This window comes from Actinomadura atramentaria DSM 43919 (assembly GCF_000381885.1).
GTDB classification, from domain to species: Bacteria; Actinomycetota; Actinomycetes; order Streptosporangiales; family Streptosporangiaceae; genus Spirillospora; species Spirillospora atramentaria.
This window is the reverse complement of sequence record NZ_KB907213.1, coordinates 286520-344190: the sequence shown is the minus strand read 5'-3', so window position 1 is coordinate 344190 and position 57671 is coordinate 286520. Positions and strand designations below refer to the sequence as shown.

Here is a 57671-nt window from a genome sequence, read left to right as displayed (position 1 = left end):
GACGACGACGTCGATCTTGCCCTCGGCCGCGCCGACGAACAGCGCCGGGTCGTTACAGTCCGCGAACCCGACGGTGTCGATCCCGGCCTGGCCCGCCGCGCCGGCCCAGCCGTGGTCCGCGATGGCCAGATCCGGCCAAACGCTTGGTTTCCCGGCGTCATCGACCCCGGCCGCCGCGAGTTCGGCGAGCATCGCCTCCATCGGGTCCGGGTCGTGCGTGTGCTGGACCCGCCCCCACTCGTCCACGAGCATCGCGACCCCGGCGAGCGCGTACACCAGCCGCCGCGGCTCCGGCGCGCCCCGCCAGTCGCGGACCTGGTACGTCCAGCCGTCCGCCGGGCGCAGGACGCGGCAGCCCGCTTCGGCCAGGAACCGCGCGACGTCCTCGTACAGCGGCGTCAGCGTCGCCGGGTGGCCCGTCGCGAGCACGACCGTCGCGCGGTCCCGCGCGGCGCGGCCGATCCGGTCGCCCATCGCCTCCAGCGCGTCCAGCGTGCGGTCGGGGTCGATCGTGTCGTCGCCGTACAGGTGCATCGGGTTCGCGTCGACGCCGCAGCGCTCGACCATGACCGCCAGCACGTCCCGCTCGGTCCACTCCCGGTCGAACTTCAGGCCGAACTGGTAGTACGGGTCGCCGCCCGCCATCCGCCGGAAGTGCAGCAGGTTGTTCTGCCGGGGCGTCGCGACGTCGCCCGCGATCATCGTGCCGATCAGGTGCGCGCGCAGCTCCGCGCGGTCGGGCGCCATTCAGGTCTCCAGAGGGTCGAGTCCCAGCTCAGGGAAGGCGGCGCGGCGCGTCGCGAGGATCGCCTGGTCCACCGGGTTCGCCGGGTCGTAGCCGGTCTCCCAGCGGCGGAACTCCACCGTCGCCGAGCCGTCGGTCATGCGGCGGGGGGCGACCTCGTCGGTGCGGCCGCGGACGAGCTCGCGCCAGTCCGCGGGGGTCTCGGCGGCCGGGTCGAGGGGCCGCCCGGCCGCCTCGGCGAGCAGGTGCGTCCACGCGCGCGGGACGACCTGCACCAGCTCGTACCCGCCGCCGCCGGTCGCCAGCCAGCGGCCGCCCGCGACCTCGTGCGCGAGGCGGTGCAGCGCGGCGTACGCGGTGCGCTGGCCGTCGACGGTGAGCAGCAGGTGGGCGAGCGGGTCGAGGGCGTGCGCGTCCGCGCCGTGCTGGGTGACGAGGATCTGCGGCCGGAACGCGCGCAGCGCGGCGGGGACGACGGCGTCGAACGCGCGCAGCCAGGCGGCGTCGCCGGTGCCGGGCGGCAGCGCGACGTTGACGGCCGTCCCGTGCGCGCCGGGCCCGCCGGTCTCGCTGGGGAAGCCGGTGCCGGGGAACAGGGTGCGCGGCGTCTCGTGGAGGCTGATCGTGAGGACGCGGGGGTCGTCGTAGAACGCGGCCTGGACGCCGTCGCCGTGGTGGACGTCCACGTCCACGTACGCGACGCGCTCCGCGCCGTTCTCCAGCAGCCACGCGATGGCGACGGCGGGGTCGTTGTAGACGCAGAACCCGCTGGCCGCGCCCGCGAGCGCGTGGTGCAGGCCGCCCGCGATGTTGGCGGCGTGCGGGGTCTCGCCGGTCCACACGGCGCGCGCGCCCGCGACGGACGCGCCCGCGACCAGCGCGGCCGCCTCGTGCATCCCGAGGAAGACGGGGTTGTCGGCGGTGCCGAGGCCGTGCCGCTCCTCGGCGAGGCCGGTCTGCCCGGCGTGCCGGACGGCGGCGATGTACTCCTCGTCGTGGACGAGCCGCAGCAGCGCGTCGTCGGCGGCGTCGAAGCGTTCCACGGTGACGCCGGGCGCGGTGAGGACGCCGAGTTCGCGGGCGAGCGCCATCGCCAGCTCGACGCGGACGGGGTTCATCGGATGGCCGGGGCCGAAGTCGTAGGAGGTCAGACGCTCGTCCCACAGGACCCGCAGCCCGCAGCCCTCGGTGGACGGTCCAGGCGCGAGGCTGCTCATGCCCTCACGGTAGCGCCCGGCTCCGGGGCCGGACGCCCCGACCTCGCCCGATACCCCAAGAAGATCACTAAACCGGGCCATCCGGTAACAAAGTTGTGACGTGAGCCACGGCACGCAAGCGGGCATGAAAGTTACACCGACCGAAGAACACCCCAAGGAGCGGCCGATGAACGCGCCACCGCGCCCGACGCGGTCCGCCGGGGTGACTCCGCTGCCGACGGCCGCACCACGGCCCGCCGCCCCGGCGAAGCCAGCCCCCTACGAACTGCGCCCCACCCGCCGCAGCCGCGTGATCGCCGGCGTGCTGCGGCTCGGCATGTACCCGGTGATCCACCACGTCCCCGGCCACGCGATGAGCCTGCGCACCGCCCGCACCACGGTGGACGCGGCGGCGATGCTGCTGCCCGGCGACGGGCGCGTCCGCGTGCGGCGGATCCACGACCCGCGCGTCGAGGACGGCCCCGACCGCCCGGCCGTCGCCGGCGAGTGGGTCGTGCCCCGCGAGGCGCCGGACGGGCGGCCGCCCGGCGCGATCCTCTACCTGCACGGCGGCGGGTACGTCGTCTGCTCGCCGCGCACGCACCGGCCCATCACGTCCCGGCTCGCCGCCGACACGGGCCTGCCCGTGCTCGTCCCGCACTACCGGCTGGCCCCCGAGCACCCGTTCCCCGCGCCGCTGGAGGACGCCGTCGCGGCGTACGAGTGGCTGCTGCGGCGCGGCGTCCCCGCGTCCGGGATCGTGCTCGCCGGGGACTCGGCGGGCGGGCACCTGGCCGCCGCGCTGACCGCCGAGATCGTCCGCACCGGGCTGCCGAACCCCGCCGGGACCGTGCTGTTCTCCCCCTGGGTCGACCTGACGTGCGAGCTGTCGGTGCGCGAGCAGCTCACCGCCCGCGACCCGTACATCAGCGCGACGGCGGCCCGCCGCGTCGCGCGCCTCGTCGTGGGGTCCGCCGGATTCGACGACCCGCGGCTGGCCCTGCTCGCGGCCCCCTGGACCGGCGCCCCGCCGGTGCTGATCCAGGTGGGCGGCGCCGAGGTCCTGCGCCCCGAGGCCGAGGCGCTCGCCCGCGCGATCGGCGACGCGGGCGGCAGCTGCGAGATCCAGGTCTGGAACGGGCAGATGCACGTCTTCCAGATCCTCAACCGGCTCACGCCCGAGGCGAGCACCGCGATGCGCGAGACCGCGCGGTTCGTCCGCGCCGTCACCGCGACCCCCGCGCCCGGGGAGGCCGCGGTCGCCTGATGATCTGAGGTGCCCCCGCGCGGGCTCGCGACCCCCGTGACGGGTCCGCGTGGGGGACCTCGCCAACCGGCCGGGTCAGCCGCCCGCGAGTTCGCGGCCCCGGTCGCGGGCCGCCTCCAGCGCCTCCAGCACGGCGGCGCGGACGCCGTGCCGCTCCAGCTCGCGGATCGCCGCGATCGTCGTGCCCGCCGGGGACGTCACCGCCTCCCGCAGCAGGACGGGGTGCTCGCCGGTCTCGCGGAGCATCGTCGCCGCGCCCACCGCCGACTGGACCACCAGCTCCAGCGCGGCCGCGCGCGGCATGCCGAGCAGGATGCCCGCGTCGACCATCGCCTCGACGAGAAAGTAGAAGTAGGCGGGGCCGCTGCCCGACAGCGCCGTCGCCGCGTCCTGCAGCGACTCGGGGATGCGCTGCACCTTCCCGACCGGGCTCAGCAGTTCCTCGGCGAGTTTCAGGTGTTCCTCACCCGCGTGCGCGCCCGCCGACACGACGCTCATCGCCTGGTCCACCAGGACGGGGGTGTTCGGCATGACGCGGACCACGGGGACGCCGTCCGCCAGCCGTTCCTCGATGAACGCGGCCGTGATCCCCGCCGCCATCGAGATCACGAGCGTGTCCGGGCCGACGTGCGGGCCGATCTCGGCGAGCAGCGCGTTCATGTCCTGCGGCTTCACCGCGAGGACGAGCGTGTCGGCGGTGCGCGCCGCGTCCTCGTTGCCCAGGACCTCGATCCCGTACCGCTCGCGCAGCACCGACCGCCGTTCCTCGCGCCGGGCGGTGGCGACGATCTCGCCGGGGCGCAGACCGGCCCGCAGCACGCCGGACAGCAGCGCCTCGCCCATCTTCCCGGCACCCAGAATCGCGATCATCAACGCACCTCGCCGTGGGGGTTCAGAACCCGTCCACCCTAGCGGCGCGTCAGTCCCGGGTGACGACCGAGCGCACGAAGAACGCCAGGTTGGCGGGGCGTTCGGCGAGGCGGCGGAGGAAGTAGCCGTACCACTCGGTGCCGTAGGCGACGTAGACGCGCATCCGCGCGCCGGACCGGGCGATGCGCGTCTGCTCCTGCGGCCGGATGCCGTACAGCATCTGGTACTCGAAGGTGTCGGTGCCGCGCTCGTTGAGGACGGCGAGCGCGCCCGCGATGTCGATGAGCCGCGGGTCGTGAGTGGCGACCATCGGGTAGCCCTTGCCCGCCATCAGGACCTTCAGGCAGCGGACGTAGGACTTGTCGATGTCCTCGCGGCGCGTGAACGCCACCTCTTCGGGCGCGCCGTACGCGCCTTTGCACAGCCGGACCCGCGACCCGTCGAACGCCAGGTCCGCGCAGAACTCCTCGGCCCGCCGCAGGTACGCCTGGATCACCGCACCGGTGCTCGGGAAGTCCCGGCGCAGCTCGCGGACGGATTCGAGCGTGGACTCGACGGTCGTGTGGTCCTCGGTGTCGATGGTGACGGTCGTGCCCGCCGCGCGCGCGGCCTCGCAGACGCGGCGCGCGTTGTCGAGCGCCAGGTCCGGGTCGAGCGCCTGGCCGACGGCGGTCAGTTTCAGCGAGACCTCGGCCCGGTCGGACACGTTCGCGTCCGCGAGCCGGTGGAGCAGGTCCTCGTAGTAGCGGACGGTCCGGTCGGCCTGGTCGGCGTCGCGGGTGTCCTCGCCGAGGACGTCGAGGCTGACCAGCAGCCCCTTGGTCACGATCTCATCGGTCGCCCGCAGCGCCTCGTCCATCGTCTCGCCCGCGATGAAGCGGTGGACGACGTCGCGCGTCAGCGGCGCCCGCTCGACCAGCGCCTGAGCCCGCGGGCTGATCGAGACGGCCTGCAATGCCTGACGGAGCACGGCCCCTCCCCCTGTCGGCCGGAGCGCCCCCGTCCGGCCATCATCCGGGACATACCCGGACGGGCGTGCGGATCACGAAACGGTGCCCAATTGGTTTCCGCCGCCGTGGGTCCGCATGTATCCCGCCATGTCGGCCGTCCGGACGGCCTCGAACAGCGCGCGGGCCTTCGTCCTGTCCAGCAGGACGACGCTCTGCTTGCCGCGCCGGGCGCTGCCCCGGTTCGGGGTGGTCAGGAACGTGATGTCGGACGCCCGCACGTGGCGCATGCTCAGCGCGAGGGAGCGCAGCTTGCCCGCGGTGACGCCGTCGTCCACGCTGATCGACTTGGTGAACGCCGACAGGAACCGGTCCAGTTTCAGGGGGTTGCTGAGGGTTCCGCCGTCGGCGGCCTTCTTGGCGAGCGCGCCGATGAACGCCTGCTGGCGCTTGATCCGGTCGAAGTCGCCGTTGGGGAGGTTGTAGCGCTGGCGGACGAACGTCAGCGCCTGCTCGCCGTTCAGCTTGTGCGTCCCGGCGGACCACTCGACGTGGCGCATCGGGTCGTACACGTCCTTCTTGATCGTGACCGTGACGCCGCCGAGCGCGTCCGTCATCGTCTTGAAGCCGTTGAAGTCGATCGCGCCGAAGTGGTCGATCCGGATGCCGGTGAGCTTCTCGACGGTCTTGATCAGCAGCGGCGGACCGCCGTAGGAGAACGCCGCGTTGATCTTCTGCGCGCCGTAGCCGGGGACGTTCACCCACGAGTCGCGCGGGAACGAGACGACGTACGCCTTCTTCCGGTCGGCGGGCAGGTGCAGCAGCATGATCGTGTCCGAGCGCTGCGCGCCCGGCTTCCACTGGACGTCGCCGCCGCCGGTCGTGCCGATCTTCGCGCGGGTGTCGGAGCCGACGAGCAGCCAGTTCTCCGTCCCGACCGCGCCCGGGCCGGGGCGGTCCGCGTCGCCGGGCATGACGCCGTGCAGCCGGTCGATGTTCCCGTTGTAGGAACTCTCGCGCTGCCACACCAGGCCGGCGACGCCGAGCACGACGATGACGAGGAACACGCCGACGCCGATGAGCACGCGCGGCCAGCGCCGCCTGCGCGGCTTGCGGTGCCCGGTCTCGGCGGCCGGCCCTTCGGGACCGCCGGGGTCGGCGGGCCTTTCCGCCGCCCCGGCCTCGACGGCGGCGCGCTCGGGGCCGGAGGGCGGCGGAGGTGTGGTCATGGCGGGCGAGATTACCAGCCAGAACACCCCCAAATCAGCCGTTTCCCCTGGCCGGTCGACCTTCCCCGGCCCGCGCGGGGCCGGGTGCGGGCGGCGGCGGGCTAGCCTTCGGCCTCGGCGGCCATCCGTCCTGCGACCCCGCAGGGGGTCCGGTCCGCGGGCCCGTTCGCAGGCTTGACCGTGGTGGAGGCCGCGGCTTCGTCCGCGGGCTTGATCGTGGCGGGAGCCGCAGGTCCGTTGGCGGGATCGGTGACGGTGCGGTGGGCCGGGTCGGTCGCGGGGTCGGTGGTCGGCCGTTGCGGGCGGCGGGCCGCCACCGCGCGGAGCGCGTCGGGGACGAGGGTGAGCAGGCCGAGTGCCGCGAGCGCCGCGCCGAGCCAGAGCGGGGCGCGCAGGCCGTGGGCGTCCAGGGCGAGTCCTCCGCCGAGCGACCCGACGATGACGCCGAGCGTGATGAACGACGTGTGGACGGTGTTCACCAGCGGGCCGCCGTTCCCGAGCCGCTGCACGCGCACGGCCAGGGCCGGGTTGACGGTCACGCCGACGAGCCCGACGCCGAGCATGCACGCGACGGCGGCGACGGGCGTCCCGGCCGCGACCGCGAACCCGGCGAGGAACAGGGCGTTCAGCGCGAGCGCGGCGGCGATCACCGGGACGGTCCGCCGGTCCGCGAGCCGCCCGACGACCGCGTTGCCCGCGACGGTCGCGGCCCCGTACGCGATGAGCAGCAGCGGGACGGTGCCGGTGGAGAACCCGGTCGGCCCGGTGAGGATCGGGTTGAGGTAGCTGAACGCGGCGAACGTCGCGCCGATGGCGAGCGTGCTGGTGGGGAGCGCGAGCAGCAGCGCGGGCCGGGCGAGGACGCGCAGTTCGTCGCGGAGCGGGGCCCCGTCCGCCGCGCCGCGCACCGGCGGCACGCCCAGCCGGGTCGCGGCGGCCGCGACGAGCGTCAGCGCGCCGACCGCCCAGAACGCCGACCGCCAGCCGAACCGCTCGCCGAGCAGCGTCGCGAGCGGCAGGCCGAGGAGCGTCCCGACCATCAGCCCGTTGAGGACGACGGCGACGGCGCGGCCGCGCCGGTCCGGGGGCGTCAGCCGGGCGGCGAGCGCGATCGTGACGCCGAAGAACGCCTGCGACGCCGCCCCGGTGACGACGCGCGCGACGAGCATGGCCGCGTACGTCGGCGCGACGGCGGCCAGCACGTTCCCCGCCAGGAAGATCCCGAACAGCACGAGCAGCGCCGTCCGCGGGGCCAGCCGCAGCAGCGGCACCGCCAGGAACGGCCCACCGGCGGCCATCGCCACCGCGAACGCGGTGATGAGGTAGCCGATCCGCGGCACGGTCGTGTCGAGCCCGGCCGCCATCTGCGGCATCAGTCCCGCGACGGCGAACTCGCTGGTGACCATCGTGAAGATGCCCAGCGCGAGCAGATAGACGGAACGCGGCATGCGGGGTACTCCAGTTCTAGATCATTCAGTGCAAAATAAGGACACACGAAAGCCAGGCGCGCGCACGAGCACCCCTGCGGCTCAGGAACCGCCGCACGAGGACTCGGAACGCCGAAGCCCGACACTCATCCGGACGGATCGGCGGCGGGCGACGGCGCCGGATTCAGCCCGTCCAACGCGACGGACGCGATGGCGCGCAGGGCCGTCGAGTCCGCGCCGCCCTGGGCCGCCACGCGCATTCCGGCGATCACCGTGTTGACGTAGCGGGCCAGGTCGTCGGGGGCGCGCGGGGAGCGGATGTCGCCCGCGCGCTGGCCCGCGGCGACGGCGGCGCGCAGGGCGGCGTGGCGGCGGGCGAGGTCGCGGTCCAGCAGCCGGGCGACGTCCGGGTCGCGCGCCGCCAGTTCGACGGTGCTGTTCACCCCCAGGCAGCCGAGCGCCGTGTGCTGGCCCCCGGACGCCCGTCGCGCCTCGGCGTCGGACTCGATGATGCGATCGAACAGGGCGCGGACGCGCTCGAAGCCGGACAGCCCGACGTCCTCCAGCAGCTCCAGTTGCCCGGCCGCCATCGTGTCGAGGTACCGGGCGAGCGCGCGCAGGAACAGCCCGCGCTTGCTGTCGAACGCGTTGTAGACGCTGCTGCGGTCGAGTCCGACGGCGGCGCACAGGTCGCGCGTGCTGGTCGCCTCGTAGCCGCCGTCCCAGAAGGCGCGCATGGCGGCGTCCAGGACGGCGGCCTCGTCGAAGGAGCGTGGTCTCGCCATGATCCGGGACGCTAACAGTTCTACACCGAACGATGCAATATCAGGCGGCTTCGTCCTACTGAGGATTTCCCAACGGGCCGGGCTGACGGACGGGCGGCGCGTCAGCCGCGCTCGCGCCGCGTGACCTCGCCCGCCGAGGAGACCTCCCACACCCGCCCCGACGCGGCCAGGTGCAGCCGCGCGAACGCCAGCGCCTCGGCCAGGTCGTCCACCCGGTCCTCGCGGGACGGCGCGCGCCGCGTGTTTACCTCCAGCACGACGTGCCCGTGGAACCCGCCCTCCGCGAGCCGCTCCAGCATCGGCCCGCACGGCTGCGAGCCGCGCCCCGGCACCAGGTGCTCGTCCTTGTTGGGCAGGCCGACGCCGTCCGCGAGGTGGATGTGGCGGAGTCGGTCGCCGAGCCGGTCGGCCATGTCGAGCGCGTCCGACCCCGACACCGCCGTGTGCGAGAGGTCCAGCGTGACGTGCGGATAGTCCTGGTCGACGGGGTTCCAGTCGGGCAGGTACATGCCCGCCTCCGCGCCGCGCGCCTTGAGCGGGAACATGTTCTCGACGCAGAACCTGACGTCCGTCTCGTCCTGCATCTTCGCCAGGCCCCGCACGAACTCGCGCGCGTACTCGCGCTGCCAGCGGAACGGCGGATGGACGACCACGACCTCCGCGCCCAGCTCCTCGGCGACCTCCTTGGAGCGGATCAGCTTCCCCCACGGGTCGCGCCCCCAGACGCGCTGGGTCAGCAGCAGGCACGGCGCGTGGATCGAGCGGATCGGCACGCCGTGGTAGTCCGACAGGCGGCGCAGCACGGTGAGGTCCTGCGAGGACGCGTCCGTGGAGACCATCACCTCGACGCCGTCGTACCCCAGCAGCGCCGCGATCTCGAACGCGCTCGGCGCCTTCTCCGGGTAGACCGACGCGGTGGACAGCGTGATCGGAGCGTCCGGGACGCGGAGGACCGGCGCCGCCGCGCCGTTGTGCTGCGGGGTCAAGGCTCCCTCGCCGAAGGTTCGCGGAAGGTGGTGTCGCGGTAAGTGTTCCGTGGCTCTGGTCGAAGCCTATGCTCATCGTGCCCGGAATTAATCCTTTCCGTACCGTGATCTGGATTTCGTGCGGCGCTCCGCGGCTACGCTCGCCAGACGTGCCCGAGATCGCTCCGGGGGCCGTCCCGAGCCCCAACATCTGGAACGCCCCGCGCGTCTACGAGATCGAGAACCGCGCCGTCGACCCGGACGGCCTGATCGAGGCGGCGATGCGCGCCCGGCGGCCGTGGACCGGCGCGACCGTCCTGGACGTCGGCTGCGGAACCGGCTTCCACCTGCCGGTGTTCGCCCGCGACGCCGCGCGGGTGATCGGCGTCGAACCCCACTCGGGTCTGGCCGCCGCCGCGCGCCGCCGCGTCGCGGACCTGCCGTCGGTGGCGGTCCGGGTCGGCGCGGCGCAGGCGCTGCCGCTGCCGGACGCGTCGGTGGACGTCGTCCACGCGCGGTGGGCGTACTTCTTCGGCCCCGGCTGCGAGCCGGGCCTGGCCGAGCTGGACCGCGTCGTCCGGCGCGGCGGCGCGGTGTTCGTCGTGGACAACGACGCGACGCGCTCGACGTTCGGCGGCTGGTTCCGGCGCTGGCTCCCGTCCTACGACCCGGAGAAGGTCGAGAAGTTCTGGACGCGGCGCGGTTTCGCCCGCGAGCCGCTGCTGATCCGCTGGTCCTTCGGCTCCCGCGACGACCTGGCGGCGGTGCTGCGCATCGAGTTCCCCGCCGACCTCGCCGACCGGTTCCTCGCCGAGCACTCGGGCACCGACGTGGACTACGCCGTCAACCTGTGGTGGCGTTGCTCCTAGCGGGCGGCCCCGGGGTGGCCCTCTACTGGCCCGCTGTACAACAATGAGCCGGTTCCCGGCGGTCGACCCCGCCGGGCCACCCGCGCGCGGCCCCGCACCGCGGGGACGGGTGCGCGACAGCGAAGACAGGGAAGGTCGGGAACATGGGCCGAGCCGCCAGGACCAGCCGCAACATCCTCGCCGCGACCGCGCTGGGCGCGGGCGCCGCCGGAGCCGGGTTCGCCGCGCAGCGCCGCGCCGTCCGGCGGCTCCAGCTCCGCCCCGACCCGTTCGCGGGCGAGCCGTTCGGCTCGCTGCGGGGCCGGCCGACGCCCGTCCGCGCCCAGGACGGCACGCGCCTGTACGCCGAGGTGGACGGCGACGACGACGCCAAGCTCGCCGTCGTGTTCTCCCACGGCTGGACGCTCACCCAGGACTCCTGGCACTTCCAGCGCAAGGCGCTGCGCGGCCTCGGCCGCCTCGTCTTCTGGGACCAGCGCGGCCACGGCCGCTCCGAGGGCGGCGCGCGCGACGACTACGGCCTGCCGCGCCTCGCCCACGACCTGCACGACGTCATCGAGCAGACGGTCCCCGAGGGGATGCCGATCGTGCTGGTCGGCCACTCGATGGGCGGCATGACGATCATGCGGTTCGCCGACGAGTACCCGGAGCTGTTCGGCGACCGCGTCGTCGCGGCCGGGCTCGTCTGCACGTCCTCCGGCGAGCTCGGCGCGGTGACGCTCGGGATGCCCGCCGCCATCGCCCGCGTCACCCAGCGGGTGCTGCCGCGCACGCTGCGCGCCGTCGGCGCGGGCGCGCCGCTGATCGAGAAGGTGCGGCACCTCGGCCGCGAGGGGTCGATGCTCGTCGAGGACCTGATCGCGTTCGGGCCGGAGGCGAGCCCGGCGGCGGTCGCGTTCGCCGAGCAGATGATGGCCGACACGCGGATGGACGCGCTCATCGACTTCTTCCACTCGATGATCACGCATGACGTGATCAGCGACTGCGACATCCTCGGCCGCGTCGAGACGCTGATCATCGGCGCGGAGCACGACATGCTCACCCCCGTGGGGCACAGCGTCAAGATCGCCCGCTGCGTGCCGTCCGCGCGGCTGGAGGTCATCGCGGGCGCGGGCCACATGGCGATGATGGAGAAGCCCGGCGCGGTCTCCGACCACCTCGGCGACCTGGTCGGCCGGGCCCTGATGACCGCGAACCCGTGACGCCCGCCGCGCGGCCGGGGTCGTGCCCGGCCGCGCGGGTCTTTCGGCCCGGTCGGGATGGGAACGTTCCAAGACGGGACCGGACGCGCCGAACGAGGGGGACGCCGTGGGCGGCCACAAGGAACGCATGCTGGCCGGGGAGCCGTTCACCACCGACGACCCCGAGCTCGCCGCCGACGCGCTGCGCGCCGCGCGGCTGTGCGAGCGGTTCAACACCTGGCCCGCCGACGACCCGCACGGCCGCCGCGCCGTCCTCGCCGAACTCCTCGGCGACCTCGGCGAGGGCGCGTACGTCGCCCCGCCGCTGCGCGTGGACTACGGGCACCGCGTCGCCCTCGGGCACGGCGCGTTCGTGAACTTCGGCGCGATCATGCTGGACGCGGCGGGCATCACGATCGGCGCGGACGTCCAGATCGGCCCGAACGTCCAGCTCCTCACCCCCGCGCACCCCACGGACGCCGACCGCCGCCGCGCCAAATGGCAGACCGCGCGGCCGATCCGCGTCGAGGACAACGCCTGGCTCGGCGGCGGCGTCATCGTCTGCCCCGGCGTCACGATCGGCCGCGACGCCGTGGTCGGCGCGGGCGCGGTCGTCACCAAGGACGTCCCGCCCGCCGTCGTCGCCGCCGGAAACCCCGCCCGAGTCCTCCGCACCCTCTGACCCACCGCGCGGACCGTCGCGTGCGGGATGTCGGGGCCGGGACGTAGCGTTCGTTGTCATGGCGAAGGCGAAGACGGCCGCGAAGGCGTCCTACCGGTGCTCGGAGTGCGGCTGGCAGACGTCCAAATGGGTCGGGCGGTGCGGCGAGTGCCAGGTGTGGGGCACCGTGCTGGAGGCCGCCGGGGCGACGGCCGCGCGGGTCGTGTCCGCCGGGGCCGTCAGCGCGCCCGCGCGGCCGATCGGCCAGGTCGACGTCCGGTCCGCGCGCACCCGGCCGACCGGGCTGGACGAGCTGGACCGCGTCCTCGGCGGCGGCATCGTCCCCGGCGCGGTGCTGCTGCTCGCCGGGGAGCCCGGCATCGGCAAGTCCACGCTGCTGCTGGAGGTCGCGGCGCTCGCGTCCAACCCAGCCGCCGCCCGCGACGCCGACGCCGGGGCGGAGGCCGCCGAGCCCCGGCCCGTCCTGTACGTGACCGGCGAGGAGTCCGCCGAGCAGGTCCGGCTGCGCGCCGACCGCATCGGCGCGATCACCGACACGCTGTACCTGGCGGCCGAGACCGAGCTGTCGGCCGTCCTCGCGCACGTCGAGTCGGTCGAGCCGACGCTGCTCGTCGTGGACTCCATCCAGACGATCGGCACCGCCGAAGTGGACGGCGCGCCCGGCGGCGTCACGCAGATCCGCGAGGTCGCCGCGAACCTGATCCGCGTCGCGAAGGAGCGCGGCATCACGGTCGTGCTCGTCGGGCACGTCACCAAGGAGGGCGCCATCGCGGGCCCGCGCCTGCTGGAGCACCTGGTGGACGTCGTCCTGTACTTCGAGGGCGACCGGCACAGCAGGCTCCGGATGATCCGCGCCGTGAAGAACCGCTACGGCCCGACGGACGAACTGGGCTGTTTCGACCTGTCCGAGGTCGGCATCGTCGGCCTGCCCGACCCGAGCGGCCTGTTCCTGACGCGCCGTGAGGAGCCCGTCCCCGGCACCTGCGTGACGGTGACGCTGGAGGGCCGCCGCCCGCTCGTCGCGGAGGTGCAGGCGCTCGTCGCCAAGTCGCACCTGCCGTCGCCGCGCCGCGCGTCGTCGGGGCTGGAGACGTCGCGGGTCGCGATGGTGCTGGCCGTCCTCGCGCAGCGCTGCAAGATCTCGATGCACGAGCAGGACGTGTACGTCTCGACGGTCGGCGGCGTGCGGCTGTCGGAGACGTCCGTGGACCTCGCGCTCGCCCTCGCCGTCGCGGGCTCCACCGTCGAGCAGCCGCTGTCGAGCAGCCTCATCGCGGTCGGCGAGGTCGGCCTGGCCGGAGAGGCGCGGATCGTCCCGGGCGTGCAGCGGCGGCTCGCCGAGGCGGCCCGGCTCGGCTTCCGGTACGCGGTGGTGCCGCGCGGCTCCCTGGAACTCGGCGACGGCTCCCCGCTCAAGCGCGCCGACCCCCAGTTGTCGAGCTTCGAGGGCATGAAGGTGATGGAGGTCGACAGCCTCACCCAGGCCCTCCAGGTGGCGTTCACCGCGCCCTGACCGGACGGGGTTGGAGAACACTGGCGACCAGGGGACGAACCGGTCAGGGGGACCGCTCGGTAAACTGACGCCGTCCAGCGAACTCCCGGGGGCCAGGTGCCAACACACGACAAGGGCCATGACGAACGACGCCGAGCCACGCTCGCCGCGGTTGCCCCGGGCACCCAGATCCGGGACGGTCTGGAGCGCATCCTGCGGGGCCACACCGGCGGGCTGATCGTGCTCGGCTACGACGATCTGGTCGAAGAGCTCTGCACGGGCGGCTTCGAACTCGACGTGGAGTTCTCCGCGACGCGGCTCCGCGAACTCGCCAAGATGGACGGCGCGATCGTCCTCGACGACGTGCGGATGCGCATCAAGCGGGCGGCGGTCCACCTCGTCCCCGACTCCACCATTCCGACCGAGGAGTCCGGCACGCGCCACCGGACGGCCGAGCGCGTCGCGCGCCAGACGGGCCATCCCGTGATCTCGGTCAGCCAGTCGATGCGGATCATCGCGCTGTACCTGGACGGCATCCGCTACGTCCTGGAGGACTCGGCGGCGATCCTGTCCAAGGCGAACCAGGCCCTGGCGACCCTCGAACGCTACAAGCTGCGGCTGGACGAGGTGTCCGGCACGCTGTCGGCGCTGGAGATCGAGGACCTGGTCACGGTCCGGGACGTCAGCGCCGTCGTGCAGCGGCTGGAGATGGTCCGCCGCATCGCCGACGAGATCGAGGGCTACGTCGTGGAGCTGGGCACCGACGGGCGGCTGCTGTCCCTGCAGCTCGACGAGCTGGTGTCGGGCGTCGACGTCGACCGCGAGCTGATCGTCCGCGACTACCCGCCCGCCGAGCCGCAGCGCGCGGGCGCGGAGCCGCCGCCCGCGCACGGCGTGGAGTCGGTGCTCGCGGCGCTGGACGTCCTGTCGGCGAACGAGCTGCTGGACCTGTCGACGGTCGCGGAGGTGATGGGCTTCGCCGGTCCGGACGCCCTCGACCTGCCCGTCAGCCCGAAGGGGTTCCGCCTGCTGGCCAAGGTGCCGCGGCTGCCGAACCTGGTGCTGGAGCGGCTGGTGGAGCAGTTCGGCGGCCTGCAGAAGCTGCTCGCGGCGAGCATCGACGACCTCCAGGCGGTCGGCGGCGTGGGCGAGGCGCGGGCCCGCAGCGTCCGCGAGGGCCTGTCGCGGCTGGCCGAGTCGTCGATCCTGGAGCGCTACGTCTGACGGGCGCCCGCCCGCCCGGATGGGCGGACGGACGCCCGCGCGGCGGGTTCGGCCTCAGTCCGGGGTTCGGGGAGCGCGGGGTTCCGCGGTCAGGCGTCGCGGAGGCGGCGCAGCAGCACGCGCCACTGCGGGACGGCGATGACCAGCGCGCCACCGTTCGGATTGTGCGAGTCGCGCACCATCACCGTCCGGACGCGCCCCGCCACCTCGACGCATCCGTCATTCTCGCTCCAGCTCGACTTGCGCCACCCGAGCTCGGAGAGGTCCTTCATCTGCTCGGTCATCCAGTGACCCTCCATCCGTCGCCGGCGGGCCCTGTCTGCTGATCGACGAGATGGCTGTTCTCCAGAAGGCCGATACCGGACAGGGCACAGCAAACCACGACCTTGTGGATGATTTCCCGTCCACGAGTGTAGGCGGTCGATGTTCTCCCGCCTACGGCGCGCCACAAGATCAGGTTCTCGCTATGCGGCCGAACGGCCTTGTGCCCTGGTGGTCTCCGTCCACCCCCTCCGGTCCCCGCGGGCCCGCGGATCAGGCCATGAGCTGGTCGGCCGCGTCCCGGATCATCTCGATGGAACGATCCTCGGGCAGCGAGAGGTCGAGCAGGTCCTCAAACGCGCCCCGGTAGTCGGAGATCCGGGTCTCGTCCCCCGCGAACAGGACGCTCGCCGCCCGGCTCCCCTCCAGGTAGAGGACGTCGTTCAGCCCGGAGTCGAATTCCAGGATCGTGAACGGGCCCTCAAGCCCCTTGTGCGACCCGACCGAGAAAGGGACCACCCGGACGGTCAGCAGTTCGTCGCGCTCAGCGTCGTCGGCGATGGAGCGGAGCTGCCGCGGCATGATCCCAGGATCGACCATGACGCCGACGTGCCGGCGGATCGTCGCCTCGTCGATGAGGAAGAGCCGGTGCGGCGGATTCTCGCGCTCGACCATCCGGCGCTGCCTTTCCATCCGCAGCTTGACGACCGTGCCGACCTGCACCGGCCCCACGATTCCGGACGCGATGACCTCGGCGTACTCCGGCGTCTGGAGCAAACCCGGAATGATCAGCCCCTGGAAGTGCCGGACGAAGGACGCGCCCGACTCGTACCCCACGTAATTGAGGTACGTCTCGGAGAACTCGCCCCGGTACGGCGCCCACCAGGCGGGTTCGCGCGCGCCGCGCGCCAGCGCCTGCAGTTTCTCCTGGCGGGATTCGGACGTGACGTCGTACTGGAGCAGCAGCGCCTGGAGATCGGTGCGGGAGATCGCGTTCTTCCCGCCCTCGATGCGGATGAGCTTCGAGGAGCTCCAGTCGAGCTTCTTCGCGACCTGCTCCTGCGTGAGGCCCTTCTCCTTGCGGAGATGGACGAGTTCCGTGCGCAGTTGCGCGCTCTGGACCATCGGCCCCTGGTCAGTCGCCATGTCGATTGTCACTCCGGGTCGTCGGGTCGGCGGTCCGCCATCTGCCGGACTGCCATATGGCGTCGTGCCTGCTGTCGGAATCGTCGGCGGCGGAACGCCACCTCGTGCGGCGTCCGGCACCCCGCGCCTCGTGCGGGCGACCGTGCTGACGTGGCTTTATGCACAGAACGCACCTCGCATCTGGTCGGGTGGCGGTCGTCCATGCTTCAATGTGCCATGTAGCAGATTACCAGGAAACGAAAGGCCACGCGGCGGATTGCGTGGTAGCCTCGAGTGGAGTATTGACAGGCCGGTGCGGCAACGGCTTCACACCGGCGGGACAGGAGGCCGAAACGATCACACCCCCCGACCACGAGCGGTGCGGAACCCGCGCACCGCGCGCAGCGAAAGAGCCGCCCCCCACACCCCCGATCGTCGGTTCGCCGCCGGAAGGATCGGGGATCGGACGGAGGACGGCCCTTGCGGAGACCGCGGGCGGCGTCCCCGGTGCGGCGAACGGGACCGGCGATGGCAGTCGCCGGGTCAATACCTCGCTGACCAGGTAAAACGCGCTCGGCGGACTCACCAAGTCTAACCGTGCCCGCACGGTGCAGGCCATAGGTGGAATGCTCCGGATTCCCCCACCCTCGCCGTCCGCCTGGGGACCGGCGGTCCGAGGTGCCGGATCGGGAGCCGTTTCGGGACAGGGGTTCTCGACATGCACGCGATTCCGTTCTCCGCTCCACCGGCCGTCCGGCCCGGCTCACCCCCGGACCGCCGGACGAGGAGCCTTCGTTGGTGACCTTCGAACGCCCGCGGCGGGGCGTGGTTCCGCCGCCCGACGACCGTCCCGGCCGCCCCTTCTGGGACGCGCTGACCCCGCAGCAGCGCCACCAGTTCAGCCGGCTCTGCGAGCACGAGGCCGTGCCCGCCGGGCGGGTGCTGTGGGAGTCCGGCGCGGTCGCCGACCACGTGCTCGTCCTGCGGGAGGGCAGCGTCCGCGTGTGGGTGGAACGTGACGGCCGCCGCTCGACCGTCGCGGTGCGCGGGCCGGGCAGCCTCATCGGCGAGCACGGCGAGCTGCGGCGGCGGACGCGGTCCGCCGGGGTCGTGACGCTGGAGCGGGTCCGCGTCCTGCGGATTCCGGCCGAGCTGCTCGCCGCGTTCTACGTCGTCCACGCGAGCGTGCGGGGGCTGGCCGAGCGCGAGCCGTACACGCGGCGGCTCCGGATCGAGCGGGCCGACGCGGGGCCGCCGCCCGAGCGGCTGACCCGGGTCCGGCTGACGATCCAGCACCCGTTCGCGGAGGTGCCGCCCGGCACCGGCGAGGACGTCCACATCGCGACCGGCCCGCTGCGCGGCCTGCGCGGCGGGGACGAGGTCGTCGCGAGCGCGGGGCCCGGCGGCCCGACCCGCCCGCTCCCGCTCGACGCCGAACCGCCGACCGGGCCGCCGACCGGCCCGTGGACCGAGCCGTGGGACGACGCGGCGGCCCTCCCGCCGACCGGCGAGTGGCGGCTCGGCGACCACTACGAGCCCGCCGGGTCCGCCGCCGAATCCGTCCCGCCCGAGGGGCCGGTGTGGTCGGCCGGCGAGGTCTACACGCGCGCGTACGGCTCCGCGGACGAGGAGACGCGCCCGGACGCCGACCCGGGTTCTCCGAGCACCGGGCCGTCTGACGCGAACGCCGGGCCGGGATCGGCGGACGAGACCGAGCCCGTAGGCGCGGGAAGCGCCGAGCCGACGCGCTTCATCGTCCTCGAACCCGAGCGGCCCGCGGCCCGCCCGGACTTCGCCGTCCGGCTGCCGCCCGGCCCGGTGCTCCGCCCGCAGCCGGTGGGCGGCCCCGCGTCGCAGTGGGCGGGCCGCATGAGCACGATCCTGTTCACCGACGTGGCGGCGTTCAGCGGCGCGCACCGCACCGACGCGGACCGCGTCCACGTCCGCCGCGTCATGTACGACCGGCTCCGGGAGGCGTTCGCCTGGTCCGGCATCCCGTGGGAGGCGTGCCACCGCGAGGACCGCGGCGACGGCGCGTTCATCGTGATCCCGGCGGACTTCCCGCCGCGCGCCGCGGTGGACCCGCTGCTCGCCACGCTCGCGGACGCGCTGCGCGACCACAACCACCGGTCGAGCGCGGCCGTCGGGTTCCAGTTGCGGATCGCGCTCAACGTCGGCCCGGTCATCCCCGATCCCGAGGGGCTGTCCGGCCGGGCGATCATCCAGGCCGCCCGGATGATCGACGCCGCCGCGCTCAAGGAGCGCATGGCCGCCACCGGGGCGGACCTCGGCTTCATCACCTCGGAGTTCGTGTACGACGCGGTCCTGGCGGACGGCGTCGGCGGGCTCGCCCCGGCGCGCTTCACGCGCGTCCCGGTCGAGGTGAAGGAGGCCCGGATGACCGCGTGGATGCGGTTGTGGGGCGCGGCCGACCGCGACTAGCGGCACGACCGGCGACGGGCGAGAGGGGAGCGCCCGCGCCGTTCCGGCCCCCCGCCGGTGTTCTCAGGCGCGCGCCGCCCGCGGCAGGCGCAGCACGAACCGCGCGCCCTTCTCGCTGTCCTCGATGCTCAGCGTCCCGCCGTGCGCCCGCGCGACCTGCAGCGCGATCGGCAGGCCGAGGCCGGTGCCGCCCGCGTCCCGCTCGCGCGAGTCCTTGAGCCGCGCGAAGCGCTGGAAGACGACCTCGCGGTCCTCGGGCGCGATGCCCGCGCCGTCGTCGACGACTTCGAGGACCGCCGTGTCGCCCTCCGTCCGCACCCGCACCTCGATGCGGGACTCGGCGTGCCGTTCGGCGTTGTCGAGCAGGTTCGTCAGCAGCCGCGTGAGCCGCAGCCGCTCGCCGCGCACCGTCGTCTCGACCTGGAGGTCGGGGACGACCTCCTTGCTCCGCTCGACGCGGCCCAGCTCGATCGACACGAGCGCGGCGAGGTCCACGACCTCGTCGTGGGAGCGGGTGCCCGCGTCGAGGCGCGCGAGTTCCAGCAGGTCGGTGACGATCGCCTGCAGCCGTTCGAGGCTGTTGAGGACGGCGTGGCCGACGTTCTCCCAGTCCGCCTCCTCGGGCGCGATCAGCGCCTCCTCGACCTGGGCGCGGGCCGCCGCGATGGGGCTGCGCAGGTCGTGGGACGCGTCGGACGTGAACCGGCGCTGCTTCTCCAGCGCGACGTCGAGCCGGTCCAGGGTGGCGTTGACGGTCTCGGCGAGCATCCGGATCTCGTCGCGCGTCGCGGGGACGGGCACGCGCCGCCCCGACGACGTCGCCGTGATCTCCGCCAGTTCCGCCCGGATCGCCCCGACCGGCGCGAGCGTCCGGTTGACGGTGCGCCACGTGGACAGGGCCGTCAGCCCGATCAGCAGCAGCGCGAGGCCGACGACGAACAGCACCAGCTCGACGCTGACGTACCAGGGCACCGTGTTGCTCGCCGCGTACACGATCCAGTCGCCGTCCGGCTGGTACACGCGGAACGCGACGACGTTCATGCACCGCTGCAGCCCGCGCGGCGGGCACAGCCGCGTCGAGCTGTAGACGCTCGCCTCGGGCGGGACGAACGACGCGACGCGCGGGCCGCCGCGCACCTGCCGGCTCGCCGCGACGATCCGGCCGCGGCTGTCCAGCACCTGGAGGACCGGCGCCTCCCGCTCGTGCGGCAGGACGGCGGGGAGCGTGCCGCGCTTGACGTCGTGGACGAGCCGCAGCGCCGCCGAGATCGTCTTCTCGCGCCGGTAGTCGTCGGCGCGGCCGTGGGTCGCCACCATGACCAGGATCGCCACCACGCCGCTGACCAGGGCGGTGATGATCGTGGTCAGCAGCGTCATCCGCAGCCGTATCGACCATGCTCGCCGTTCGATCACCCGTCCTCCCGTGGGTGAGGTAATCACCTGGCGGGTGCGGCGGCGGGCTCGGAACGTGCGCACACCGAACAAGAGGGCGCAAAATTTTGTTTCCGGCCGCCCACGACGCCCCACTCAGCCGCGCCCACCGGACGGGCCGCCCGCCCGCGGCCCCCTCCGCCGCCCGCCTCTCCCCCACCGCACGCGAACGCGCTCGCTTCCCTCATCGCGCGGCTCCGCGCCGACTTCGGCACCCGCGTCCGCGGCGACATCGACACCCGCGTCTCCGCCTGCGCTTGCGCCTGCGTTCTCGCCCGCGTCTGCGTCTACTCCTGCGTCTGCGCCCGAGCTTTCGCCTGCACCCATGCTTGCGCCTGCGCCCGAGTCTTCGCCCGCGCCCATGCCGCTGCCCGCGCTTGCGCCCGCGTCTGCGTCCGGCCTGCCGCGCCTGCGCGCGCTCGTCCGGCTGCGGACGGCCGCGCGCGCTCCGCTTTTCGCGGGCGATTCCGGGGCTGTGCCCGCGTCAGGGTCCGTCGGCGCGGGGGAGCCCGGCGCGCGCGGGTCCGTGTCCGCGCTCGTGTCGGCAGCCGTGTCCGTCGCCCCGCGCCGACGCCTGCGCGTGTTCGGCTGGCCGCCCGCGTCCGCGCGGGGTTCGCCGTTCGCGACGCCGCAGGTGCTCGCGTCGCCGTCCGAGACGCCGCAGGTGCTCGCGTCGGCGGTCGCCTTGCCGTCCGGGTGCGCTTCGGCGTGGTTTTCGGCCGCGTCCGCCGCAAGGCGCGCGTCTGTTTCTTCCAGGGCGCAGGTGGTCGCTTCTTGGGGTGCGTTCGCTTCAGCGTTGTCGTTGGTCGAGGCTCGCGCGTTCGTGGTCGCGGCGGGTGGGACGGTGTTCATGCTTGCGGGGGTTCGGCGGTGTGCGTTCGGGTTCGTTCGAGCGGGCGCGGCGGTGGCCGCGCGGTCGGGGCGTTCGTCGTCCGGCGCGTCCGGCCGAGCGTTCGGGTCAGGGGCCTTTTCGGCGTCCGCGCGGACGGGCGGAGCGTCGCCGGGCCGCGCGGACACGGCGACAGCGGGCGGTCCGTCACCGGGCCGCGCGGACACGGCGACAGCGGGCGGAGCGTCGCCGGGCTGCGCGGTGAGGGCGACGGCGGGCGGCGCGTCGCCGGGCTGCGCGGGCGCGGTGACAGCGGGCGGCGCGTCGCCGGGCTGCGCGGTGACGGCGACGGCCGGCGGTCCGTCACCGGGCCGCGCGGGCGCGGCGACGGCCGGCTGGTCGGTGTCGGGGGTCGGGTCGGCGGGCGGCGCGGGGGTCGGCGGGGCGGAGTCGTGTTCGGGGTTCGGGTCGGTGGGCTCGGCGTCGGCGGGGCGGCGGCGGAGGCGGGGGACGCGGGGCCGCGGGACGCGCAGGCGGGAGCGGCGGGAGGTCGACGGCTCGTCCTCGTCCGGCGCGGCGGCGAGCGGCATCGCCAGCCGCGTCGGCCTGCTGCGGCCGCGCAGCGTCACCGATTTGCCGAACTCCCACGCGCCCGCCTCGGCGAGGTGCGCGAGGTCGAGCAGGTGCCCGGCGGCCAGGACGCGGCCCGGCACCGTCTTGGCGAGGTCGCTGAGCCGCGCGCCCTCGTTCACCGGGTCACCGATGACGGTGTACTCGAAGCGCTGCTCGGCCCCGATGTACCCGGCGACGACCTCCCCGGCGGAGACGCCGACGCCGAAGTCCACGCCGGGCACCTCGGCGCGGAGCCGCCGCCCGATCTCGCGGGCCGCGCCGAGCGCGCCGCCCGCCGCGTCGTCGAGGTCGAGGGGCGCGCCGAAGACGGCGAGCGCGGCGTCGCCCTCGAACTTGTTGATCCAGCCGCCGTGCGCGCCGACCGCGCCGACGACGACGCCGAAGAACCGGTTCAACAGCTCGACGACCTCGTCGGGGCTGTGCGTCTCCGCGAGCCGCGTGGACCCGGCGAGGTCGACGAACAGGACGGCGACGTTCCGGACCTCTCCGCCGAGCTCGATCCCGTCGCTCTCCAGCGCGAGGTCGGCGACCTGCTCCCCGACGTGCCGCCCGAACAGGTCGCGGAGCCGCTCGTGCTGCCGCAGCCCCGACACCATGTGGTTGAACCCGGCCTGGAGCTGCCCGACCTCGCTGGCGTCGTAGACGTCGATGCGGGCGTCGAGGTCGCCGCGCTCGACGCGGGCCATGCCGGTCCGGACCGTCTTGATCGGGTCCGCGACAGCCTTGATCGCCATGTACGTGACGCCCATCCCGACGAGGATCGCCGTCGCGCCGAGCCCGACCATCGTGACGGAGAGCTGCGTCGCGCTGATCGTCGGGACGAACAGCGCCCCGAACCCGACGCAGATCAGCCCGAGCACGGGGATGACGGTCCCGAGCGCCCACGCGAGCATCGCGCGGGTGACGACGCCGGGCAGCCGTATCCGCCGCGACTCACCGGTGGCCAGGACGAGCGCGGCGGCGGGCCGCAAGAGCCGTTCCGACAGCAGGTACACGATGGTGCAGGTGGCGAGCGCGCCGAGCAGGCACGTCAGCCCGGTCTTGATGGCGAGTTCGACGTTGAACAGCACGATGTCGAGCCCGAACCAGCCGATCGCGCCGAGCGTCCACATGCCGCCGACGAGCAGGGTGAGCCGCATCGGCCCGAGCAGCACGGCGCGTCCCTGCGAGCGGCTGGTGACCGCGCCGTCGCGGACGACCCGGATGACGGGCCGCCACATCCGCAGCCCGGTGGCGAGCACCGAGGGCGCGGCGACGAGCGGGTATCCGAAGAACGCGACGGTGTTGACGAGCCGCGCGTACCCCCGGTCGGGCAGCGGCGGATCGGGCAGGACGAACAGCGCGAACGACAGCACGACGGCCGCGCCGCCGAGGTTCGCGACCGCGACGACGACGAGCAGCACCCACCGGACGCGCAGTTCGAGCAGCGAGCGCGGCAGTCCGGGCAGCGCGGGCAGTTCTTCCAGCCGCGCGCCGATCTGCCGCGCGACGGCGCGCCCCGCCTCCCTGCGCGCGGCGGTGCGGGCCGCGTGCCGGGCCGCGAGCGTGTGCCTGCCGTTCACCAGTGCCTCCAAGGCCGGGGGATGCCTTGCGCGCGGGCGTCCGCGCGACGGGGGACGGCCCGGGTTCAGCCTAAGATGCCGGTTCGCCGCCGGTATGGCCGCCCTCACGTGCAGAGCGTGCCATCCCGGCGGCGGCGCGTACACTCCCGCGGCGGTGTTTCCCGGTCACTCGCCGCGGCGCGGGAGGACGAGCGGCCGCCCGGTGCGCGGATGCGGCAGCACCTCGATGTCGTGCCGGTACACCTCGGTGAGCCGGTCGGCGGTGAGGACGTCGGCGGACGGCCCGCACGCGGCGAGCCGCCCCTCGGCGAGCAGCGCGACCCGGTCGGCGTAGGCGGCGGCGAGGTCGAGGTCGTGGACGACGACGACCACGGCGTGCCCGCGCGCGGCCTCGCGCCGCGCGACGCCGAAGACGAGTTCCTGGTGCCGGATGTCGAGCGCGGCGGTGGGTTCGTCGAGCAGGACCGTCGCGGCGCGCTGCGCGAGGACGCGGGCGAGCGCGACGCGGGCCTGCTCGCCGCCGGACAGCGCGGTGAACGGCCGGTCGGCGAACGGGACGGCGTCGGCGTCGCGCAGCGCGGTGGCGACGGCGTGGTCGTCGTCGTCCTCCAGCGGCGTCCCGGCCCACGGCACGCGGCCCATCCGCACGACGTCCCCGGCGGTGAACGGGAAGGACAGCGTGTGCTTCTGCGGCAGCATCGAGCGGCGCAGCGCGAGTTCGCGCGGCGTGAACGCGTCGAGGGGTTCGCTCGCGACGCGGATCGTCCCGGCGGCGGGCCGCAGGTCCCCGCAGAGCGCGGCGAGCAGCGTCGACTTCCCCGCGCCGTTCGGGCCGACGAGCGCGAGCACTTCGCCGTGCCGGACGTCGAGCGTGACGTCGTCCACCACGGCGCGTCCGGCGCGTTCGACGGTGAGCGCGGCGGCGGCGAGCGCGACCGCGCCGTGCTCGGGCGGCGCGGGCAGCCGCGGCCGGCGGCGCAGCGCGATCATCCCCAGCCGCCCGCCCGGCTGCGCGCGCGCCGCAGCAGCCAGAAGAAGAACGGCCCGCCGACCAGCGAGGTGAGGACGCCGAGCGGCAGTTCCTGGTAGGCGATGGACGTCCGCGCGACGAGGTCGCCGGTGACGAGGATCAGCGCGCCGCCGAGCGCGCTCGCCGGGATCAGCGCGCGGTGCCCCGGCCCGACGGCCATCCGGACCAGGTGCGGCACGACGAGCCCGACGAACGAGATGATCCCGCTGAACGCGACGGCCGCGGACGTCAGCAGCGCGATGACGACGACGCACAGCAGCCGCAGCCGCTCCACGTCCACGCCGAGCTGCCGCGCGGGCCGCTCGCCGAGCGCGAGGACGTCCAGCCGCCGCGCGCACGTCAGCGCGACGGCGACGCCGACGACCGCGCAGGGCGTGACGGCCCCGACCGCGGGCCAGGTCGCGCTGGCGAGGCTGCCGAGCTGCCAGGACGTGATGGCGCGCAGCGCGTCGTTGCTGGACGCGAACATCAGCAGTCCGAGCGCGGCGGTCGCGACGGCGTTGACGGCGATGCCGGTGAGCAGCAGCGTCACGACCTCGGTGCGCCCGCCCGACCGCGACACGACGTAGACGAGCAGCGTGGTGAGCAGCCCGAACACGAACGCCGCGCCGACGACCGTCCAGTTCCCGAGGAAGGTGAACCCGAAGACGATGACGCCCGCCGCGCCCACGGCCGCACCGGACGAGACGCCGATGACGCCGGGTTCGGCGAGCGGGTTGCCGAACACGCCCTGCATGACCGACCCGGCGCAGCCGAGGGACGCGCCGGTGACGACGGCGAGCGCGACGCGCGGGAACCGGACGAGCCACAGCGCGTTGTCGCCCTGCGCGGCCTCCGGCAGCGGCCCGACGTCCAGCCCGATCCGGTGCAGGATCGAGCCGACGACCTGGTCGGGCGGAATGTTCACCTGGCCGAGCGCCGCCGCGACGACGACCATCACGACGAGCGCGACGGCGAGTCCGGCGATCAGCAGCGCGGGCTTCCACGCGGCGGGTTTCGCTTTCACCGAGCACCGCACGGATCGTGCAGCGCGACGGCGAGCGCTTCGATGGTCTCACCGGTGCGCGCGCCGAAGTTGAGGAGCGTGCCGTCGTCGGCGTCCACGACGCGGTGCGCGCGGCCCGCGGGCGTTTGCGCGACGCCGGGCAGTTTCAGCAGGCCCTTGACGCCGCCGACCGACTCCAGCCCGTCCGTCATGACGAGGATGACGTCGGGCGCGGCGTTGATGAGCCCTTCGCTGGTGAGCGGGCGGAACCCGCTGAGCCCGGCGGCGGTGCCCGCGTCGGTCGCGCCGACCGCCTGGATCATCGCGTCCGAGCCCGCGCCCTTGCCGCCGATGAGGTAGACCCCGGCGGTGCCACGCAGGTAGAGGAACGCGACGCGCAGCGGCTCGCCGCCGTGCGAGGCTTTCGCGCGGGCCGCGTCGATCTGCGCGGTGACGCGCGCGTTCAGCTTCTTCCCGGCGGCGGGGACGCCGAGCGCGGCGGCGATGGCGGTGATGTGCTCGCCGATCGCGGGGATCGTCTGCCGGTCGTCCACCATGACGACGGGGATTCCCGCCGCGCGGATCTGCTGGAGCGCCTCGGGCGGCCCGATGCTGCGGTCCGCGAGGACGACGTCGGGGTCCATCCGGAGGATCGCCTCGGCGGACAGGTCGTGGCCCTGGTTGGTGACGAGGGGGAGCTTCGCGGCGGACGGGAACGTCGTGGACGCGTCGCGTCCGATCACGCGGTCCCCGAGCCCGAGGCTGAACACGATCTCCGCGAGCGACCCGTACAGGTTGAGCGCGAGGACGCGGTCCGCCTTCTTCACCGTGACGCGCTTCCCGTCGGCGGACGCGACGGTGACGGGCAGCTCCGGCTTCGGCGCGGGGCTGAGCGGTTCGACGTCCTTGTCCGGAACCCGCACGGTGGACGGCCCGCAGCTCGCGACCGCGTCGGTCGCGCCGGACGCGGCCCCGCCCGTCCCGGCGGCGCAGCCCGCGCCCGCCAGCGCGGTGACCGCCGCGAGGGCGGCCGCCGCAAAACGCGCCTTCACGCCGCGCTCCCGCCGCGCCGCCGCCGGACGAGCAGCGCCGCGCCGCCGCCGAGCACGACGACCGCAGCGGCAGCGCCGCCGACGATCCACGGCAGCGACGACGAGCCGCCCTCGAACGAGACCGGCACGCGCACGTCCTGGCTGCGGTCGTTCGACCGCGTGTGATCAGCGCGGGTCGCGACGACGCACTTCACCTTCGTGCAGTCCACGGCGTCGTTGAGTTTCGCCGCGATCTTGATCTGCACGCTGAACGTCCCGCCGGGGCCGTACGGGACGGCCAGCCCCTTGCCGTACGGCGGCGGGTTGGACGAGATCCACTGCGATCCGCCGGTCTTGCCGCTGGTGTCCGCGCCGCCGCCGCACGGGTGCGGGGCCTTGCCCGCGCCGTTGTCCTGGCAGAACGCGACGTAGACGCCCTTACCGGTGTCGAAGCCGTGGCCGGTGACGGTCAGCGTCGCGCCGTCCCTCGCGAGGCCGGTGGTCTGGGAGACGGTCAGCGTCTGGCCGCTCGCGCCGGTGGCCGACCCGGCGTCCGCGTGCGCGAGTCCGGTGGTGAGTGCGAGGGCCACGCCGGTCGCGGCGAGGAGGGGCACCGTTCTGCGCATCGTCCGTCCCAGTGTTGCGAAATGTGGCCTATGTCGGCTTTTCAGCCGCTGGGGCGTTACGTTAGCTTAGCCTTACCTAAGTAGGAAGACGCGGGGTCGAACCATGAAGCACGTCCGATGAATCGCCGCCAGCGCGCCGTCGCGAGCGTTTCGGCGGCGGCCCTCCTGTGCGCCGCGCCGGTCGCCCTCGCGACCCCCGCGCACGCGGCCTCCCTGGCGGTCTCGCAGCGCACCGGCGTCCCGCAGTCCGGCGCGACGCTGACGGTCACCGGCAGCGGCTTCGACGCCAAGCGCAACAACGCGTTCGGCGTGTACGTCGTGTTCGGTCCCCGTCCCGCGAACTTCTTCAAGGACGCCAACCTGTTCGCGTCCGCCGTCTGGGTCCACCCGGGCGGCGGCGGGAACGGGCAGGCGCCGATGAGCGCCGCTGGGTCGTTCAGCGTGCGCATCGCCGTGAAGGCCAAGTACACCGACGGGAACGGCAAGGCGGTGAACTGCCTCGTCAGCGCCTGCTACGTCATGACGATGGCCGCGCACGGCGTGCCCGACCGCAGCCAGGACGCGATGGTGCCGATCGCGTTCAAGGGCGCGGCGCGCGCGCCCGAGGCGAACACGCCGTCCGGCTCCGGCGCGGGCGCCAGCCCTGGCTCGTCCGCCTCCGGCTCCCTCGGCTCGACGACCCCGGGCGGCACCGCCCCGCCCGCCGCCGGGACGCCGACCGCCGCGGCCGGCGTCCCGCAGGGCTTCGCCACCCCCGTCGCCGCCGAGACGTTCCGGCAGACGGCCGCGGGGCCGCCCGCGCGCTCGCCCGCCCCGTTCTGGATCGCCGTCGCCGCCGTCGCCGCCGCCGGAATCGGCGTCCGGCTCCTCGCCCGGCGGCGGCGCCGACCCGCCCGCTGACGTCCCCCGCCCCCGATCGTCCCCGCCGCCGCCACCCGCAGCGGCGCGGCGGACCGCGCGCGCCCGCGCGCACTCCCAACACCCCACAAGGAGCACTCCATGCGTTCCATCGCCTCGCGGCTGGGCCGCGGCGCCCTCGTCGTCGGCGCGGCAGCCGCCGTCACGGCCGCCGGCCTGTCCCCCGCGTACGCCGCCGGACCCGCGACGACCGTGTCGCCGTCCACCGGCGTCGACCCCGCCGGCCAGGACCTGGCGGTCGAGGGCACCGGCTTCAACCCCGCCGCCGCCGGCGGCAACGCCATCTACGTCGCGTTCGGCCCGAAGACCGCCGACTACGCCACCAACGCGGGCGTCTTCCAGGTGTCCAAGTGGATCCACAAGGGCGCGGCCCCGTCCGCCGGGCAGGGCCCGATGAACGACGACGGCACGTTCAGCACCGTCCTGCCCGGCGTCAAGGCCAAGTACAAGGACGCCGAGGGCAACGACATCGACTGCCTCGTCACCCAGTGCTACGTCATCACGATCGCGGCGCACGGCTCCACCGACCGCAGCCAGGACACGTTCACGCCCGTCACGTTCACCGGCGGCGAGAACCCCGGCGGCGGCGACCCGGGCGAGGGCGGCGAGAACCCGGGCGGGGGCGGCGGCTCCAGCGAGCAGCAGACCATCACCGCGAAGATCAACAAGACCGGCGCGCTGACCCTGTCCGTCGCGGGCAACAACGTCGCCCTCACCGACGCCGCGCCCGGCGGCCACGCCACCGGCGCGCTGAACAAGGCCACCGTCACCGACGCGCGCGGCACGAACGCGGGCTGGAGCCTGGTCGGCCAGCTCGGCGACCTCACGTCCGCGGCGGGCGGCGCCATCCCCGCCGCGAACATGGCGTGGGCGCCGAACGCGGCCGTCGTCAACGACGGCTCCGGCGGCGCGGTCACCGCGGGCCCGGCCGTCTCCGGTCTGGACGTCGCCCGCACCCTCGCCGCCTCGGCGGGCGGCGCGAGCGGCGGCGTGTTCGAGGCGGGCGCCGGGCTCGACCTCGGCGTCCCGGCGGGCGCCGTGCCCGGCGACTACACCGGCACCCTCACCCTGACCCTGTCCTGACGGGTCATCCTCCGGCGCGGCGCCCCTTCTGGGACAAGGGGCGCCGCGTCCCCCGAGTCTTGCGGAGAAACCCCATGAACGCACCCGCCCGCGCGGGCGCGGCCGCCCTCGCGGCCCTGCTCGCGGCGGCCGCCGCGCCGGTCGCGCACGCCGCCCCCGACCCCGGCTTCACCTGGGCCGTCCGCCCGGCCGGGCCCACCGGCCCGAGCGGGCGGGACTACTTCGTCTACACGGCCGCCCCCGGGCAGAAGATCAGCGACAAGGTCACGGTCTCCAATCTCGGCAGCCGCGCGCTGACGCTCCGCGTGTACGCGACCGACGCGTTCAACACCCCGGACGGGTCGTTCGCGCTGCTCACCGCCGACCGCCGCGCGACGGGCGTCGGGACGTGGATCGCCTTCCGCGCCGGGACGTACCGCATCAAGCCCGGCAAACGGCTGCAGGTGCCGTTCACGCTGACCGTCCCGGCCGACGCGACGCCCGGCGACCACAGCGGCGGCGTCGTCACGGCGATCACCCAACAGGAGACGTCCGCGACGGGGCAGCGCGTGAACGTGGACCGGCGCGTGGCGGCGCGCGTCCACGTGCGCGTCAACGGGCCGCTGAGCCCGTCCGTGCAGATCGAGGAGCTGGCCGCTTCCTACTCCGCGCCTGTCGCGGGGACCTCGGACATGACGGTCGCGTACCGCGTCCGCAACACCGGCAACGTCCGGGTGACAGCCTCGGCGCGGATCTCGGCGGCCGGGCCGTTCGGCTGGTCGCAGGGCAGGCCCGTCTCGCGGCCCATCCCGGAGCTGCTGCCCGGAAACACGTACACGTTCACCGAGAAGCTGCCGGGCGTCGCGCCCGTCGGGCCGTTGCGCGCATCGGTGCGGCTGACGCTCGCGGACCCGGCGACGGGTTCCGCGCTGGCCGTCCGGCCCGTGACGCGGACCGCGTCGTCGTGGGGCGTGCCGTGGCTGTACCTCGGTCTCGTCGTCGTCCTGGCGGGCGGCGTCGCCGTGTTCGCCGTGCGCCGCCGGAGGAAGGCATGAAGCGGGTTTTCGCCGTCCTCCTGGCCGCGCTGCTGGTGTTTCCGGCCGTTCCCGCGTCCGCCGACGCGCCGCGCGTCGCGGTGGACCGGACGTCGGTGAAGGCGGGCGACACCCTCACCGTGAAACTGTCGGGCTGGGCCGCTGGGAACGTCGTCGTCGAACTGTGCGGGAACTCCGCGCGGCGCGGGACGGCCGACTGCGCCGTCACGACGTCCGCGACGACGTTCGTCGCCGCGAAGAAGACGGCGACCGTCCTGCTGACCGTCGCGAAACCGCCCATCGGCTGCCCCTGCGTCGTCTCCGCGCGGCCCGTGACCGGCGGGACGCCCGTCACGACGCCCGTCGCCGTCGCCGGGGCCGGCACGCTCGCCGCGCCCGAGACCGGCGGCGTCACCAGCAGCCGCCGCCTCACCGTGACGGACGTCTCGGTGACCGGCTCAGGCGTCGCGTCCTGGTTCGGCGGGCCCGCCCACCGGACGCTGCGCTTCACCGTCCGCAACGACGGACAGGCGCCCGTCGCCGACGCGCCGCTCTCCCTCGCCGCCGGGCGCGGCGCCGACCCGACGACGATCGTCGCCGCGCCGCCGCTCGGCACGCTCCAGCCCGGCCAGGAACGCTCGTACACGACGCGGTTCACCCTCGACGGGCCCGCGTTCGGGCGCTACACGATCCGCGGCGAGATCACCGGGATTGACGAGCCGATCGCCTTCACGGGCTCGACGTCCTCGTATCCGTGGGCGTTCCCGGTGCTCGGGGCGTTGCTCGTGTTTCTCGCGTTCGTGCGTGCGCTGCGCCGCCCCGCGCGTCCGCCCGTTCTGCCTGTTGACGCTCCGACACCGGACCGTGTGATCAGCATGAACCAGGTCGTCGCGGCGAACGTCGGGCACTGGCGGCGCGTCCGGGACCTCGACCCCACCCTCGCGGCCGCGTCCCTGACCCGCCTGACGGGCCGCCCCTGGTCCGCTTCGGACATCTCGGACGCCTCCCTGGACTCGACCGCGTCCTACACGGCCAACGACCTGCTGGCCCTCTCCCGCGTCCTGTCCGTCCCCCTGCCCGCCCTCCTCCTGCCCCCCACCGACCGCCGCTACCGCATCGCCGCCGCCGACCCCCACGAGCTGGCCGACCAGATCTCCGTGGACGGCGTCGAACTCCTGCGCGCGGTCGCCCCCACCGACGACCCGGCCTACACCGACCGCGTCGCCGCGGCGAACCGGACGTTCCTCGGCTGACGGGGGTGCGCGCCACCCGGCACGCACCCCCGCTGACCTGCGGTTTCCCCGGCCCCAATACCGAGTTGGCGCAGGCAGCGAGCATCCCGTATGCTTTCGGACGTCGCCAGGAAAACGGCCCCGCGAGGGAGCCCACCCCGGGAGACGCCCCCGAGAGTCTAGACTCGGGGAAAACGCAAGGTCCTGTGGAGCAGCTAGGAGTGCTCGCCACCCTGTCAAGGTGGAGGCCGCGGGTTCAAATCCCGTCAGGACCGCCAGACGTGCCAACGTCACCGCGACGACCGCGCGTCCCGGGCAGGTAGCTCAGTCGGTACGAGCGTTCGCCTGAAAAGCGAAAGGTCGGCGGTTCGACCCCGCCCCTGCCCACACCCTTTGAACAGCCGAAACGCCCGGAGCGATGATCGCGCCGGGCGTTTTTGACAGCAACCGTGACAGCAACGGCCTCAGCCGAGCACGTCCCCCAGCTTCCGCAGCGCGGCCCGCTTGTCCTCCAGCGCCGCATGAGCGTAGATGGTCATCGTGACCTCGATGTCGCTGTGACCGACGATCTCCCGGACGACGTGCGGCGGGACGCCGAGCGCCAGGAGCAGGGACACGCACGTGTGCCGGGTGTCGTGCAGCCGGACACCGTCCAGCCCCGCCGCTTCCCTGATGCGGCCCCAGCTCCGCCGGAGGTTGTCGGGTTCCATCGGCGTTCCGATGCGGGATGGGAACACCAGCCCGTGTTCTCTCCAGTTCGGCCAGGCATCGGCGGCCTCCCGATCCTGCATGACGCGGTGCTCGCAAAGCGCGACCACGCACAGGTTCGGCAGCGGAATGGTCCGCACGGAATCAGCGGTCTTCGGCGGGACGAACCGCAGTTCCCCACCGATGCGCTGGAGAGCCTGCCGGACTTCCAGAGCGGCGTTCCCGATCCCGGTCTCTTCGCATTCCTCGCACGCGGCGCCGTCCGGGGCGTACCCCTCCCCCGCGCAGGCCCGACACGGGTCCATCGTGATGTCTTCCCAGCGGAGCCCGAGCAGTTCACCGCGCCGCAGCCCGAGGCAGAGCGCCAGGACGAACAGCGCGTGAAGGCGTTCGCCCTTGGCCGCTTCGAGCACGGCTCGCGCCTGGTCGATGGTCAGGCCGCGGTTCACCTCGTAGTCGGGTGTCGAGACCTGCACCAGCTTGGCGACGTTGCGCGGAATGATCTCTTCCCGGACGGCGGCTTGGAGCGCGTTCCGCAGAACCGCGTGGATGTACTGGACCGACCGCACCGACAGCCGGGACGCGCAGCATTTCCCTCCCTTGAGGGAACAGCACCGGGGAACTTCCCGGATCTCGTCCCAGCCGTTGCGGCAGCACTGGCACGCTTCCCGGATGCGGGTGACGGCGAGCCGGACGTCACGTGCCATCAGTTTTCCGAGCCGTTTCTTGCCGAGTTCGGGAATCAGATGACGGCGAACCGCGACCTCGTATCCCCGGTGGGTCGTCGCGCGCCGTTCGGGCTTGACGACGTGCTCCAGCCAGTACGTCAAGTATTGCTCGACCGTCCAGGTCACCGACGCCACCGGAATGCCCTGGTCGGACTGTTCCAGCAGCTTGGTCAACCGCTTGCGCGCTTCGTCGTGCGACGGCGCGTAGCCCTGCACCCGCTTGAGCGTCCCGGCCGTCGTCAGGACGTACGCGGCGAAGGCGTACCGGCCGTCCTTGCGCCGCCAAATGCTTCCTTCGCCGTTCCCGCGCTTGCTCCGGCTCTTCCGACGCTTGGGCTTCTCTGGTTCGTCCGGAGTACCGATCGCTGTCGTGGTCATCAGGCGGCTTCCTCCGAGAGGTGGTCGAGGCATTCGGACAGGGCGTCGACGGGCACCAGCCGGCGGCGGCCGATCTTGACCGTGCGGAGCCGGTTCGAGCGGATGAGGTTGTAGAGCGTCCAGCGGCTCACTCGGAGCCGTTCGGCGGCTTCATCGACGGTCAGGACCAGGTCGTCCAACAGGGCTCCTTGCGTGGCGCGAGTCGAGCGGCGGGAGTGGTCGGCCGGTGAGGGCGGCGGTGAGGAGGGCTTCGCCGGGGGTGAGTCCTTGGCCGACGTAGTTCCAGTGGGTGGTGATCAGAACGCCGTCGTCGTCGAAGGGCAGGCGTCCGGTGGTGGCGTGGTGTTCGCGTTCGTTGTGGGCGCAGCGGTCGGCGCGCAGGCGTCCGAGGGTGGTGGAGTAGCGGCGGGACTTGGTGGAGAAGTGGCCGCGGAAGCCGAGCATGTGCGCCCACTGGTCGAGTCGCAGGCCCGCGAGTTCTTCGACGGCGGCCAGGTCGAGGCAGGCGGTGATGAGGCGTCGGGCGTGGTCGGTGACGGGGAGGGTGTTCACGTCGTCGGTGGCGCGGATACGGCGGTCCACGGTTCCGGTGGACTCGGCGGCTTTGGTGGCGTATTTGGCGATGTAGCCCGCTACGGCGCGGTCGGTGAGCGTGCCGGTCGCGGTGATGGGGCGGATGTCGAGTTGTTCGCCCCAGGTCAGGGTGTGGGCGGGGACGTCGTTGCTTTGCGGGGTGCGGGCGGTGACGGCGGTCGCGGCGTGGCGGACGGCGTCGGCGAGCAGGTCGTAGGTCGCCCAGGCAGGGGGCGGTGCGATGGGTCCGCCGGGTCCGTCGAGGCGGAGGACGGCGTGGAAGTGGACCAGGCCGCGGCGCTGGTATTCGGCGACCTTGGCGAACGACAACGTCAGGTGGGCGCGCAGTTCTCCCACGCGCAGCCCGCCGGCTTTGGCGATCTGGCGTCGGACGGCGAGGGTGAAGCGCCGCCAGAGTTCGGGCGCGTGCGCGTTCCACAGCACGGCCGCGCGGTAGTCGAAGCAGTCTGGGCAGATCGGCTGTCCGAGCCGGGGGTCGTCGGCGGTGTGCCGGGCCGTGCAGGAGACCGGCCGCCCGTGGGAACACGTTCCGGCATCGCGGCGGGGGCGGCATGGCTGCGCCTTGCCGTTCTTCTCGCGTCGGGTGTGGACGGGGCCGAACGACGGCGCGGTCAGGGTGACGAACGCCGCCGGGTGCTCGGCGACGGTGTCGGGCACTCCCTTGCCGCCGGACAGGCCCGCGCGAACGAGCTGGTAGGTGTCGGCGCGGTAGGTCTCGGCGCAGGCCGGGCAGCGGGACGCGCGGCGGGTCTTGCACGCCACCCGCAGCGTTCCGCCGGGTTCGGTTCCGCTGCTGAAGCGGCGCAGGAGTACGCCGGTGAGCTTGTCGCGGTACTCGACGTGCCCGCGAAGGTGGACGGGTTGCGCGCATCCTCCGGTGGCGCGGGTTCGGGCGGCCCAGCGGTCAAAGTCGGGCCTGTTGAGGCGGTCGGCCATGTCTCGGACGGCGACCGGATCGGACAGCCGCGCGGCCGGGACGTCGGGGACGGGGGTCATCGGTGCGGACTACTCCTGTTCGTGCGATGCGGCGAGGCGTGGGTCAGAGGGCGGCGAAGAACGCGGCCAGCGCGTCGGCGAGGGCGGCCAGGCCGCCGAACAACGCGGTGACGGTGTGGGCGGCTCGTGCGGGTTGGCGCAGGACGTAGAGGGCCAGGACGAGCCAGAAGGCGAGGAACGCGGCGCGGCGGAGAAGCATCGGCGGGTCTCCCAGCGGTTCGAGCGGACAGGTCAGAGGAATCCGGCGCCGCCGCAGAGCGGGCAGGTGTCGCCGGTCGAGGTCAGGCCGCCCCCGCCGCAGTCGCAGCACCGCCAGCGCCGAGCCGTCGCCGTACCGCACGACTCGCAGACCGCTTCGTTCGCGTGATCGGGTTTCGGTGTCGCATGTGTCGGGCGGCGGATCGGTTCGTCACCTTTCGGCATGGCCGCTTGCTCCCTCAGGGGTCGCGTCGGCGCGGAGCCGCCGCAGGAGGTCGGAGGTGAGCTGGTTGGAGACGCCGAGACGGGCGCGGAGCGCGTCGCGGGTGATCGGCCGTCCGTAGGCGGCGCGGTGTTCGTCGGCGACGCGGCGCGCGAACTCCAGCAACGGCGCGTCCGCCGAGCCGCCGACCGCGCGCGGGGCCGGTGCTGCGGACGGGGCCGAGGACGGCGGCGGATCGGGGTCATCGCACCGGTTGCCGGTCCGGTCGGAGGACGAGGACAGGGCCGGTCGTCCGGGACGGCCGAAGGACGGCGGCGCGTCCATCGGCTCCGGCGCGGGACGGCCCGTCTCTTCGCGGGACGGCGACGGCGCGGCCGGGCGGTTCGCGCGGCGTTCGAGCATGGACACCGCGACGAGGAACGCCCCGGCGGGGGTCGCGGCGGTGATCCATCCCCACGGCGACGGGTCGGCCTGCGCGAGGTTGGCGGCCAGCGACAGCACGACGCCGCCGACCAGGACGAGCGTCGGCCACGACACCCGTCCCGGCGCACGTCGGACGGCCTGGTCCCGGCGCCGCTCGGTGGCGGCCATGACGCAGGTGAGGTCGATGCAGACGGCGACGGCCCACGCCATCCAGCCGCGTTGGCCGTGGTCGGCGGCGGTGTCGCGGATGTGGGTGAACGATCCCGCCGCCGCGATGCCGGCCAGCACTCTGACCGGCCCGGACTCCAGCACGAGGACGAGCGTCCGCCGGGTCATGCCGCCCGCCAGGCGGCCGGGTCGGCGAGCAGCGCGGCGAGTTCGGGGTCACAGCGGTGCGCGTCGGCCCAGTCCTCGGCCTCGTCGGGCCGGGACGACGCGAAGAACTCCGCGCACCGTTCGCACCGCGCGACGTGCAGCCCGCGGACGTCGTCCCGCTCGACCCGCACCCACGGGACGGACGGGGACGTTTCCGGGGACGTCCGGGACGTCCTGCGGGACGCGGCGGACGTCCGAGTACGCCGCGCCGGGACGAGCAGGGGACGAAGGGCGAGAACGCGAGCGGCCATGACGATCACCTCCGGTATGAGCCGGTTTCAGGCATGGGTCGGGTAGGGACGTGGCGCGATCGAGGCTCGCGCCGGGCCAGGAAGGGAAGAGCGGGTCAGGCTGCGTCCGGGATGCCGGGATCGGCGGTCAACGTCGTCCCGGTGAGGTCATGCCAGGCGGGGGCGAGGTGCGCGTGGTCGCGGGCGGCGGACTCGGCGGCCTCTTCGGAGACGTAGACGGATCGGGCGCGATGCCAGGCCCCGTCCTGCCCGGCGACGACGCAGACGCCGGGGGTTTCGGCGGGGATGGCGCGAGCGGCGTCCAGCGCGGCCGGGTCCATGTCGCCGAGGGTCATGTTCGCCGTCTCAGGGTCGTTGACGCGGTGGCAGACGCGGCCGGAGAGCTGCGAGCGCAGGGCGGTGACGCCGGGGCCGAGGTCGGAGCCGATGCGCTGCCCGCACACGATCAGGTGGACGGCGAACGCCCGGCCGAGCTGGGCGACGCGCAGCAGCGCCGTCCCGGTCCGCGTGACGTCGTCCTTCTCGCTCTTGTCGGCCATGAGGAACAGTTCGGCGACCTCGTCCACCAGCACCACGACCGGAACGGGCCGCAGGTGTTCGGGCAGCCGCCACACGTTGCGCGCCCCGTGCGTCCGGCACAGCGCCATGCGGTCGGTGACCAGGCGGACCAGGTCGTCCAGCAGCGTCCGGCATTCGGCGCGGGACGTGGCCAGCGCCGACAGGCGCGGCGCGTAGGGGGTGAACTCGACACCGCCCTTGAGGTCGAACCCGACGAGCGCGACCGGCTGCGGAGCCAATCCCTTGATGATGGCGTTGGCCAGGTTGGACTTGCCCGACTGCGTCGCGCCGGCGTTAAGCCAGTGCGGAACGGTGCGGAAGTCGATGATCCAGTCCGCGCCGTTCTCCAGCTTCCCCGGCCGCACCCGCAGCAGCTCCCCCGTCTCCGGGGTGACGGCGATGTCGGTGAGGGGGTCGCGGAGCGTCGCCCACAACGTGACCCGCCCCGGCGCGACGTCCACCACGCGGACGGAGTGGACGCGCCAGGCGTGCGCGATCCCCTCCGCGGCCTTCTCGTAGTCGGCGGGAACCTGCCCGTCGTGCAGCCGCACCCGGATCCGCCACCCCAGCCGGGTCGGACGCGGCAGGCCGAGGCGCGGGGCGTGTTCGACGTCCACGCGCCGCAGTCCCCGCTTGTGCCGGAACACCGCCGACGCCTCACGGGTGGCGATGTCGGCGAGCGGAACGGCGTCCAGCGTGTAGCGCCACCGACGCCGCTTCCGCGTGAGCTTCGTCCCGGACGCGACGTGATGCCATGACAGGCAGACCAGCACCGCGCGGACCGGGAACCCGACGCCGTACCAGAACGACACCGGGAACCGGGACCGCCAGGCCCAGAGCCCGACCGCCGCGGCGGCCAGGGCTCCGAGCAAAAGAAGCGAGTTCGTCATGACCGGTCCCCGGCTCAGGCCGCGTCGCTGCCGACGGCCGGGGCGGCCGGAAGGATCTGCGCGGCGCGGTAGGCGATCCCCCACCGCGTCCGTCCGCCGATCTGGTTCTCCCAGGCGACGCCGACCAGGCCGACCGGGCGGACGACCTGCCCGACCGTGACGCCGGGGTCGTGGGAGAGCGCGACGTTCACCAGGTCCACCCGGCCGTTCTCGTCGGCGGCCGACAGACCCACGGTGAACACCGTGTTCCCGTCCCGGTCCACCTTGACCTCCCCGGTCTCCTGGCTGACGAGCTTGGGACGCGGCGGGGACACGCACACGAACGTGAGCGCGGTGACGTCCACGGGGATGTTGCGCATGGGCCTTCTCCTTTGACTAGGCCCCTAGACACCGTGTCTTTGGATCGAGCCATGAACTGTCTAGGGGGGTACGCAGACCAAGGTACGCGAAACCGCCGACGATTGTCTAGGGGGGTCTACAAAAGTTCGCGGAAGCGTCGGTAGATGGCGCTGGCGTCGTCGGACGCCTTGCCGCGCGGCCAACGCGAACCGTCCGGGTCGTCGGCTTCGGCTCGGCGCGTGCGCTGGATGAGCGCGTCCGGTCCTCCGTCGCGGAGGACGCCGAGGAGGCCGGGCCAGTCCAGGAGGGCGAAGCGGTCGGCGAGGCGGCTCGCGCCGTCGCTGAGCAGCGCGACCGCGTTCAGCTCGTCCAGCGGGGTGCTGCCGGTGAGGGCTTCGGCGGCGGCTCCGGGTTGGGTGCTGGCGACCCAGAATCCGCCTGGCTGGTTGCGGTGGGCGGCCAGTTGCTCGACGCGGGACCGCAGCCCGGCCGTGTGCGCGTCGGTGCCGAGCGGCGGCAGCTCGTCCAGCTTGGCGACGACGTCGGCCAGGCGGCCATCGGTGACGACACGGGGCGGGGCGCCGACACGGTCGAGGAGGAGAACGGCGTCCGACAGCACCAGGTGTTCCAGTCGGTCCCCGGCGATGCGCGCCAGTGCGACGGTCGCCGAGGGCGAACCGGGGCGCGTCAGGTCGCAGGTGTCGGCGTGGAGCGCGTTGACGCGGTCGATGGCCACCGCGAGCGCTTCGGCCAGGCCGGACCGGTCGTCGGTCGCGGCGGCCAGCAGCAGCCCGCCGAGGTTGCGCGCGTACCAGGCGACCGAGTGCCGACACCCCGTCGCCGTTCCACGTGGAGCACCCGCCCCGTCCACCACGACCAGGACGTCCGACGAGACCGCCGCGAAGTCCTCGTTGTCGCGGCCGGGTGTTCCCGGTTCGCTGGCGATCAGCGCGGACATGCCGGTCAGGACGCCTCGTCGTGCAGGTAGACCGGCGTCAGCAACTCGGTGCGCAACGGTTCGTGCGTGCCGGGGTCGTACTCGGTTCCGACGACGACGGAGAATCGCCCGTCGCCGACCTTGCCCCACAGGCTTCCGATGTCGGTGGTCAGCAGATGCACGACGCCGAGCGAGCCCTCCGGGTGAGCGCCCGCGATGGCCAGGATGCTGCCGTTGCCGTCCGGACGGGGCAGCCGACCCAGGTATCCGATGTCGAAGGGCCGCGCCGGGTCGTCCTCCTGTCCGGATCGGAACTCCTGCCCGGTGCGCTTGTCGCGCAGCAGCCACCCGACGTCGTCGCGTTCCCACTCGATGACGGGGTCCTTGTCGTAGGCGTCCCGCATCGCGTCGGACATGCGCGGGCCGCAGATCACCAGCAGACCGGGCCGGTTCAGGTCGATCGACCCGTCAAGCGCGACGTGGTCGTAGCTCACCGACAGGTCGAAGGTGCGCGCCAGTTCCTCCAGCCGCTTGCCGGTCGTGAGGTCGTCCAGCGCGACGTACGTCCGGTCGCTGGCGGGATCGGGGCGGAGCGGAGTCACCACCGTCACCTCACCCGCCCCGAGGAAAGCGCCTTCGGGGGCGGGGCCGGTGTGGCGGATCTGGTGGATGCGCCCGCGGCTCAGCCCCGCGGCCTGCGCGATCTGCGCGTACGACATGCCTTGCGCGTGCAGATCCTGAATGAGCCGACGCCGCAGCCGCGCGAGTTCGGTGACCTCCTGCTGAGCCTCCGCCAGTCGCGTGGTCGCCGCCCGCAGCAGTTCGTACGGGTCGTCGATCTGCGCGATGCGCTCCAACTCGCCTGGCATGACACCTCCTCCGGCCTGTGACCACGAGTCTAGGACTCTAGACACTCTGGCAGGAAGCTCAGCCCCCGTCGCGGAACCCACCGCGCGCAGCCGTCGCCGCCGACGCGGCATCGGCGGACCGCTCATCCGTGCATCGCGAGATCGGCCCAGACCCGCCGCCCGAACCGGACGGGTTCGGCGGCCCACTGCTTGGCGACGGCGTCCACGATGAACAGCCCGCGCCCCGACACCGCGTCCAGGTCGTCGGGGTTCCCTTTGGACGGCTCGGCGGACGAGCCCATGTCCACCACGCCGACGCGGACGGCCCCGTCGATGACGTCCAGTTCGAGGACGAACGAACCGCCCACCTGGCCGCTCGCGGTGTGCTCCACCGCGTTCGTGGCGAGTTCGCTGACCACCAGTTCGACCGTGTCGGCCACGTCCTGAGAGACCCGGCCGACGACGAAGGCCCAGGCGAAGGACCTCGCGACGTGGACGGCGTCAGCCCGTCCGGGGAACAAGCGCGACAAGCGCGCCATATCCATCACCACCCTGCGCGTCTAGGGGGCTATACGCCCCGGCGACACGCAGCGTAGGACAGATCCAAGGTCTATTCAATACGTTTGTGAATAGATTCAAGCGTCGCGCGGAGATCCGCCGCAGCCTGTTCCACCAACGCGCGCGCCCGGCCGCCCACGACGGCCGCGGCCTCAAGGCCGGTGAAGACGTCGAGGTAGGCGCGCACCTCGTCCGGTTCGGACATCGTCAGGTCGCGCGTGAACGTCTCCACCGACACCGCCGACTCATCGAAAACCGTGAACCCGTGCAAAGGCACGCGAGTCCGTCCGAGAGGGGCCGATCCGACCAATATCCCGAAACGCACATTGTCACGCTCGGTGACGTCGAGGAGATGCGCGAACTGCCCGGCCATCGACGCGCCCGAGCCCGGCCACGTCCGCAACGCCGCTTCGGCGAGGACGAACGAGAACCGCCGCTCGCCGTCCTCCAACACCTCGTTCCAGTCATCGACCGATCCACCGCCGGACGCCCCGAGTTCCGCGGAGTAGTCCGCCGTCCGCAGAGCTGCGGGAATCAGCGCCGTCGCCAGCGCCCGCACCGTCCGCGCCTGCCGAGCGAGCTCCCCGACCGCCTCCGGCCGGAACGACACCCCGGCGTCCACCCGACGCCCCGCGCCCAGCGCGTAGGCGTCGCGCACCAGCGCGGCCAACCGCTCACGCTCGCCCGCGTCCAACTCCAGCGCCGCGAACAACCGCCCGATGACGTCCGGATCGGAGATGCGCCGACCGGTCTCCACCCGAGACACCGTCGGCTGCGGAACACCGGCCCGAGCAGCCAGCCCCACGCCGGACAGCCCCGCGCCCGTCCGCAACCGCCGCAGCTCCCGCCCGATCTCCACCAGCCGCTCGTCACCCATAACCGAGCGTTCTACCACCCCGCTCGCGACCCCCACTGGACAAGCGCCGACCAGCAAGTACGCCCGTTTATTCACGAACGGGTTGAATCAATGCGCCCGCTTGCCCTACGCTGCACCATCCCAGGCCGTATAGCCCCCTAGACGGGCCGAGCGGCGGACGCAGAAACTCTCACACCGCGCCGCTCGGACTGCGCGGTCCGAACTTTCGCCAAACGCAGCGGAACACCGAAATCCCCCAGGACAGACGCAGTATGACCAAAGCAGATCCAGCGGACATCGAGCTTCCCCACGGCTACCGCCTGACGCAGATCGACCGGTTCGCCCGCGTCGCGGCGCTTCACTCGCGCTTCCGGCACATCCAGGTGGACGAGGCCGTAGCCATCGCCCGCTCAGCAATGCTCGAAGCCCTCTACGGCAGCGACGCCCCGCCCGAGCCCGACACGCGCCTTCTCGACATCGGCCGCTACGCGATCATGGTCCACATCCGCGAGGCCGGCCGCATGTACGGCCTCAACCTCACACGCACCGACCGCCCTCGCGTCATGCGCAACCACGTCCGCTACTGGCACACCTTCACCGCCGGCACCAGCTCACCCGAAGACACCGTCATCGACACCACCGCGCTACACCAGATCCTCGCAACCCTGCACCCCGACGCCCGCCAGATCCTCGAAACCCTCGCCATCCACGACACCAACCCCACAACCGCCGCCGCAGCACTCGGCCTGACAAGAGGAGCCTTCGCCGGCAGGCTGTGGCGAGCACGCCGAGAGTTCTACCGCCTATGGCACGAAGGCGAAACCCCCACCAACCTCTGGCGCGCAACCCGTCACCGACCCACCCCAGAACCCACCACCACACCCGACAACGACAACTGACACCAACCAGGCCGCCGCCCCGACCAGCCACAACACCAGCACACCACTCGTGACCCGCCCGGATGAGAACTTTCTCTACCAGTTCAAGGGCGCCCGCTTCGCGGCCGCCAGCGCCCCGGGCTGCGGCCTCTCCGGGCCGGTCCCGGGCCGCTACGGCAATCGAGCCCCGACGGTGACGAAATATCCTAGACTTACTGACTTGAGCCTTTGGTCAGCGACACTAGGGGAATCCATGAGCGAAACCGAGATGGCGAAGCGTTCGATCGGCGCTGAACTACCCCAGAGTGTCCAGGATCGCCTGCGCGAGATGATAGACGATCTAAGTGATATTACGGTAGTCATCCTGCCGACTGAAGTGCGCAATGGCAAAGTCTACTATCTACCTAGCGACACTGAAGCAAGGAAGCTCGCCAAAAAAGCGGGACTAAACGCCCGATATCTGTATGACGGCGAAGATCGTTCCTATCTCCACGAATACTCTGCGGACTGGGTTGCAAATATATGCATCGCCATCGTTGGCGGCGTTTCCACCGAGCTGGTTGCCGGCCTAGGGAAATATATCCTTGCCAGGGCGCGTAGTGCCGTACGAAAAGGGCACTACGATGGCGACGAAAGTGAAGTTCCCCTAAAAGTCACAATTCAACAAGCCCAAAAGTCGCAGGATGGCGATATCGCGTATTCGAACCTGTCCTTCGAAGGGGAGGCTCAAGCTGTCGCAGACTCCATTCAAGAAGTTCTGAAAAAGATACAGGGCCGCGCGCCTGAGCGCGAGCTAGAGGCTGGTTCGGATGAGTGACAGGGCACCGGCGTCGAGCAAAATCAGTAGTTTGATCCTACGTGCGGACGTACGAATCCCGCCTCCCAAGGGGCCGGCCCGTCAGCAGCAATGTTGCATCGAAGGAGTCAATGCGATTGAAAAAGCCAAGCGAGCTTATGGGAGGGCGCTGGGTGAGCTAGATCGCCTTTTTCCCGGCGTTATAGCACAGCTGCCTCAAACACCGCCGGGGGTAAATAAGATTCCCAGAGGGCATGGAAGATCCTATGGCAAGCAGCGGGTTGAACAGTGGTTCTCCTGGCATTATAGACTCAAAGCTGCAGGCATTCGAACGAAAGCCAATGCGTCAACTTGGCGACAGGCCGAGCAGAATGCTCGCGAATCGCTGAAACATGCGGTAGCCGCCTACAATTGGCTGGACGACCTAATTTTTGATATTCCGCCTAGTTCAGAGATTCTTCTTGATTGCGATGTGAAGACTCACATTTTCATTTTGGATGACGCCATTACCGAAGCGCATGATCTGGTGCACCGGACAGGCGAACTTGTCGGCGGCATCTTCGGATGTAGGCTGAAGCACGACAAGGGGGACTGGAAAAGTGAATGCCAAGTATCCATTTCACATTTGAGGTTCGGCTTCAGTCCCGGCATGCTTGTCCGCCATCTATGCAACGTTTGTGGTATTGATCCGGGTGACTGCGATCACGAAGTCGGCGAAGAATACATGTCGACAGTCAATCGATTCGAAGGCCACTGTAATGTATGCAGCAAGGCAGAATGTAGCCATATCATCGGATCGGCCATCAGGCTTGTAGCCTGCGAGATTAATACTGGTATAGAAATTCAGGAAGTCTCGCTAGTCGCGCGACCGCGCGATCCTTTGGCACGCGTAAGTAGTCGGGGCATTGACAATGAAGAGTTGATCGACTTCTTTGGCTTCCTTCCTGACCCTGCTGCACATCTCCTCTGCCATGAGTGCATGTATCCCTGTGCTGGCTTTAAATATCTACCTGATCATCAGGAACTTCGAAAATACTTTTGATTTCCGGAATGGGCATTTCCACGCCTTTGGCTGCTAGGCCGTCGGCTAAGTGCTTCAAGCACCCAGGATAAGCGGGCGCGAAGCGGGGCCTTCGTACCCCGGCTCCCGGCGAACCGGAAGGCATGCACGCGCGAATGAGTACCCCGTAGCGAAGTGCATCCGTGCAGCATGTCTGTCTCTGAGAATGCGGATGAGCGCGGGTAAAGCACGTGGCGGCCGCGCCATTAGCGCGTCATTGCTCATCGAAGCGTACTCGCGGTTGCCTACGGCTCTGAACTAAGCTTGTGGAAGTGCGCCGCAATGGATGGCCGCCGCTCTTGCTTTCTCGATGACCACGGGGCCGTCGCTGCTGCCTCCGTTTCCGAGCTTTTGAGCGCGGCCCTGATCACGAATTGAAGGCAGAACGTGAAATGGTCGGCCGTTGGCGCATAGCCGGGAGGGGCGTCTACGTGACGGCTCATGTCCATGGTATAGCTTACCCGCGGTGAAAGTTGTACGAATCGCACGTACTCTTGGTAATTCAAGCCCAATACCAAGACGCGCAAGGCGGTCTGAGAAGGCTCGACAATCTTGGCGATCGCCTCTAGGTATTCTGCCACTTCTCCAGCAGATCTAAGACCGTCGTTGACAAGCACCGATTGAAATTTTCTAGTGCCCGGAACGCGTCGGAGGGTCGGGCCGATGCTAAATGGCCCTGACCCCCAGTCGTCTCTGTCGCTGCGGCCCAGGAAAACCGCATCGAACGCTTCTCGGAGAAGAGCCATTGCCTCTAGGCGGTCGCCCTTCTCCTGTGCTTCCCGTGATTTTTGTACGAGCTGCCGGGCTTCAGCCTGGGGAATTAGATCGACCATGTCGATGGCCGCGTAGTCCAGTCCGAAAACTCGGGGAGTGTTCTCCTCGAAAAACGATGCGGTGTCGGATCTTGCTAGCTCGATATCCTCCTGACTGGGTGGTGCGCCAGCGTGTTTGAAGTCTCGTCGGCAGCGGTTGAGTCGATCCATGCCGATCTGACCAGCCAAGGGAGTCCCGACCTTGGTCATCTCGGTCCAGTACTTCATGAACTCCCGGGGCTGGACAGCGCCAACGTGCTCGCAGGCCAGGATCAGGAAGTGCTCGACCGCGTCGTGGAACAACAGGATGCTGAACTTGTCGAAGGGTGCCGGGCGGTGGGACTGATCCACGGCTTCGAGGTGGAGGAGACGAGCGAACGCCAAGCGCTCAGTGGTGTGTTGCGTCAGCTGGTTGGGTGTGCTCACGGTCATCCCCCGCGTTTCGATGGTGATAGCCCATCATTGCTCTTTCCAACGCTGGCCGCATCAGGTTTAGTGGTCAGAGACCAACTGGCTGTCCAAGCATGGTCCACCACGTGTGAGGCGAGCGGCGAGGACAACGTCAGCAGACCCTTCTCCTCGGCCAGGCCCCAGCAACGAGCCCAAGGCGTGGCTCAGGGCGGCATCGGCAAATGGTCGGCGCAGGCCAGCGGCTACGATGCCGGGCCATTAGCGGGCCATTAACCAGGATAATCAGTGGCGATCACGGTCACTTGCGGTACGGAGCTACGCCAGGTCAGGCGTGCCAGCCGGAAAGATCGATGCTATACCCAGGCTGATAACGCGGATTCGATGTCCGTCACCCGCTTCGCAACATTGAAGCCCCAGATCAAGGATCCGGTGCTAGGCACTCGGGCTTCTATGATCAGGATGCGGGGCTGGGCTAGAGAACGGTGTATTCCTCCAGCCGCATGTGTACCTGGGTGGCGCGCATCCAGCGGGTCCACGGGTTGCCGTATTCGACGGTTGCGGGTTCGGCGGCCTTGAGGCCGCCGGGGCCGGGTTCGTAGAGCATTCCGGAGACGGCGGCGAGCTTGAATCGCAAGGCGCGCAGCAGGACATGTCCGTCCCGTAGGTGGGGGCAGAGCCGCGCCGAGTGTGCGGCGCATCCGGGGCACAGTGGTGGGTGGGCGGTGAGGACGGGCGCCGGCCACGGTCCTTCGGCGTTCTGGTACTCCTGGGCCGATAGCATCCACACGGCGTCCGGTCCGCACGGCGTTCTGCACACCTGGCACAGGAGCTTGCGCATGGCGCGGCGCTGCCGCAGGTGGTGGACGTTCTTGAACTTCGGGCGGCCGACCCCCGGGCTGATCCCGATCCGTGCCAGCAGCACGCCAGCGCTGTCTCGGTCGTACCGGGTCTCATCTGCGTATCCGAGCCGTCCGTTGCGAATCACGAGGGCGTACGGCTTTGGTTCCTCGGAGGACCAGGCTGTGATGTAGGGGACCACGCCCCACCGGGTTCGGTTCCCGGAGTAGGTGGGCTGCTGTGGAATGGACATAGATGAGAGTCCCTGTCTCGGGTTCGGGGGGTGCTCGTCCGGCGGTCGCCGTGCCGGGGTGATACGTCAGGGAATTGCCGACCGTCGGCCACGACGTGGTGCGGGTACCGAGTCGGCGCAACAGCGGTAGGGAGTGACCGCGATCAGGTCAGTCGATGGAGTGGGACGCCTATGGCCCGCGTGTGCGGTCGTGCTGGCTTCCTGCGCGTGTCGGATTTTTCATGTAGCCGAGGATGTCGGCGGCAGTGAGCAGGTACAGGTGCCCGTGTGGGGGCCGGAGAGGGGCCAGACGACAGCGGGCGAACCACGGCGTTCTATCGCAGTTGGGTTCGCGGGTTGAGCTGGCGCCGATGCCAGGGCTTCCCGCTTGGGCGCCCAAGCAGGGCAGTACCCAACCAAGCGAGCGCGGGGGTTGGGGTTCGAAACGATCGCCGCACGTAGTTGCGGTCTGGCGGGGGCCGGGGGCGATCGCTGCCGCAGGGCTTCCGGTGCTCGGGCCGTGGACGGCCCTGCGCTCCGGATCCCTTTGCCCTCTGCCAGAGGGCGCCCGTGGGCGGGGATCCTGCTAACGGCGGTGCTAACAACGGGGGTGGATCAGCGTGGACGGCGGTGGACACCTCGAAGGCTCTGGGGCTGGTCAGAGCACGGATGTGGACGGTCGTGGACGGGGCTGATCTTGCTACGGATCAGATGGCGACATCGTCGCGGCGATGGTTGTTGCGAACGAGGAGCATCGTTCGGGTTGAGGTTAAGTTGCTGACGCGCCGCTTCCAGTGCTCGCTTCGCTGCGCTCCGAGTCGGCTTGTCCTCGGAATGATCGGTCTCGCCATGGGCGCACAGGGGTACCTTCGAAGCATGGACGAAGCAGAGGTGAGCGGCCATGTCTGGCGACAGGAGGTACGCCTGCGATCTACGGGCCGAGCAGGATCGCAATGCGCTGGCATATCTCGTCGAGTATGACGCCGACCCGTTCGAGGTCGAGTTGTACGAGCTGGCAGCCAACCCGCAACGTTGTTGCCCGACCGCGCCCAGCGAAGTTGCGCCGGGCAGCACGAGCGAAACGTCCGGCGGTTGAAAATTCCGGGTCAGCGCACCCGAGGGTGACAGCAACGGTGACAGCAACAGCAGCCACCAGCCCCAGCCACGGGCGCCTACCGACAGCCGGTCAACCCCGGTCGATACTCGCGCGGCAGGAATGTTGCTATAGCTGAAAAGCGAAAGGTCGGCGGTTCGACCCCGCCCCTGCCCACACCCATAAGCAGCAGAAAACGGCCCCTGACCTGCAACTTCGCAGTCAGGGGCCGTTTGCATGCGTCCGGCTGTGTCCGGCGGTCACCGGGCGGCTGCGGGTGGCCGTGCGGAATATGTGCGGAAACTCAGCCGTCCCGCAGCGCCTGTTCGATGCGCCGGCGGGCCGTCTCGTCCTGCCCATCGATGCACTTCGCGTAGACGCGCAGCAGGACTTCGACGCTGTGTCCCGCCCACTCGGCGACTTGGGCGGCCGGGACCCCTCCGTTGAGCCAGGTGGAAACGCACGCGTGGCGCAGGTCGTAGGGCCGCCGCGCGAGCGGAGAGGCGTACTCGGCGGCGCTCAGCGCCTTCTCTCGGGCGCGGTCCCACGCACGCCGGTAGGTGGTACTCGCCAACTCCCCGCCACGGACGCCCCAGAACAACCGTCCGCCCGGCCCAGGACCGACGTCGGCCAGGTGCGCACGCAGGATGCGAGTCAGTGGCGGCGCGCACGGCACGCGCCGCCACTCGCCTTCCCCGCGTCCCTTGAGTCGGCGGTGCTCCCGGATCGCACCGTCATCAGTCCACTCGGCGCCAACTTCCGGCGCTGCGAGGCAGAAGCGGAGTTCGCCCCAATCATCGGCGGGCGGCTGCCACCTCCCGCCGCCGTCGTCCCACACGAACGGCGGGAGCGTCACGTTATCGGTGCGGAGGTTGACGGCCTCTTCCGGGCGGAGCCCGGCGTAGTAGATGACGGCGAAGAACGCGATCAGCCGGTTGCCGCTCGGTCGCTGCTGTCCGATCGCTTCGAGCAGCTGCCGCGCCTGGGCATGGTTCACGACTGAGCGCCGATCGACTTCGACCGACCCCTTGCGCGCCTTCCACTTCGCCGTCTTCACCGGGTTGTTGTCGAGTGCGCCAGTGTCCACGGCGTACTCGCAGACGTGGTGCAGGATCGCGCGGTTGCGCTGAACAGAGGACGGCGCGGCGAGGTCTCCGTTGATACGGGTCGCGGCAGCGTCGAGCATCGCGCGGACAACTGCGAGATCGTTGAGGACTGAGACGGGCTTGGTATTCCGCTCGACCCAGCGCAGGACATCCGCGACTTCATCCGGGCACTCGGCACGGTTCTTGGTGTTGAACTCCCACCGGCTTCCCGGTTCAGCCACCATGCGTGCTCGTACGGTGGCATCGCGTTCAACTACTATAATGCACGCTAAACTACATCTTGCAACTTCCCAAAGACTTGCAGAATTAGCAGGTAGATCATTTTGGGAGGTCGCGCATGCCCAGGTACGCCAGCCCCACGGCCCGACGGCGCCGCCTCGCGGCCGCCCTCCGCGAACTACGGGAGAAGGCGGGCATCACCTGCGCCGATCTCGGCAAGGCGCTCGGCTGGTCGGAGTCCAAGGTCAGCCGGATCGAGACGGGCCAGAGCGGCATCAAGGCGAACGACCTGGACAGCCTCCTGAACTACTGGAAGGTCGACGCGGAAGTACGCGAAGCCCTGCAGACCCTCCGCAGGCAGAGCCATCACCGGGGCTGGTGGAACTCCTACGCCGACGCATTCCCACGCTGGTTCGAGGGCTACGCCGGCCTGGAGGACGAGGCGACGGCGCTGACGATCTACCGCCAGGACCTCGTCCCCGGCCTCATGCAGACCGACGAGTACGCGAGCGCCGTCATCCGCGCCCACCGGCCCTCGGTGACGGCCGATGAACTCGAACGCCTCCAGAGCGTCCGCAGCACCCGCCAGGCCGTCCTCACCCGCCGCAAGCCCCTCGAAGTCTGGGCCGTGCTCGACGAGGCGGTGCTCCGCCGCGTCGTCGGCGGCCCCGCCGTGATGGGCGAGCAGCTACGGCATCTCCTCACCGTGGCGGCCTACCCCAACGTCACCTTGCAGGTTCTCCCGTTCGAGCAGGGCGCGCACGCGTCGATGGGCACCAGCTTCATCCACTTGCAGTACAGCGAGGCGGGCAGTTCGGACATCATCTACATCGAGGCGCTGACGAGCAGCCAGTACTTGGAGGAACCCGACGACATCGAGCGTTATACGGTGGTGAGCAACCACCTGCGCGCATCGGCGCTGTCTCCCGAGGCGTCCGTCGCGTTCATCAGGCGGTTGGCCGACGGTCCGGCCTGACGAGTGAGGGGAAAGCGGATGTTCGTGTCGGATCTCGACGCGGCGACGTGGCGCAAGAGCAGCCACAGCAACGGTGCGGGCGGCGAGTGCGTGGAAGTGGCCTTCCTCGCGACGAACGCCGCCGTCCGCGACTCCAAGAACACCGCCGGCCCCGTCCTCAACCTCCCCGCCGACGAGTGGAACCACCTCCTCCACACCATCAAGACCGGCACCTACGACCTCTGACCTGCGGTGCCCGCGATCCCGGAACGATCGGGTTGAAAGACCTCCGCACTTCCCAACGTCACCGGCATGGACTCGGGCAGCGTTCCGGACACGGTCGCGACAGACCGACACCGTCGTCGACCCTTTCATCGTGAACCGACCCCGGAGAGCCGACGAAACCGCCACGGCGAGGTCGGGGCTGTCCACGTATCGGCTCTTCAACGTGGACCGGCCGAAGGGCCGGTGAAACCGTCGAGGCCGCCCGCCATCACGTGCGCCCTCGTCAGCCTTCAACGTGGACCGGCCCCAGAGGGCCGGTGAAACCGGGGATGGACGTCGCCGCGTGGGCCGACGGGCTTTTTCAACGTGGACCGACCCGGAGGGCCGGTGAAACGAGGTCGTCGTTGATCATCGACTCCCACGACTGCGCCCTTCAACGTGGACCGACCCCGGAGGGTCGGTGAAGCGACGAGTCGCCGTACCTGTGGGAGACGCGGCTGGTACCTTCAACGTGGGCCGGCCCCGGAGGGCCGGTGAAGCGCCGCGCGAACTGGGATCACTACGCCAGGTATCCATTTGATCGCTCGACATGTGTCCATTTTGTTCGCTCGCGCGTGCCCCTTTTCCTGCTTAGGAACCCCCTGGAGTTTCGATGGGCACTGGGGGTTCGCGCCAGGCCACACCGACGGCGCGATGACTTGCAACCCCAACAGACGGAATTCCATCCTGCCAGCTTCGGTCGCGACTGCACCACCCGCGCCGCGACGAACCAAGCGCACCAGCTCCACACGCACGACTGCGCTTCTTGACCGCCTACGAGTCCGTCTTCCGCCCCCGGCCCTTCGCGGCGCCCGCACCTTGACGTGGCGAATCGGAGCTACTGGGATCCGCTGGTACAGTCCACTGTGGCTGGCCGTCCACGTTGACGAGTCGTCTGATAGTGCAGTAGCCCTTCCTCGAGGGGACATTCACGGTCGGCCCTTCTTGGCACAGTCATGGGCAGGATAGACGCTTGTCAGGCCGAGGTCGAGGTACACGTACGGCATCTGTTATTCGTCGTCTGATAGTCCAGCATCCCCTTAGCCACGCCGATTGCACTGTCCAGTGACCTCTGGCATCATGCTACGCGCCGCAGGAGCACGCGTGGACGGGAGGCGTCCCCGCGATCGGCCCACCCTTTCGAGACGAGATATCCCGAAATGTCCGCGCCCGACCGCTTCGTGCTCACGCTCGTGGCCATCCTCGTTTTTGGGCTGGCCGCCATCCTCGGACTCGTCGCGATACTCCGCTGATATCGCAAATCCGGCGATTTGTGACCACAGGCGGCGAAAATGTCTTGCCACCGCGCGGTCTCATGCCCCGCCTCGAAGGACGTACGGCATCACCATTCGCGGGGCCGGCAACGTCGCCGCCCTCCACTCGAAAGGGGAAGCGGATGTCCCGCAACCTGGAGTACATCCTCGCCGCGACAGCGGAAAATCGCATATTCGCGGGTATATCTTCCGTAACGTCGTATTCGTCACCGAGTGGGGAGAAGGTCTTCCCGCCGTCGTACCCTTTCGATCGCGATGACGAGTCGCGGTATCTGTGGGAGACGCGGCTCGTGGAGGGCAAGCCGCGGAAGGTAGTCGTCCTCGATCAGGTGCCCAGTCAGGCGAACCGGGTGGAGGCCGCGCTGCTGCGGGCGCGGGACGCCGGGAAGATCCGGTTGCCGCTGTTCGAAATCACGATGACCGCGTCGGACGGGTTGCCGGTCCGGCTGACGTCTCTGGAGGCCCCGCACCGGTTCGCCGACGCATACCTGCGCGACAGCCTGCTTGAAGGGACGAAGTTTGATAAGTCGGAAGTGGGGCGGCGGCTGCGGGCCGTGCTCCCGGCGGACGTGCGGCCGTTGTTCGAGCTGTCGCCGGAGTCGCTGGTGTTCGGGGCGTGGGACTCGCACCGCAAGGGCCGGGGCGTGAAGGTCGCCCGGTCGTACTCATCGACGGTGGTCGGGTTCGATCCGGTGGAAGGGCAGCGCAAGAGCGGGCGGATGGACCCGCTGAACCTGACCGGCGCGGTCGGGTCGACGGCGGACGACTGGGAGTTTGTGGCGTCGGGCGAGAAGAAGAAGGGGTCCAAGCTCAGCGAGCTGGGCCACGGGAACGTGCGTCCGAATCCGGCGCACGGCGGTGTGGTGATCAGCGGAGCGCGGCGGTCGGCGTGGCTGTCGTTGTCGGGGCTGGGGAACCTGCGGTTCGGGGACGCCTCGGAGGAGGCGGCGCACCTGGCGCGGGCGACGCTGGTGGCGTTGGCGCTCGCGGGTGACCGGTTGGCGTTCGGCGGCCCGTCGTTGTGGCTGCGGTCGGGATGCGATCTGGTGCGCGCCGAGCAGCGGATCGCGTTCGAGGGACCGGACGGGGCCGAAGAGCTCCAGGTCACTGCCGACGAGGCGGTCGCGGTGTTCGACGAGCTTCGGGATCGCACCGCCGACGCGGGGATCGTCATGTCGACGGAGACGTACGCGCTTACGCCGCAGCCTGGGCTCGCGGCGGCGATCGACTACGCGCTGACGCGCACCGATGCGGGTGAGGAGGGGTAGGCGGTGGCGTTGGTCATCGATGTCCGGCTGCTTCAGGGCCGTTACGAGGCCGAGGTCGACGGTGGGCGCGGTGAGTGGCCGCCGCATCCGGCGCGAATGTTCTGCGCACTGGCATCGGTGGCACACGAGCCGGGCGAACAAGAGGCGCTGCGGTGGTTGGAGACGCTGCCCGCACCGCAGGTGTGGGCACCGGACACGGTCGCTGAGTCGCGAGCGTCGGAATACGTGGTCACCAACAAGACGTCAAAAGGCGGCAGCCATCACTGGCCGGGACGGACGACGATTCTGCGGTCGAGGACGTCGGTGACACCTGCGGCGGACGGGTTCGCGTTCGTGTGGCCAGACCTTGAACCGGTCACGGAAATGGTTCAACAGTTGGACAAGCTCGCATGGAAGGTCCCATATCTTGGACGTTCCTCGTGCTCGGTCGCGTTGCGGGTGCATACAGCGCCGAAGCTGCGCGATGAATGGCGGGTGTGGCGCTTGGCCGCCGAGCGGGGGGTCGCTGAGAGCAGGATTTCCATCGTCCGAATCTACTCCTCGGGTTATCTGGACGCGTTGAACGCCGCGTTCGAATCGGGTGTTTCCGCCTGCGACAAGGCGGACAAGAAGCCTTACATTAAGGACAACGGCCCCGAGGAAGCGGCGGCTGCGCACGCCGCGGTGGCGGGTCCGTTCGGCGAGGTGCTGACGTTCTCGATCCCGGCCGGGACGGTGCGGCCGGAAGGCATCGATCTCCTGCGGTGGACGCAGACGCTGCGGCGTGCGGTGCTGAGCCTGGTCGGCGACGGCGCGGCACCCGCGATCACCGGGCACGTGCTGGGGGGCCGTGGGCACGTCGCGTATCTCGGGCTCGTCGACGCCGGGCACGCCAACGCGCGCGGGCACCTGGTCGGGCTGGGCGTGGCGCTGCCCGCGGACCTCGACGCCGACGCGCAGGCGCAGCTCGTCGCGCGGGTGCGGCGGGAGCTGACGCTGACGATGGGCCGGTACGGCGACGCCACCGTGCGGTACGAGCCGTGGCCGTCCAAGCCGAACCGGCTGCGGCCGGAGTTCTGGTCGGCCGGGCACGCGGGCGCGACGCGGTGGACGACCGTGACGCCGGTGATGCTCGACCGCTACCTCAAACCCCGCCACGACCCGGCGGAGGAGCTGGCGCGGTGCCTGGTCACGGCGGGTTATCCCGAACCAGCGGCGGTGCAGGTGTCGGACACGCCGCTGCTGCGCGGCGCGCTGCACCGTCCCGGACCGGCGACCTATCCCGAGGGACGCCCGCGGCGCCGACTGCTGCACGCGCGCGTGGCGTTCCCCGAACCGGTGCGCGGACCCGTGCTGGCCGGTTCGATGCGCTATCTCGGCCTGGGCCTGTTCACGCCCGACCGGCCGTCCACCACTCGCACCGAGGAGAAGGGTGGGACGCCGTGACGCTGACCGCCGACGACTTCACCGTGTTCTACCGGGCCGTCCACGGCCACGAGCCGCTGCCGTGGCAGCGGGACCTGGCCGGGCGACTGCTGGCGGGAGAGGACTGGCCCGCCGGGATCGATGTCCCGACCGGGCTCGGCAAGACCTCGACGCTGGACATCGCGGTGTTCGCCGCCGCGGCCAAGGCACCGGCGGCGCGGCGCCGCACGTTCTTCATCGTCGACCGCCGCCTGGTCGTCGACGAGGCGTACCTGCACGCCCGCACGCTCGCCGCCGCGCTGGACGACCCGAAGAGCACGCCCGAGCCCGCGGTGGTCGCGCGGGTCGCGGCGGCGCTGCGGCCCGAGCCCGGCGCCGTCCCGCCGGAGGTCGCGCGGATGCGGGGCGGCGCGACGTGGTCGTGGCGGTGGGTGGAGCGTCCCGACGCCGCGGCGGTCGTGGTCGGGACCGTCGACCAGATCGGGTCGCGCCTGCTGATGCGCGGCTACGGCCTCGGCGCGCATCTGGCGTCGATCGACGCCGCGCTGGTGGGGACCGACAGCCTGCTGCTGTGCGACGAGGCGCACCTGTCGCAGCCGTTGCTGCGCACGCTCGCCTCGATCGAGGAGGCGGTGGGGCGGGACGAGGCGCCGGTGGTCGTTCGGCTGTCGGCGACGCAGCCGCCCGGCGACGGCCGGGTCCACCGCGTCGGCGAGGCCGACCACGCCCATCCGGTCGCCGGACGGCGTCTGCGCGCACCCCGCCGCGTCTACCTGGACGCGCCCGCCGCGACCAAGTCCAAGGCCGACCGCGTCGTCGTCGACCGGCTCGCCGACTGGGCCCGCGCGCTGGCCGACGAGGAACCCGGTGGCGGCCGGGTGGTGCTGACGGTGTGCAACACCGTCGCGCGCGCCCGCGCGGTGTTCGACGCGCTCACGGCGCGCGGCGTCGGCGAGGACGACCGGGTCCTGCTGATCGGCCGCAGCCGCCAGATCGACCGCGACCAGCTCATCGCCACCTACTACCCGCGCATCCGGCTCGGCCGCGACTACCGGCCCGAACGCCCGTTCCACATCGTGGCGACCCAGACGGTCGAGGTCGGCGCGAACATCGACGCCGATGCCCTGGTGTCCGAATCGGCGGCGTGGGGGGCGCTGGTGCAGCGGCTCGGGCGCGTCGGCCGCGATCCGCGCGAAGGCCGTCCGGGCGTGTTCCGCGCCGTGATCGTCCACGATCCCACGACCGCCGACGACGACCCGGTTTACGGACCCGCTCGCAACAGCACCTGGACGCTCCTGACCGAGCACTCCGAACCCGTCCGGACTTCGCGGAACCTGTCGGTCGACGATCTCGGCCAGGGATTGCCCGCGTCACCCGTCGCGCTCGCCCATCTGCTCCAGTGGACCCCGCCCGACGTCCGCGACCGGCTGGAACCGCCCGAGCCGGTCACGCCGCTGCTGTGGCCGACCACGCTGGAGGACTGGACCGCCACGTCCCCGCGCCCCTACCCCGATCCGCCCGTCGCGCCCTACCTGCACGGCATCGACGCGCGCCCCGCCGACGTCCACCTGGTCTGGCGCGCGGACCTGGCGGCCGACGACCTCCCGGCCCCCGGCGGCGAACTCGACGCGGACTTCCTCGTGGTCCCGCCCGCCGCCGAGGAGACGCTCGCGGTCTCCGCCGCGGCCGTCCGCCGCTGGGCGGCGGGAGTCGCCGACACCGCGCTCTCCGACCTGGAAGGCACGGCCGAGACCGCCGCCGACGAGCGGAACGCCGTTCGCGAACTGGTCGGGCTGCAGTACACCGCGGACGGCCCGCCCGTTGCGATCCGGCTGTCGCGAGTACGGCCGGGTGACACGGTGATCGTCCCGGCCTCCTACGGCGGCTGCGACATCCACGGCTGGAATCCTGGCGCCCGCCGTGCCGTCCAGGACCTCGCCGATCTGGCGCACCGCCGCGACCGGCCCATCGTCCGGCTCGACCCGCGGCTGTGCGACTTCCTCGACGCCGAGCATCACCCGCTCATCGACGAGCTGGTCCGCGCCGTCGAACGCGACGATGAGTTCCCGGACGAACCGGTCGACGTCGACACCCTGGAAGCCCTCCTGTCCACCGTCCTCCTTCTGGACGACGAGCCGGCGACGGGCGCGATCACCCGGCAGGACCGCCTGCTGCGCAACCTGAACCGGCTCGCCGAAGCGGCCAGGGCGGGCAAGCTCCGCGCCGACCGCCGGCCCGACGGCCAGGTCGTCCTGTCGTGCAGCGGAGCGTTCGTCACCGACGCCGACGCCGCGTCGTCCTCCACCGGCGACCGCATGATCGGCCTCGACCGCCACCAGCACGACGTCGCCCGGCAGGCCGCGCACTTCGCCCGCAACCTCGGGTTGCCCGACGCCGAGATCCGCGCCGTGTGGCTGGCCGGTCGGCACCACGACGAGGGCAAACGCGACATCCGCTTCCAGGCGATGCTGCACGGCGTGCCCGTCCATGCCGTCCACGGCCTGCCCCTGGTCGCCAAGTCCGACCTGGACCCGTGCGACCGCGCCGCGTTCCGCCTCGCCCGGCGGCGCAGCGGCTACCCCGCCGGGATGCGCCACGAGACATTGTCGACCGCCGTCACCCGCGTCCTGCTCGCCGAGCAGCCGCCCGCGGACGTCGACACCGACCTCGTCCTGCACCTCGTCGCCGCCCACCACGGCCGCGCCCGCCCGATCCTGCCCGCCGTCCCCGACCCCGACCCGGTCACCGTCGTCGTCCCGGGCACGGGGACCACCCTGCGCACCGACCAGCTCCACGACCACGACCAGCCCGCCCGCTTCCACCGTCTCCAGACCGCCTACGGGCCGTGGAGGCTCGCTCAACTCGAAGCCATCGTTCGCATGGCCGACATCTGGTGTTCGGCGGGGAACCCTGTCACGGACGCGCCCGACCCGGAAATCCCCCGCGCGTCTTCCCCAGCGCACCTCCGGACGAGCCAGGACCACGACGTCCGGCTGCCCGCCCTCAACGGACTCGACGCCCTCGGATTCCTGACCTCGCTGGGCGTCCTCCGGCTGCTCACCGAGGAGGCCGGGCTGCCCGCGCGCCTGTCGTTCGACCCTGCGGACGGCACCGCCCGCCTCACCAGCCCGCTCACCGACGTGGACGCGGTCGCCGCCCGGCTCACCGACGTCCTCGACGCGATGGGAGCCGATCAGATCCTGCCCGGCGTCCCCGCCGGATGGCCGCCCCGCACCAACGCCGACGGCGGCAGCACCGACCCGCTGCGCCTGACCCGCCCGGCGTACCGCGCCCACGCCGACGGCCTGCCCGAGTCCGCCCGCCGCTGGCTCGCCGTGATCGTCACCGACCTCGCCGCCGACGCCGACGGACGCTGCGCCCTCACCCCCTTCATGGCGCCCGCCGGGCGACAGGTCGTCGCGACGTTCTTCCAGAAACCCCTCGAACTCGTCCGCGCCGACCCCGCGCACGTCCACCACGCCCTCACCGCGTGGCGACGCGTTCCCGGCTCCACCGGCGAGTACCTCGACCACCGCGCCATCCGTACCGCCGCCGACCACCCCACCGGCACCGTCATCAACGCCAGCGTCCCCGGCGCCACCTGGCTCGCCGCCCACGCCCTGCCGCTCCTGCACCTCAACGGCGACGGCGCCGGCACCGGCACGAAACCGCGCGCCACCCTCTGGCAACGCATCAATCGCCGCAACACCATGCGCTGGCCGCTCTGGGAACACCCGCTCGACATCCACGCCACCCGCGCGCTCCTCAGCCACCCCGTCCTCACCAGGACCCAGCTCGGCGCCGATGACGGAACCATCCACTACAAGCGCCGCGACCTCGCACCCCACGGCATCATCACCGTCGCCGCCGCCATCCGCCGCCCGATCCCCGGCGGCCAGTCGGCAGGCGCACTCACCCCGCATCCCGTCCAACTGACCTGACCCACCCGACCGCGAACCAGGAGTGCTCATGAAAACCCCGGGAGGTTCCCAACCCCAAACAACACGACACAGCAACAAAACGGACAGAAATATCGTAATCAATCGACCACATAATGAAGTAATCCCAGGTCACGGGCCGTTTCACCAGCCCTTTGGGGCTGGTCCACGTTGAAGGGCGACG

Annotated in this window: 51 protein-coding genes and 2 tRNA genes (1 of these 53 cut by a window edge); 22 read left to right on the top strand and 31 right to left on the bottom strand. The window is 71.7% G+C overall.

The genetic code is table 11. The features are described from left to right. On the bottom strand, positions 1-747 hold the 5' portion of the coding sequence (locus tag G339_RS0117110) for a phosphatase (protein WP_019632303.1). It extends 90 nt beyond the left edge of the window; 747 of the gene's 837 nt are visible here — the first part of the coding sequence; the start codon lies at positions 745-747; its stop codon lies off the left edge, out of view. Continuing rightward, positions 748-1962, bottom strand: coding sequence for an acetoin utilization protein AcuC (locus tag G339_RS0117105; RefSeq protein WP_019632302.1), 1215 nt, complete (start codon positions 1960-1962; stop codon positions 748-750). 166 nt (positions 1963-2128) lie between these two features. Between G339_RS0117105 and G339_RS0117100 the strand changes: the two genes are divergently transcribed. After that, positions 2129-3208 carry an alpha/beta hydrolase gene (locus G339_RS0117100; protein WP_019632301.1) on the top strand — a complete coding sequence of 360 codons (1080 nt, stop codon included), beginning with the start codon at positions 2129-2131 and terminating at the stop codon, positions 3206-3208. Between the two features lie 75 nt (positions 3209-3283). On the opposite strand, the gene proC is transcribed toward G339_RS0117100, so the two are convergent. The 6 genes from proC to G339_RS0117070 form a co-directional block, all read right to left on the bottom strand. Beyond that, positions 3284-4078: a pyrroline-5-carboxylate reductase gene (gene proC, locus G339_RS0117095; RefSeq protein WP_019632300.1), complete on the bottom strand. Its 795-nt coding sequence runs from the start codon at positions 4076-4078 to the stop codon at positions 3284-3286. A 49-nt stretch (positions 4079-4127) separates the two neighbouring features. Further along, positions 4128-5048 (bottom strand): proline dehydrogenase family protein, encoded by a 921-nt coding sequence (locus G339_RS0117090; RefSeq protein WP_026341535.1) that lies wholly within the window; start codon positions 5046-5048, stop codon positions 4128-4130. A gap of 72 nt (positions 5049-5120) precedes the next feature. Continuing rightward, entirely contained in the window at positions 5121-6254 is a 1134-nt protein-coding gene (locus G339_RS0117085) for an LCP family protein (protein ID WP_157407787.1), read from the bottom strand. Between the two features lie 101 nt (positions 6255-6355). Further along, positions 6356-7702, bottom strand: a complete 1347-nt coding sequence (locus G339_RS34075) for an MFS transporter (protein WP_019632297.1) — start codon at positions 7700-7702, stop codon at positions 6356-6358. A gap of 125 nt (positions 7703-7827) precedes the next feature. Next, on the bottom strand, positions 7828-8466 hold the full coding sequence (locus G339_RS0117075; protein ID WP_026341534.1) for a TetR/AcrR family transcriptional regulator: 639 nt from the start codon (positions 8464-8466) through the stop codon (positions 7828-7830). A 101-nt stretch (positions 8467-8567) separates the two neighbouring features. Then, positions 8568-9452: a sugar phosphate isomerase/epimerase family protein gene (locus G339_RS0117070; protein WP_019632295.1), complete on the bottom strand. Its 885-nt coding sequence runs from the start codon at positions 9450-9452 to the stop codon at positions 8568-8570. Positions 9453-9601: 149 nt separating this feature from the next. Here G339_RS0117070 and G339_RS0117065 point away from each other — a divergent pair, with 149 nt between their 5' ends. From G339_RS0117065 to disA, 5 genes are all read left to right on the top strand, one after another. Beyond that, positions 9602-10300 (top strand): class I SAM-dependent methyltransferase, encoded by a 699-nt coding sequence (locus G339_RS0117065; RefSeq protein WP_019632294.1) that lies wholly within the window; start codon positions 9602-9604, stop codon positions 10298-10300. A gap of 143 nt (positions 10301-10443) precedes the next feature. Continuing rightward, the gene (locus G339_RS0117060) at positions 10444-11502 is read left to right on the top strand and encodes an alpha/beta fold hydrolase (RefSeq protein WP_019632293.1); all 1059 of its coding nucleotides are present in this window, start codon (positions 10444-10446) and stop codon (positions 11500-11502) included. A gap of 106 nt (positions 11503-11608) precedes the next feature. Further along, positions 11609-12163, top strand: a complete 555-nt coding sequence (locus G339_RS0117055) for a sugar O-acetyltransferase (RefSeq protein WP_019632292.1) — start codon at positions 11609-11611, stop codon at positions 12161-12163. A 58-nt stretch (positions 12164-12221) separates the two neighbouring features. After that, positions 12222-13676 carry a DNA repair protein RadA gene (gene radA / locus G339_RS0117050; protein WP_019632291.1) on the top strand — a complete coding sequence of 485 codons (1455 nt, stop codon included), beginning with the start codon at positions 12222-12224 and terminating at the stop codon, positions 13674-13676. 96 nt (positions 13677-13772) lie between these two features. Next, complete coding sequence (gene disA / locus G339_RS0117045) at positions 13773-14879, top strand: DNA integrity scanning diadenylate cyclase DisA (RefSeq protein WP_026341533.1); 1107 nt, start codon at positions 13773-13775, stop codon at positions 14877-14879. Between the two features lie 89 nt (positions 14880-14968). On the opposite strand, the gene G339_RS0117040 is transcribed toward disA, so the two are convergent. After that, positions 14969-15163: a DUF397 domain-containing protein gene (locus G339_RS0117040; RefSeq protein ID WP_019632289.1), complete on the bottom strand. Its 195-nt coding sequence runs from the start codon at positions 15161-15163 to the stop codon at positions 14969-14971. 250 nt (positions 15164-15413) lie between these two features. After that, positions 15414-16286 (bottom strand): helix-turn-helix domain-containing protein, encoded by an 873-nt coding sequence (locus G339_RS0117035; protein WP_019632288.1) that lies wholly within the window; start codon positions 16284-16286, stop codon positions 15414-15416. 777 nt (positions 16287-17063) lie between these two features. On the opposite strand from G339_RS0117035, the gene G339_RS36825 reads away from it, so the two are divergent. Further along, complete coding sequence (locus G339_RS36825; RefSeq protein ID WP_019632287.1) at positions 17064-18707, top strand: cyclic nucleotide-binding domain-containing protein; 1644 nt, start codon at positions 17064-17066, stop codon at positions 18705-18707. A 63-nt stretch (positions 18708-18770) separates the two neighbouring features. Here the strand turns inward: G339_RS36825 and G339_RS0117025 are convergent, their stop codons facing one another. From G339_RS0117025 to G339_RS0117000, 6 genes are all read right to left on the bottom strand, one after another. Further along, positions 18771-20120, bottom strand: a complete 1350-nt coding sequence (locus tag G339_RS0117025) for a sensor histidine kinase (protein WP_240489836.1) — start codon at positions 20118-20120, stop codon at positions 18771-18773. 114 nt (positions 20121-20234) lie between these two features. Further along, on the bottom strand, positions 20235-23162 hold the full coding sequence (locus tag G339_RS39875; RefSeq protein ID WP_019632285.1) for an adenylate/guanylate cyclase domain-containing protein: 2928 nt from the start codon (positions 23160-23162) through the stop codon (positions 20235-20237). Positions 23163-23327: 165 nt separating this feature from the next. Next, positions 23328-24152, bottom strand: a complete 825-nt coding sequence (locus G339_RS0117015; protein WP_019632284.1) for a heme ABC transporter ATP-binding protein — start codon at positions 24150-24152, stop codon at positions 23328-23330. Then, positions 24149-25198, bottom strand: a complete 1050-nt coding sequence (locus tag G339_RS0117010) for a FecCD family ABC transporter permease (RefSeq protein ID WP_338028927.1) — start codon at positions 25196-25198, stop codon at positions 24149-24151. Before G339_RS0117010 ends, G339_RS0117015 begins: the two co-directional genes overlap by 4 nt. Further along, entirely contained in the window at positions 25195-26229 is a 1035-nt protein-coding gene (locus G339_RS0117005; RefSeq protein WP_019632282.1) for a heme/hemin ABC transporter substrate-binding protein, read from the bottom strand. Before G339_RS0117005 ends, G339_RS0117010 begins: the two co-directional genes overlap by 4 nt. Beyond that, entirely contained in the window at positions 26226-26834 is a 609-nt protein-coding gene (locus tag G339_RS0117000) for a hypothetical protein (protein WP_084693281.1), read from the bottom strand. Before G339_RS0117000 ends, G339_RS0117005 begins: the two co-directional genes overlap by 4 nt. Before the next feature lie 117 nt (positions 26835-26951). Between G339_RS0117000 and G339_RS0116995 the strand changes: the two genes are divergently transcribed. From G339_RS0116995 to G339_RS0116970, 6 genes are all read left to right on the top strand, one after another. Then, on the top strand, positions 26952-27734 hold the full coding sequence (locus tag G339_RS0116995; protein ID WP_019632280.1) for a hypothetical protein: 783 nt from the start codon (positions 26952-26954) through the stop codon (positions 27732-27734). Between the two features lie 99 nt (positions 27735-27833). After that, on the top strand, positions 27834-28835 hold the full coding sequence (locus G339_RS0116990) for a WxL domain-containing protein (RefSeq protein ID WP_019632279.1): 1002 nt from the start codon (positions 27834-27836) through the stop codon (positions 28833-28835). Between the two features lie 74 nt (positions 28836-28909). After that, entirely contained in the window at positions 28910-29869 is a 960-nt protein-coding gene (locus tag G339_RS0116985) for a COG1470 family protein (RefSeq protein ID WP_019632278.1), read from the top strand. Then, positions 29866-31101, top strand: a complete 1236-nt coding sequence (locus G339_RS36820) for a hypothetical protein (protein WP_026341531.1) — start codon at positions 29866-29868, stop codon at positions 31099-31101. Before G339_RS0116985 ends, G339_RS36820 begins: the two co-directional genes overlap by 4 nt. 179 nt (positions 31102-31280) lie before the next feature. Then, positions 31281-31358, top strand: a tRNA-Asp gene (locus G339_RS0116975). A gap of 35 nt (positions 31359-31393) precedes the next feature. Then, a tRNA-Phe gene (locus G339_RS0116970) sits at positions 31394-31467 on the top strand. Positions 31468-31544: 77 nt separating this feature from the next. Here the strand turns inward: G339_RS0116970 and G339_RS0116965 are convergent. The 12 genes from G339_RS0116965 to G339_RS0116910 all read right to left on the bottom strand — a co-directional run bounded on the left by G339_RS0116965 (position 31545) and on the right by G339_RS0116910 (position 40961). After that, positions 31545-32894 carry a tyrosine-type recombinase/integrase gene (locus G339_RS0116965; protein ID WP_019632277.1) on the bottom strand — a complete coding sequence of 450 codons (1350 nt, stop codon included), beginning with the start codon at positions 32892-32894 and terminating at the stop codon, positions 31545-31547. After that, complete coding sequence (locus tag G339_RS0116960; protein ID WP_026341530.1) at positions 32894-33073, bottom strand: helix-turn-helix domain-containing protein; 180 nt, start codon at positions 33071-33073, stop codon at positions 32894-32896. Before G339_RS0116960 ends, G339_RS0116965 begins: the two co-directional genes overlap by 1 nt. Next, on the bottom strand, positions 33045-34484 hold the full coding sequence (locus G339_RS34055) for a replication initiator (protein ID WP_019632275.1): 1440 nt from the start codon (positions 34482-34484) through the stop codon (positions 33045-33047). The genes G339_RS0116960 and G339_RS34055 overlap by 29 nt, the downstream gene beginning before the upstream one ends. A gap of 43 nt (positions 34485-34527) precedes the next feature. Beyond that, on the bottom strand, positions 34528-34683 hold the full coding sequence (locus tag G339_RS39450) for a hypothetical protein (RefSeq protein WP_169514751.1): 156 nt from the start codon (positions 34681-34683) through the stop codon (positions 34528-34530). A gap of 210 nt (positions 34684-34893) precedes the next feature. Further along, a complete protein-coding gene (locus tag G339_RS0116945) occupies positions 34894-35664 on the bottom strand; it encodes a DUF2637 domain-containing protein (RefSeq protein WP_019632273.1) in 771 nt (256 codons plus the stop codon). Further along, a complete protein-coding gene (locus G339_RS38900; RefSeq protein ID WP_157407782.1) occupies positions 35661-35954 on the bottom strand; it encodes a hypothetical protein in 294 nt (97 codons plus the stop codon). Before G339_RS38900 ends, G339_RS0116945 begins: the two co-directional genes overlap by 4 nt. A 95-nt stretch (positions 35955-36049) precedes the next feature. Continuing rightward, positions 36050-37402, bottom strand: coding sequence for an FtsK/SpoIIIE domain-containing protein (locus tag G339_RS34045; protein ID WP_033323304.1), 1353 nt, complete (start codon positions 37400-37402; stop codon positions 36050-36052). A gap of 14 nt (positions 37403-37416) precedes the next feature. Next, complete coding sequence (locus tag G339_RS0116930) at positions 37417-37761, bottom strand: SCO3933 family regulatory protein (RefSeq protein WP_019632270.1); 345 nt, start codon at positions 37759-37761, stop codon at positions 37417-37419. A 116-nt stretch (positions 37762-37877) separates the two neighbouring features. Then, positions 37878-38699 (bottom strand): protein phosphatase 2C domain-containing protein, encoded by an 822-nt coding sequence (locus tag G339_RS0116925; RefSeq protein WP_019632269.1) that lies wholly within the window; start codon positions 38697-38699, stop codon positions 37878-37880. Between the two features lie 5 nt (positions 38700-38704). Beyond that, the gene (locus G339_RS0116920; RefSeq protein WP_026341528.1) at positions 38705-39547 is read right to left on the bottom strand and encodes a sigma-70 RNA polymerase sigma factor region 4 domain-containing protein; all 843 of its coding nucleotides are present in this window, start codon (positions 39545-39547) and stop codon (positions 38705-38707) included. A gap of 122 nt (positions 39548-39669) precedes the next feature. Further along, positions 39670-40065: an ATP-binding protein gene (locus G339_RS0116915; protein WP_019632267.1), complete on the bottom strand. Its 396-nt coding sequence runs from the start codon at positions 40063-40065 to the stop codon at positions 39670-39672. A 71-nt stretch (positions 40066-40136) separates the two neighbouring features. Continuing rightward, positions 40137-40961: a Scr1 family TA system antitoxin-like transcriptional regulator gene (locus G339_RS0116910; RefSeq protein ID WP_019632266.1), complete on the bottom strand. Its 825-nt coding sequence runs from the start codon at positions 40959-40961 to the stop codon at positions 40137-40139. Between the two features lie 251 nt (positions 40962-41212). Here G339_RS0116910 and G339_RS40885 point away from each other — a divergent pair, with 251 nt between their 5' ends. The 3 genes from G339_RS40885 (at position 41213) to G339_RS38890 (ending at position 43656) form a co-directional block, all read left to right on the top strand. After that, the gene (locus G339_RS40885; RefSeq protein ID WP_019632265.1) at positions 41213-41839 is read left to right on the top strand and encodes a hypothetical protein; all 627 of its coding nucleotides are present in this window, start codon (positions 41213-41215) and stop codon (positions 41837-41839) included. A gap of 232 nt (positions 41840-42071) precedes the next feature. Beyond that, positions 42072-42635 carry a hypothetical protein gene (locus tag G339_RS38895; protein ID WP_157407780.1) on the top strand — a complete coding sequence of 188 codons (564 nt, stop codon included), beginning with the start codon at positions 42072-42074 and terminating at the stop codon, positions 42633-42635. Next, on the top strand, positions 42628-43656 hold the full coding sequence (locus G339_RS38890) for a hypothetical protein (RefSeq protein WP_157407778.1): 1029 nt from the start codon (positions 42628-42630) through the stop codon (positions 43654-43656). Before G339_RS38895 ends, G339_RS38890 begins: the two co-directional genes overlap by 8 nt. Positions 43657-43919: 263 nt before the next feature. Here the strand turns inward: G339_RS38890 and G339_RS0116900 are convergent, their stop codons facing one another. Together G339_RS0116900 and G339_RS0116895 are read right to left on the bottom strand one after the other, a co-directional pair. Beyond that, positions 43920-44912, bottom strand: a complete 993-nt coding sequence (locus tag G339_RS0116900) for a hypothetical protein (RefSeq protein WP_157407776.1) — start codon at positions 44910-44912, stop codon at positions 43920-43922. A gap of 457 nt (positions 44913-45369) precedes the next feature. Beyond that, entirely contained in the window at positions 45370-45819 is a 450-nt protein-coding gene (locus tag G339_RS0116895) for a hypothetical protein (protein ID WP_240489834.1), read from the bottom strand. Between the two features lie 1048 nt (positions 45820-46867). Between G339_RS0116895 and G339_RS37880 the strand changes: the two genes are divergently transcribed. Continuing rightward, positions 46868-47062, top strand: coding sequence for a hypothetical protein (locus G339_RS37880; RefSeq protein ID WP_240489833.1), 195 nt, complete (start codon positions 46868-46870; stop codon positions 47060-47062). 301 nt (positions 47063-47363) lie between these two features. Here the strand turns inward: G339_RS37880 and G339_RS0116890 are convergent, their stop codons facing one another. Beyond that, positions 47364-48389: a tyrosine-type recombinase/integrase gene (locus G339_RS0116890; protein WP_084693280.1), complete on the bottom strand. Its 1026-nt coding sequence runs from the start codon at positions 48387-48389 to the stop codon at positions 47364-47366. Between the two features lie 113 nt (positions 48390-48502). Here G339_RS0116890 and G339_RS0116885 point away from each other — a divergent pair, with 113 nt between their 5' ends. From G339_RS0116885 to cas3g, 5 genes are all read left to right on the top strand, one after another. Beyond that, a complete protein-coding gene (locus tag G339_RS0116885) occupies positions 48503-49360 on the top strand; it encodes a helix-turn-helix domain-containing protein (RefSeq protein WP_019632261.1) in 858 nt (285 codons plus the stop codon). Positions 49361-49378: 18 nt separating this feature from the next. Further along, complete coding sequence (locus G339_RS0116880) at positions 49379-49585, top strand: DUF397 domain-containing protein (protein WP_019632260.1); 207 nt, start codon at positions 49379-49381, stop codon at positions 49583-49585. Between the two features lie 1414 nt (positions 49586-50999). Then, positions 51000-52145 (top strand): type I-G CRISPR-associated RAMP protein Csb1/Cas7g, encoded by a 1146-nt coding sequence (gene cas7g / locus G339_RS0116870; RefSeq protein WP_019632258.1) that lies wholly within the window; start codon positions 51000-51002, stop codon positions 52143-52145. A gap of 3 nt (positions 52146-52148) precedes the next feature. Continuing rightward, on the top strand, positions 52149-53570 hold the full coding sequence (gene csb2, locus G339_RS37875) for a type I-G CRISPR-associated protein Csb2 (protein ID WP_026341526.1): 1422 nt from the start codon (positions 52149-52151) through the stop codon (positions 53568-53570). Next, positions 53567-57490 carry a type I-G CRISPR-associated helicase/endonuclease Cas3g gene (cas3g, locus tag G339_RS0116860; protein ID WP_019632256.1) on the top strand — a complete coding sequence of 1308 codons (3924 nt, stop codon included), beginning with the start codon at positions 53567-53569 and terminating at the stop codon, positions 57488-57490. The genes csb2 and cas3g overlap by 4 nt, the downstream gene beginning before the upstream one ends. Positions 57491-57671 lie beyond the last annotated feature (181 nt).

Coding starts and splice junctions, on each gene's coding strand:
- G339_RS0117105 (WP_019632302.1), bottom strand. CDS start 1,962: ATGAGCAGCCTCGCGCCTGGACCGTCCACCGAGGGCTGCGGGCTGCGG.
- G339_RS0117100 (WP_019632301.1), top strand. CDS start 2,129: ATGAACGCGCCACCGCGCCCGACGCGGTCCGCCGGGGTGACTCCGCTG.
- proC (WP_019632300.1), bottom strand. CDS start 4,078: ATGATCGCGATTCTGGGTGCCGGGAAGATGGGCGAGGCGCTGCTGTCC.
- G339_RS0117085 (WP_157407787.1), bottom strand. CDS start 6,254: ATGACCACACCTCCGCCGCCCTCCGGCCCCGAGCGCGCCGCCGTCGAG.
- G339_RS34075 (WP_019632297.1), bottom strand. CDS start 7,702: ATGCCGCGTTCCGTCTATCTGCTCGCGCTGGGCATCTTCACGATGGTC.
- G339_RS0117075 (WP_026341534.1), bottom strand. CDS start 8,466: ATGGCGAGACCACGCTCCTTCGACGAGGCCGCCGTCCTGGACGCCGCC.
- G339_RS0117060 (WP_019632293.1), top strand. CDS start 10,444: ATGGGCCGAGCCGCCAGGACCAGCCGCAACATCCTCGCCGCGACCGCG.
- radA (WP_019632291.1), top strand. CDS start 12,222: ATGGCGAAGGCGAAGACGGCCGCGAAGGCGTCCTACCGGTGCTCGGAG.
- G339_RS0117040 (WP_019632289.1), bottom strand. CDS start 15,163: ATGACCGAGCAGATGAAGGACCTCTCCGAGCTCGGGTGGCGCAAGTCG.
- G339_RS0117035 (WP_019632288.1), bottom strand. CDS start 16,286: ATGGCGACTGACCAGGGGCCGATGGTCCAGAGCGCGCAACTGCGCACG.
- G339_RS0117015 (WP_019632284.1), bottom strand. CDS start 24,152: ATGATCGCGCTGCGCCGCCGGCCGCGGCTGCCCGCGCCGCCCGAGCAC.
- G339_RS0117000 (WP_084693281.1), bottom strand. CDS start 26,834: ATGCGCAGAACGGTGCCCCTCCTCGCCGCGACCGGCGTGGCCCTCGCA.
- G339_RS0116995 (WP_019632280.1), top strand. CDS start 26,952: ATGAATCGCCGCCAGCGCGCCGTCGCGAGCGTTTCGGCGGCGGCCCTC.
- G339_RS0116990 (WP_019632279.1), top strand. CDS start 27,834: ATGCGTTCCATCGCCTCGCGGCTGGGCCGCGGCGCCCTCGTCGTCGGC.
- G339_RS0116985 (WP_019632278.1), top strand. CDS start 28,910: ATGAACGCACCCGCCCGCGCGGGCGCGGCCGCCCTCGCGGCCCTGCTC.
- G339_RS36820 (WP_026341531.1), top strand. CDS start 29,866: ATGAAGCGGGTTTTCGCCGTCCTCCTGGCCGCGCTGCTGGTGTTTCCG.
- G339_RS0116965 (WP_019632277.1), bottom strand. CDS start 32,894: ATGACCACGACAGCGATCGGTACTCCGGACGAACCAGAGAAGCCCAAG.
- G339_RS34055 (WP_019632275.1), bottom strand. CDS start 34,484: ATGACCCCCGTCCCCGACGTCCCGGCCGCGCGGCTGTCCGATCCGGTC.
- G339_RS39450 (WP_169514751.1), bottom strand. CDS start 34,683: ATGCTTCTCCGCCGCGCCGCGTTCCTCGCCTTCTGGCTCGTCCTGGCC.
- G339_RS0116945 (WP_019632273.1), bottom strand. CDS start 35,664: ATGACCCGGCGGACGCTCGTCCTCGTGCTGGAGTCCGGGCCGGTCAGA.
- G339_RS38900 (WP_157407782.1), bottom strand. CDS start 35,954: ATGGCCGCTCGCGTTCTCGCCCTTCGTCCCCTGCTCGTCCCGGCGCGG.
- G339_RS34045 (WP_033323304.1), bottom strand. CDS start 37,402: ATGACGAACTCGCTTCTTTTGCTCGGAGCCCTGGCCGCCGCGGCGGTC.
- G339_RS0116930 (WP_019632270.1), bottom strand. CDS start 37,761: ATGCGCAACATCCCCGTGGACGTCACCGCGCTCACGTTCGTGTGCGTG.
- G339_RS0116925 (WP_019632269.1), bottom strand. CDS start 38,699: ATGTCCGCGCTGATCGCCAGCGAACCGGGAACACCCGGCCGCGACAAC.
- G339_RS0116920 (WP_026341528.1), bottom strand. CDS start 39,547: ATGCCAGGCGAGTTGGAGCGCATCGCGCAGATCGACGACCCGTACGAA.
- G339_RS0116915 (WP_019632267.1), bottom strand. CDS start 40,065: ATGGCGCGCTTGTCGCGCTTGTTCCCCGGACGGGCTGACGCCGTCCAC.
- G339_RS0116910 (WP_019632266.1), bottom strand. CDS start 40,961: ATGGGTGACGAGCGGCTGGTGGAGATCGGGCGGGAGCTGCGGCGGTTG.
- G339_RS40885 (WP_019632265.1), top strand. CDS start 41,213: ATGACCAAAGCAGATCCAGCGGACATCGAGCTTCCCCACGGCTACCGC.
- G339_RS38895 (WP_157407780.1), top strand. CDS start 42,072: ATGAGCGAAACCGAGATGGCGAAGCGTTCGATCGGCGCTGAACTACCC.
- G339_RS38890 (WP_157407778.1), top strand. CDS start 42,628: ATGAGTGACAGGGCACCGGCGTCGAGCAAAATCAGTAGTTTGATCCTA.
- G339_RS37880 (WP_240489833.1), top strand. CDS start 46,868: ATGTCTGGCGACAGGAGGTACGCCTGCGATCTACGGGCCGAGCAGGAT.
- G339_RS0116890 (WP_084693280.1), bottom strand. CDS start 48,389: ATGGTGGCTGAACCGGGAAGCCGGTGGGAGTTCAACACCAAGAACCGT.
- G339_RS0116885 (WP_019632261.1), top strand. CDS start 48,503: ATGCCCAGGTACGCCAGCCCCACGGCCCGACGGCGCCGCCTCGCGGCC.
- G339_RS0116880 (WP_019632260.1), top strand. CDS start 49,379: ATGTTCGTGTCGGATCTCGACGCGGCGACGTGGCGCAAGAGCAGCCAC.
- cas7g (WP_019632258.1), top strand. CDS start 51,000: ATGTCCCGCAACCTGGAGTACATCCTCGCCGCGACAGCGGAAAATCGC.